The organism is Pseudomonas sp. P4_C4, from assembly GCF_056402055.1.
On record NZ_JBFUID010000041.1, the window covers coordinates 1 to 55,970 of the forward strand.

Consider the following 55,970-nt stretch of genomic DNA (forward strand, 5'->3'; position numbering starts at 1 on the left):
CACCACGTCCCCAAGCTCGGTGACTTCGTAGACATCGTTGCCGCCACCGCCGACCATCGTGTCGGCACCTGCGCCACCGATCAGGACGTCGTTACCCGCACCGCCCACGAGCGTGTTGTCGAGCGCGTTGCCGGTGCCCGCAAAGTCGCCGCTGCCGCCGAAAAACAGATTTTCGACGTTGGCACTCAGCGTGTAGCCCGAGAGCGAGGTCCAGACCGTGTCGTTGCCGGCACCGGCGAGCTCGGTCACCACGTCCCCGAGGTCGKTGACTTCGTAGACATCGTCGCCAACACCGCCGACCATGGTATCGGCACCCGCACCCCCGATGAGAATGTCATTGCCGGCATCACCATTGAGGATGTCGTTGCCGCCCAAGCCGTTCAGGATGTCGTTGCCATCACCTCCGCTGGCCACGTCGTCGCCTGCCGTGCCGGTGAATATGTCGGCACCGGCGGTACCGACAAACAGATCACCGACCACTGTCGTTGCGGCAGAGGTGACTCGCTCAAGTGTGCCGAGGTCATCGGTGTAACTCGCGACGACACGCAGTTGCTGACCGACCTGCGCCTGGCTGGGCGTGAAGGTCGTGCCCGTCGCGCCGGCGATGTCGGCAAAGACCGCACCGTTCCCCACCTGCCACTGGTGGGTAATCACCGAGGTCGTGGTCCCGTTGGCGTCGGTGAACGCATCCGTGGCGGTCAAGGCCGAGCCTTCCGTCGGGGTCGTATCGCTGATCAGCACCGTGCCAACCGGTATGACGTTGACGGGGCTGCCGCCGAGCGGCGCAGTTGGCGCGGTCGGCGCCGAGAACACGCTTTCCAGCACGCCGTGGGCGTCCTGATAGACGGCCCTGACGCGCAGCAGCAGTCCCTCCTCAGCCGCGGTCACCGTGAAGGTCGGACCGGTCGCGGTTCCTAGTCCGCCTCCGAGCGCAATACCGATGTCGTCGAAGATACCGCTGCCCGGGTTTGTTTCGACCTGCCATACGAAGGCGATGGGACTGGTGATCGCACCTCCGCTAGCGACATTGTCCGCATCGCTGACGGTGTCGGCCAACACCGTCAACACTTGGCCAACGGCCGGCGTGCCATCGCTGATCCTCAGCAAGCCCACCGGCTCGGCGTTCAAGCCCGCCACCAGGACCAGCGACTGATCGGCGAACTGCAGCCGCTCGATATTGCTGAGCCTGTCAGTACCGTCCCGACCGACGACGCTGTCGGCCACGGTGGTCGTGCCGTCGACGTTCTCGATGACGGTGTAGTCAGCCAGAAGGCCGGTGTACAGGGCCGTGTCGAAGGAATGGCCAGGGTTAAGGGGGTCAGGCGCATCCGTCAGGATCTCACGGACGGCGACGAATTGGCCGGGGTTGTAAGTGCCGTTGAGCATGAGCGGCACCAACGGGACCATGCTGTCGAACGTTGCGATCTCCGGACCTGTGCCATCAATGTTCTGCCGCACGCTGATACGTACGTTGAGCCACTTGTCACCGTCGATCAGGTCATCGCCACCACGGCCTTGGATGATGTCGCTGCCGCCGCCGCCGAGGACGATGTTGCCGGCGCCGAACTGATCGTCTGCCGTGCCCACAATGCCGTCCGGGCCGGCTGCTGCGGTGCCGACGAACGAGCGCAGGCCGCTGACCAGGTCGAAGTTGGTGAGCACGCTGCCCTGAGCACCGGCAGCCGCGATCACGGTGGCATCGGCATCATCGCCACGCAGGATGTCGCTGAAGTGCGATCCCGTCAGACCTTCCACCAGTTGGAACCGAGCCACGGTTGCGGCCAACTCCGGCAGTGGCGGCGCGAGAGCGATTTCGGCGAGGCCCAGGTCGACGGACACGCCGAACGGGTCGTCCTTGAAGCCGGCCCAGTCGTAACCGGAGCCACCCAGGTAGCGGTCCCCCGCGCCGCCGTTGCCGAACATGATGTCGTCGCCACCTTCGGCCATGAATCTGTCGGGCCCGCCGGTGCCGATGAAGATGTCGTTACCGCGTATCAGGTCGAGCCCGTTCGGGTCGAAATTATCGCCGGGAGCACCATCGGCGGTTCCCTTCTCGATCCAGTCGTCGCCTTCGTTACCCATCAGTTGTTCGTCGGCGACACTGCCCATGATGAAGTCGTCGCCCGCGCCGCCGAAGACCTCCGAGGAGTCCTCACCGGTGACGATGAAGTCCTTGCCGGAGCCGCCGAGGTTCAGATTCAGGCCGTTGCCACTGTGGATAACGTCGTTGCCGTCGCCGCCATGAATGGTGTCGTCGCCGCCCATGTCCGTGATGATGTCGTCGCCGTCGCCCCCGACCATGAAGTCGTTGCCGTTGCCACCCTCGAGGCGATCATTGCCACCGTCGCCATAGAGCGTGTCGTCGCCGTCGCCAGAGACGAGAATGTCATTGGCGGCCGAGCCACCGAGCACCACATGGTCTTCGCCGGTGTACTGCAGGTAGTTGGTATCAGGGCCGACCGTCGCAGGGTTGTCCCGAATGACCAGCGGCGTGAGGAGGATGCCGCCGACAGGGTCGGCATTGCCCGGCAGGTTGTCGGCGGCCTCATTGACTGGCGTCAATGGATTGTCGACCAGTATGCCATCCGGCCCGGCAATCACGCTCGCGTTGAACTGCCTGGTCGGGTCGACCTCGAGGGTAAAGGCCGGAGTCAAGAACATGACGGCCGGGAGGTGGGTCGCATCCGTGTTGGCCATCACCAGTCTCGCGAACGAGTTGTTCTCCAACTCGGTGACGAAGTTAAGCCCCGCGTTGCGTTCCAGGTAGTAGAAGCGGTCGGCGTTCTGCAGCTTCTCCATCTGGGTCTCGAACACGAAGTTGAAGGTCGAGCCGAGCATGCCGCCAAACGGCATTTTTTCCTCGGCGAGGCCGCCGATCCAGAGGTCGATGTTGTCCAGACCGGTAATGGTGACGCCGGTCGGGCCACTCGCCCAGGCGCCGGTGCTATTGAGGAAGTCCAGTCGGTCCGCCGGCTCGCCGGCGCCGCCCAACACCAGGAGAGAGGCTGCGGCGCGCTTCCCGTCGAGCGTGGTGGCGCTGGTAATGGAGGCGTGCGTGCCATAGGCGGCGATGAAGTTGATCAGCGATTCCGGGTGCTTCAGGTGTTGCACCAAATCGGCCCAGCTGATGTAGGGCTTCAGGTTGCTGTCGCCGGTCGTGGTGTAGAACTCACGACGCGCCTCGTTCAGGGTCGGAAGCCCGGTATCACGGCCGCGCGCGATGTTGAGGGCGGGCAGGTCGAGCGGCAGGCCCAGCAAGTTGTTGCGCACCGCTTCGGTGACGAACTCATCGATCTCGTTACCGACCTGGCGCGTCACGCCGCGGACGATGGCACCGGCCGCCTGCGCAGGCGTCGGGCCGCTGGCCGCAAACGCCAGCGGATTGAGGAATGCCTGAATCAGGCCGATATCGCTCGAGACGAAGTTGGGGTCCAGCCGGTCGATGGTCTCGGTCAGCATCGAGTGGCCGAGGCGGTAGACCGCGTGCGCGAACTCGGCGACGATCGCCGGGTCGATCTCGGTTTGATAATTTTGGTGTTCGCCAAGGAAGGGATCGATGTTCGGCTGAATGGTACGCGCGAACTCTTCGAACACCAGGTGCTGGTACTGCATCTCGGTACCGAATTTCGCCGCCTGGAACAGGCGCTCTCCGTTCCAGTGCAAGGCAGCGATCTCAGCCGCGGTTGTTGGCAACACCAACAATTGGGCATCGGGCATCAGCCACTGGTTCAGGAAGTTGACATCGTTGGAGGCGATGGCCACATCCTTGGTGTGCTGGACCAGACGGTTGTGCTCCGAGTGGAAGATGGAGTGGACGGTGGTCAGGCCAATGTTCTCGTTGACCCGGCCGTCGCCGGCGATGTAGTGCGCGTCGAGCAGTTCATTGTCATAGAAGCCCGGCGCAGGCGTACCGCCAACGACATTGTCCGCATCGGCCGTCAGTGGCGCACCGGTCTGGCTGTCCACCGGAACGGCGTTATGGGCGACATCGATGAGGAACTGGTGGCCGGTGCGCACGGCATTGACCAGGCTGATCGGCGCAGCAGGATTACCCTCGACGAGAACATCATCGGCGGTATCAGCAATACCATCCGGGCCCCTCATCATGACCATCGGGAAGCCGTTCGGGCCCTTGATGAAATTGCCGTAGGCGTCGGTGGCGAGCAGCGGCACGTTGTCGAAGTCGGCATCAGTGAGGTTGATCCCGAGCAGGTCATGAGCTTGCGCCTTGACCACTTTCCAGGTAGCCATCCCACCGATTTCGACGTCGTCGGCAGTGCCGAACAGGCCATCGGCGCCCAAGTCACGATTGGTGATCAGCTTGCCGGTCGCCACCGGCTCGCCGGCGGCATTGAACTCGTAGGCGCGCAGGAACACCTGGTGCGAGGGATGCGAGGTATAGGTCTGGTTCTGGTCGACGAACGGCGTGGTGGTGTTTGCAGCCTCGTGAATGTCGTCGGCGGTGCCCAGGATGCCATCGGGCCCAGGCAGGTTGGTGGCGCGCGTCAACACCATGAAGTTGGTCGGGCTGCCCGGAACGAACAGCGGATCGTCCGGCTGCAGCGGGATGAACACCGTGCCGCTGCCGCCCTTGGTCACCAGGTCGAGGCCGTGGTCGAAGAACTGACCGAAGAAGGTCATCCAGGTATTGAACGGTGCGGACAGGCCCGCGTCCGGCGCCTCGTTAGGCATGAAAAAGGTCTGGAACGTCGTGCCGTCGGTACGGGTTCCAGTAACGACCTGCGCACCGTCCTTCAAGACATCGTCAACCGTGCCGAGGATGCCATCCGGACCGGGATCGAACGTGGCCGCGATCGCTGCCGGGTTGTTGGCGGTGTTGTCGGCGACCAGATTGCTGATGGTGCGAGGCTGCGAGTCGGTCACCAGGCCGCTGGTCTGGGCGTAAGAGGTGCCCGCCTCCGCCGTATCGAACTGTGCCGGAACCAGTCGCGGGAAGACCGTGTCGGCTGCACCGAACTCGTTCTGACCCGCCACCAGGTGGTTGAACGACCCGTCGACCGTGCGCAGGCCCAAAGGCATCCGTGCATTCGGCAGCATGCTGAGGAGATCCTCACCGGCCGCATTCCTTTCCGAGATCAGAATCTGATCGAGAATGAACTGCAGATCGGCCCGGATATAGTGCACACCGGTGCTGGCGACCGGAGTCTCGACCGGCAGCGGGGCTGCCGGTGGCGGAGCAACGCCGGCTACGACCGCTGCGGTTGGAGCAGAGAACGCCGTCTCAAGCACGCCATTTTCATCCTTATAGACGGCCCTGACGCGCAATTCCAGCCCGGCGAGATCCGGGGTCACCCTGAAGGTCGGCCCGGTTATGTGCGCCAATGCTGCGCCCCCGTCCGCAATACGGGTGATGTCCTGAAAGACGCCCGTACCCGGGACTGCTTCGAACTGCCAGTAGAAGGCGATCGGTCCGGTGATGGCACCGCCGGCGTTGTCGGCATCGGTCACGCCGGCAGCCGACACCCTCAGCAACTGACCCGTGGTCGGCGTAGCGTCCGGGGTGTTGCTGGCAGCATCGAGTATGGTCAGCAAGCCCAGCGGGTCGTTGTTGAGCCCGACCCCGCCAGGCAGGGTGAGCGACTGATCGTTGAACTGCAGCCGCTCGATATTGGTCAGGCGGTCGGTGCCGTCGCGACCGACGACGCTGTCGACCACGGTGGTCACGCCGCCCACAGTGGTGACGGTATAGTCGAGCTGGTTGCCAGTGAACAAGGCCGTGTCGAAGGCGGGGGCCTCCGTCAGGATCTCGCGGACGATGACCAACTGACCGGGGTTGAAGGTACCATCGAGCATGAACGGGATCATGGGCTCCATGCTGTCGAAGGTGGCGATCTCCGGCCCGGTTCCGTCAAGGTTCTGGCGCACGCTGATGCGCACATTCAGCCACATGTCGCCGTCGATCAGGTCGTCACCGCCGCGGCCTTCGATGATGTCGCTGCCACCACCGCCGAGGAGGATGTTGCCCGCGCCGAACTGATCGTCTGCCGTGCCCACGATACCGTCCGGGCCGGCTGCAGCCGCGCCAAGAAACGCCCGCAGACCGGCGACGAGGTCAATATTGGTGAGCACGCTGCCTTGGACACCGGCAGCGGCGATCGCGAGCGCGTCGGCATCATCGCCGGTCAACATGTCGCTGAACGCCGACCCCGACAGACCTTCCACCTGGGCGAACTTGGTATGCACGCCTGCAACTGAAGGCGACAGGGCCGATTGTTCGAAGACGATGCGGCTCATGTCCACAGTCACGCCGTAATGATCATCCTTGTAGGTGGCCCAGTCGAAACCGGACATGCCCAACATCTTGTCCGGGCCCTCACTGCCGATGAAGATGTCATCGCCGCCTTCACCGATCATTTCATCGAAGCCGCCGTCACCGCTGAAGACGTCGTTGCCGTCGGTCAACTTTGCCAGCAAAGCCGGTGGCAGGTTACCGGTGAAATTGTCGCCGGGGGCGCCGTCCTGGGTCCCGACCTGGATCCAGTCGTCGCCATCGCCGCCCATCATTTGTGCGTTCAGCCGGCTGCCGAGCATGAAGTCATTGCCAGCGCCGGCGAAGACCTCCGTAAAGTCCTCGCCGGTGACGATGAAATCGTTGCCGTCACCGCCGAGGATGATATTGGTGCCGTTGCCGCCGTGGATGACGTCGTTGCCGGCCTCTCCGTGGATGACGTCGTCGCCGCCCATGTCGGTGATGATGTCATCGCCATCGCCACCCTCGATCTCGTCGTTGCCATAGCCGCCTTCGAGGCGATCATTGCCGGCGTCGCCCCAGAGCGTGTCGTCGCCGTCGCCAGAGACGAGAATGTCATTGCCGGCCGTGCCACCGAGCACCACATGGTCTTCGCCGGTGTACTGCAGGTAGTTGGTATCGGGACCGACCGTGTTGGGGTTGTCGCGGATGACCAGCGGCGTGATCACGACCCCGTTGATCATGATGCCGCCAGTGGGATCGGTGTTGCCAGGCAGGTCGTCGGCGGTGCCCACAATGCCGTCCAGACCGGCAATCACGCTCGAGTTGAACTGCCTGGTCGGGTCGACCTCAAGGGTAAAGGTCGGGGTCGAGAAGATGAGCGCCGGGAGATGGGTCGCGTCGGTGTTGAGCATCACCATCTTGGCGAACGAGTTGTTCTCGAGCTCGCTCAGGAAGTTGAGTCCCTGGGTGCGGTGCAGGTAGTAGAGCCGGTCGCCGTTCTGCAGCTTCTCGAGCTGGTCCTCGAAGACGAAGTTGAAGGTCGAGCCGAGCATGCCGCCGAATGGCATTTTTTCCTCGGCCAGGCCGCCGATCCAGAAGTCGATGGCATCAACGCCGGTAATGGTTGCCCCATTTGCCAGGTTGGCATAGACGCCGGTGCTGTTGAGGAAGTCCAGGCGATCCGCCGGCTCACCAACGCCGCCCAACACCAGGAGCGTGGCCGCTGCGCGTTTCGCGTCGAGCGTGGTGGCGCTGGTAATGGAGGCGTGCGTGCCGTAGGCGGCGATGAAGTTGATCAGCGATTCCGGGTGCTTCAGGTGTTGCACCAAATCGACCCAGCTGGTGTAGGGCTTCAGCTGGTTGTCGCCGGTGCCGGCGTAGAATTCACGGCGCGCCGCGTTCAAGGACGGGATGCCGGTATCGCGGCCGCGCGCGATGTTGAGGGCGGGCAGGTCGAGCGGCAGGCCCAGCAAGTTGTTGCGCACCGCTTCGGTGACGAACTCATCGATCTCGTTGCCGACCTGGCGCGTCAAGCCGCGGACGATGGCGCCGGCCGCCTGCGCAGGCGTCGGGCCGCTGGCCGCAAACGCCAGCGGGTTGAGGAAGGCCTGAATCAGGCCGATCTCGCTGGAGACGAAGTTGGGGTCCAGCCGGTCAATGGTCTCGGTTAGCATCGAGTGGCCGAAGCGAAAGACCGTGTGCGCGAACTCGGCGACGATCGACGGGTCGATCGTGTCATCGAAGTCAATGAAGGCATCGACCTGCGGTTGAATGGTGCGCGCGAACTCTTCGAACACCAGGTGTTGATACTGCATCTCGGTGCCGAATTTCGCCGCCTGGAACAGGCGCTCACCGTTCCAGTTCAAGGTCGACAGATCAGCAGGAACAGACGTGACGGGCGTCAGCAGCCACTGGTTCAGGAACGTCAGGTCGCCGGCGGCCGTTGAGGCGAGGACCGTGTCCTTGGTCTGCTGGACCAGCCGGTTGTGCTCGGAGTGGAAGATGGAGTGGACGGTGGTCAGGCCGATGTTCTCGTTGACCCGGCCGTCGCCGGCGATGTAGTGCGCGTCGAGCAGCTCGTTGTCGTAGAAGCCTGCGGCCACCGGGCCGCCGGCAACGAGGTCGGCATCGGCCGTCAGTGGCGTACCGGTCTGGCTGTCCACCGGGCTGGCATTGTGCGCAATGTCGATGAGGAACTGGTGACCGGTGCGGATCGCCAGCGATGCGTCGATCGGCGCCAGCGGATTGCCCTCGACCAAGCCGGTCGCGGTCACTATCTGCGCAAAGCCGTTCGCCCCCCGAATGAAGTTGCCGTATGGGTCGGTCGCCAACAGCGGCAGGTCGAGGACGTCGAGATCGTCGAGCTCAATGCCAAGAATGTCGCGCGCCTGCGCCTTCACCACTTTCCAGGTGGCCATCCCGCCGATTTCAACGTCGTCGGCAGTGCCGAACAGGCCATCGGCGCCCAGGTCACGATTGGTGATCAGCTCGCCGGTCGCCACCGGCTTGCCGGCGGCATCGAATTCATAGGCGCGCAGGAACACCTGGTGCGAGGGATGCGAGCTGTAGGTCTGGTTCTGGTCGACGAACGGCGTGGTAGTGTTTGAAGCGTCGTGGATGTCGTCGGCAGTGCCAAGGATGCCATCGGGCCCGGGCAGGTTGGTGGCCCGCGTCAACACCATGAAGTTGGTCGGGCTTCCCGGGACGAACAGCGGATCGTCCGGCTGCAGCGGGATGAACACCGTGCCGCTGCCGCCCTTGGTCACCAAGTCGAGGCCGTGGTCGAAGAACTGACCGAAGAAGGTCATCCACGAGTTGAACGGCGCGGACAGGCCCGCGTCCGGCGCCTCGTTAGGCATGAAAAAGGTCTGGAAAGTCGTGCCGTCGGTACGGGTTCCAGTAACGACCTGCGCACCGTCCTTCAAGACATCGTCAACCGTGCCGAGGATGCCATCCAGACCGGGATCGAACGTGGCCGCGACCGCCGCCGGGTTGTTGGCGGTATCGTCGACGATCAGGTTGCTGATGGTGCGTGGCTGCGAGTCGATCACCAGGCCGCTGGTCTGGGTGTAAGAGGTGCCCGCCTCAGCCGGGAGGAAGACTGGAGTGGTCAAGCGCGGGAAAAAGTTGTCGGCTGCGCCGAACTCGCTCTGACCCAGTCTCAGGTTGTTAAAGGTCCCGTCGACCGTACGCAGACCGAAAGCAAATTCCGGGCTCGGTATCAGGCTGGCGAGCGACTGGCCGGCCGAGTTTGCTTCCGCGATGAAAATCTGCTGGAGAACGAACTCAAGATCGGATTGATTAAAGTTGGCCATTTTGGATTGCCCTCGATCTGTCTGGGTAAAGGCACGGGACGAGAAAATCCTCCCGCGCCAAGTCAAGTGCTGGCTTGCGCAGTGCGTTGGTTATGTTTTTTAGCGAGAGCTCTGGCGTTACCCGAGACCCGGGATACCCGTCTGGAATTCGCGAAATGAATTGCTCGCCGGGCGATCAGGCAGAGCGGATTCGAGCCCTGGGCGGGCCATGGAATCTGGAAGTGAAGGCGAACGTCCTGGACAACCCCTTCCCTCTGCAAAAGAACGGAATGATCGACATGATTCGGCTCCTCTCAGGAGAATCACCGCGCCTTGCGTTGCCAAAGCAATGGCAAGCTTCAGGCGGGCGGGCCACCCGATAACTAAGACTAAAGTTCCATAGCAAATTTTTGTCAATATTACGTCGTTAAAACAGACGACTGGTGCTGAGCCTCACAACTAGCTGTTTTTAAAAGACATATAGAAAGTTGAGTGCAGGTATAGAGCAAAATGTTATTTCGAACTGTTTCGCCGCCACCTACGCTGCTGCATAAGGGAGCAACGCAGCGATTTCGGAAGACTCGCCACCCATAGAGCGACCAGCCTGCGTGCCCATAAGCTGTTTACGGGACTACATTTACTGTTACCTGTTGCGCCACCAGGGCAACCGGCTATTCGAAGTGGGAGGACAAAAATGCCCAAGCAGTCGAGCATCCGTTCCGAACTGGCCGACGCGCTCTTTCGCATGCGCCGCAGTTTTTATTCGCTGGCAGCGTTCAGCGGCGTCATAAACGTCATGATGTTGACGCCAGCCGTTTATATGCTGCAGGTCTATGATCGAGCCCTGGTCAGTCGCAACGTCACGACGCTGGCGATGTTGACTGTGCTGGTGGTAGGTCTGTTCTTGCTGATGTCTACGCTGGAAATGGTCCGCACCCGCGTGCTGATCCGGGTCGGCAACTGCCTCGACATGGACCTCAACCAGCGCATTTTCACCGCTGCATTCGAGCGCAACCTGAGCCGCGCCGGAGGTAATCCGGCCCAGGCCCTGCAAGATCTCGCTCAGGTTCGTCAGTTCGTCACCGGCAATTCCCTGTTCGCTTTCTTCGATGCACCGTGGACGCCGATCTACCTGCTGGTCGCCTATCTGATCCACCCATTGCTCGGACTGCTCACGCTGATCGGCTCGCTGATTCTGATGGGCCTGGCTTATCTCACTGAAAAGGCGACGCAGAAGCCGCTGTCCGAAGCCAATCAGGCCGCCCTCTCCTCCGCCCTGTACGCCAACAACAACCTGCGCAATGCCGAGGTCATCGAGGCCATGGGCATGCTGCCGTCGATCAGCAAGCGCTGGTTCCAAAGCCATTTACGCATTCTGGAAATGCAGACCCTGGCCTCCGACCGCGCCGCCTTGATCAGCAGCACCGGGCGCTTCGTGCGCATCACTTTGCAGTCGCTGATCCTCGGCGCCGGCGCACTGCTGGCGATCGAAGGCAAGATCACCCCGGGGATGATGATTGCCTGCTCGATCCTCACCGGTCGCGCATTGGGTCCGGTGGAACAGGTCATCGCGTCGTGGAAGCAACTGCTCGGCTGCCGTTCGGCCTGGGGCCGGCTCAACGAGATGCTGCATGACTATCCGCGCCGGCCACCGAGCATGTCGCTGCAGCGGCCGCAGGGGATGGTTGCGGTGGAGAATGTGTATGCCGGCGCCCCCGGTACCAACAACACGATTCTGCGTGGGGTGGGCTTCAGCCTTGTCCCTGGCGAAAGCCTTGGCATTATCGGCCCATCCGCCTCGGGCAAATCCACTCTCGCCCGCCTGCTGGTTGGCGTCTGGCCGGCGCAGGCTGGCAAAGTGCGCCTGGACGGCGCGGACATATTCACCTGGAACAAGGGCGAACTTGGCCCCTGGCTCGGCTACCTGCCACAGGACGTTGAGCTGTTCGAGGGCAACATCGCCGACAATATTGCGCGTTTTGGCGAAGTAGACAGCGAAGCGGTCATCCGCGCCGCCAAGATCACTGGCGTGCACGAGATGATCCTGCGTTTTCCGCAGGGTTATGACACCCGTCTGGGCACCGATGGCAGCCCGCTTTCCGGTGGCCAGAAGCAGCGCATCGCCTTGGCCCGCGCGCTGTATGGCGAGCCCAATCTGATCGTGCTGGATGAGCCGAACGCCAACCTCGACGACGTCGGCGAAAAGGCCCTGGTCGATGCGTTGGCCGAACTCAAGGGCCGCGGCGCCACCGTCATTCTGATTTCCCACCGTCCCAACGTACTCTGCGCCGTCGATAAGGTGCTGATGCTGCGCGACGGCGGCGTGCAGATGCTTGGTACGCGCGATGAAGTATTCGCAGCGCTGCGCAAGGCCAGTGTGATGCCGGCAGGCGCGTCGACCCCTCTGGCCTCCGTCAAAGCACGGGAGTGACCGATCATGCAAATGAGCCAACACACCGAGATGATCAAAGCCGATACCCGGAGCATGGTAGATCTGGACGTCGGTAAACCCGCGCGATGGGGCGTGTGGCTGGTGCTCGCCGGCTTCGGCGGCTTCCTCCTGTGGTCCTGGCTGGCGCCGCTGGATGCCGGCGTGGTCGCGACAGGCACGGTCAAGGTCACCAACAATCGCAAAGCCGTGCAGCATCTGAGTGGCGGTACCGTGGAGGCCATTCTCGTTCGCGAAGGCGATTTAGTGACAAAAGGCCAGGAGGTGGTCCGCCTCGACTCGTTGCGTGCCGTTGCCGAAGAGGGTGCGGTCAGCGCCCAGTACATCGTCAGCAAGACGGTGGAGAACCGCCTGGAAGCGGAACGTGACGGTCGCGATGTGGTGAACTTCGATCCCGAGATGCTCACGCGCTTCAAGGGTGATCACCGCCTGGAGGCCGCCATGGACCTGCAACAGCGCCTGCTGGACACCCGGCGCGCCGGACTCGCTGGCGAAATCAGCATCCTGCAGGAAAACCTGGCAGCCTCGGCAGTGCAGCTCAAGGGCCTGCAGCAGGTCTATAGCGCCCGCGCCTCGCAGATCAGCTTCCTCAACCAGGAACTGCAAGGCACCCGCGTGTTGACGGCCGAAGGCTATGTGCCGCGCAACCGCCTGCTTGAGCTGGAACGCAGCAATGCCGACCTCTCCGCCGGCCAGGCCGAGAACCTCAACAACATCGCCCGCATACGTAGCCAGACCACCGAAATCAAGCTGCGCATCCTGCAGCGCCAGCACGATTACCTGAAGGAAGTCGAATCGCAGCTGACTGAAACCGCCAAGGAAAACACCACCCTGGCCGACCGCTTGCGCTCGCTCGACTATGAAGTGACCCACACGGTGATTCGTTCGCCGATCGATGGCATGGTCCAGGGCCTGAGCATTGCCACCGTCGGCGGGATCATTCAGCCCGGCTTCAAGATCATGGAAATCGTTCCGCTCAACGAACCGTTGCAGGTCGACGCGATGATTCCCGTGCAGGCTATCGACAAGATGGTCCCCGGCCTGCCCGTGGACATTTCCTTCCCGGCTTTCAACCATGCCAGGACGCCAAACATCCCCGGCCGCGTGAAGACCATTTCCGCCGACCGGCTGATGGACGAGGAAAGCAAGCAACCGTTCTATCTGGCTCAGGTGGAGGTCACGCCCGATGGCATGGGCCTGCTTGGCAGCAACCACATTCGCCCCGGCATGCCCGCCAGCGTCACCATCAAGACTGGCGAGCGCAACATGATCAGCTATCTTCTAAAACCAATGCTTGATCGTGTGGACAGCTCATTCAAGGAACAATGAGATGGAATGTCGTTGCCTGCTCTTCTGCCTGCTGGGGCTGTCCCTGCCGGCTGGTGCCATGGACCTCAAACAAGCCTGGGATCTGTTGCAGTTCCAGGGCCCTATCTACCAAGCCTCCGTGCATGAAAAAGAGGCTGGCGAGGAAAACCGCGCCATCGGCAAGGCCGGTCTGCTACCGCAGATCAATGCCTCGGGTTACCACAACAAGGTCAATGGCTCCCAAAGCCAGAGCGGCATCGACAGAGATCTCCATTACGACTCAAAGGGCGCTAACGTGCGCCTGCGCCAACCGCTGTTCAACAAACAGAAGATGGCCGAATACCGCCAGGGTCAGCAGCGTGCCGACTACAGCAACGCGGTGTTCGATGCCAAGACCCAGGACGCCGCGGTGCGCTTGTCCGAAAGCTATTTCGATGTGCTCCTGGCCAGCGAAACCATCGTCTTGGCCAAGTCCAAGCTGACCGCCTTCGAAGAGCAACTCGCTTCGGCGAAGCGGCGCATGGAGCTGGGGGCCGGCACCGTCACCGACATCGACGAGTCGACCGCTCGCCGCGACCTCGCCGAAGCCGAGCTGATCGAAGCGCAGGACAACCTGATCAACGCGCGCCGCAAGCTCGAGGAATATATCGGTGAAACCCCCGAGTCAGTGACCACCTTGCGCCCGAGCTTCGATACACCACCGCTGCTACCGAGCAGCCTGCAGGACTGGTTGGTCAAAGCCCAGACCGACAGCCCGCTGATTCATGCGCGCCGTTATAGCAGCGACCTCGCAGCAGAAGAAGTGAAGCGTGCCAGCGCCGGCCATTGGCCAACACTGGATTTCATTGCCGGCTACACCGCGGGTGAGAGCCAGTCACTCTCCGAGTTGAATCAACGCAACCACTACGGCTCGATCGGGCTGGAAGTCAATATCCCACTGTACAGCGGTGGCGGCGTCAGCGCGTTGACACGCCAGGCCAGTGCCAATAGCGATAAGGCCGTGGACGAACTCGACGCCGCGCGACAGGAAGTCATCACCGAAACCACCCGTGAGTATCAAGGCATTCTGAGCGGCGCCAAACGTATTCGCGCGCTGGAGAAGGCAGTGGAGTCCAACGAACGCTCACTGGCATCGTCACGCAAGGGCTTCAAAGAGGGCGGCACCAGCACCAACTCGGACGTCCTCAATGCCGAAGAGCTGCTCTTCGTTGCGCGCCACGATCTGTTCGAAGCCAAGGTGCGCTATTTGATGTCGCGCCTGCGCCTGGCCTCATCGGTGGGCAGCTTGGGTGACGACGATATCAACCAGATCAACGACTACCTCGGCCCGGAACTGCTGGTCACCAAATAACGCTAACCTGCCGGCCGGTCGAGCCAAATGATGGCTGACCGGCGTTCCCCTCCTCGATCCCCACCCCTTCAAATCAGCTCTCATTTAACCCGGTCCTTCGTTGTGGCATCTCGGCGCAGGACGGCAGCCGTTAGCGAAAAAAACGTCAACGCTGAAATTTGCCCACTAAGCCCTTGATTCCCTTTATGCTCGATTCAGTTCCTATTGAAAAGCCACGCCCGGCTCCAGGCTGTAAACTGTTTCCCCATGCGCAAACTTTTGTACCTGACATTTTCCATGGCGTTGCTCGCCGCCCTCACGACCTACGCGATGTGGGCCGCGGACCGGCCGGTGGGTCATTACCTTTCGGACCTGCGGATCAACCTGGCTGTCGACCGGGGCACGCCTGCGGACCGTGGCAATCTGTTGGGCGTCCAGCCCGAACTGTTTCCTACCGACTATCAAAGCCCCGAGCGCTTGCACCGCAAGCTCGCGGCCTATCTGCAAGCAGCCCGGGACCAGGGTTTGTTGAACGGCAAGACCGTCGTGGTGTTGCCGGAACACGTCGGTACATGGCTGATGGTCAGTGGCGAGAAGGATGAGTTGTATCAGGCCAGCACCCTCAAGGAGGCCATGAACTGGCTGGCGGTGAGCAATCCCCTGAAGTTCGCCAAGGCGTTGATCAGCGCCGAGGGTGGCAACCGCCTGGACGATGCCCACCTGCGCATGAAAGCCAAGGCGATGGCCAGAGACTACCAGGCATTGTTCGGAGGGCTGGCCAGGGAATTCCACGTGACGCTGGTGGCGGGCTCCATCGTGCTGCCCGAACCGAGCATCATCGACGGCACCTTGAAAATCGGCCGCGGCGCGCTGTACAACAGTAGCGTGGTGTTCAACAGCGAAGGCCTGCCGATCGGCCAGCCCCAGCGCCAGATGCACCCGTTCTTCGCAGAACAGAACGGGATCAAGGCGAACGGCGAGCACTCGCTCAGCGTCGTTGATACCCCTGCAGGTAGGCTGGGCGTATTGATCGGCCACGACAGCTGGTACCCGGAAAACTACCTCAAGCTCAACGACCAAAGCGTACAGCTGGTTGCAGTACCAGCCTTTGTGGCCGGCCGTGGCACTTGGGATCAACCGTGGCGCGGCTACAGGGGTTCGCCGGAGCCGGCATCGGTCAACTTGAAGCCTGGAGAAGTCAGTGAAGGCCAGGCCTGGCAGCGCCTGACCCTCACGACCCAGATACCGGCCAGTCAGGCTGTCGCTGGCATGAGTGTGTTCCTGCGGGGTCAGTTCTGGGATCAGGGCAGCGCCGGGCACAGTTTTCTCAGCAGTAACGGCCAGCACTTTGCCGACGGCAACGCCCAGGGTGCGCGTTTGCTGAACCTCTGGTTGTAAGCCATGAAACCGCAGCCGATGCGCCTCGGCGATCTGTCGGTGGGCTTTGTTCATAGCCTGGCCGATGCCGTGCGCAGTCATGGCGTCGATCCGCAGCCACTGCTCGATCAATACGGCCTCGATGCAGCACGCCTGAGCGAAGCCGGTGCCCGACTGTCGATACCGCGCTACATGCGCCTGGGCCACAGCGCCATTCAACTGACCGACAACCCGGCCCTTGGCTTGCGCATGGGTCAGCTCAGTCGCCTGAGCCAGATCGGTCTCGCAGGGGTTACCGCCGCCCAGGCGCCGACCGTACGTGAAGCCGCGCGCTGCCTGATCCGGTTCGAAGCCTTGTATGGTTCGAATTATCGGGGTCAATCAAGCTTTCACGAAGACGCCCAGGGCGCCTGGCTGCGTTTCTATTCGATCAGCCCCTATAACGCCTACAACCGCTTCGTGGTGGATTCGATCATCGCCGGCTGGTTGCAGCAACTGTCGAGTGTCAGCCCTGCCCCGCTGCGTGCCGAACGCATCGAGATCGAATTCGAAGAGCCCGGTTACCGCGCGGCCTATGACGTTTTAGGTGACTGTCCGATTCAGTTTGGCGGCGAGCGCAATCAACTGCGCTTGAGCCTGGTAAGTCTCGCCCAGCGCAACCCCGAGCATTGCCCGAGCACCTGGAGACATTTGCTGCAACTGTGTGAGCGGGAACTGGAACAACTGACACGCACCCGCAGTCTGCGTGAGCGCATCATCGCGCTGCTGGGACCGTTGCTCAGTGGTGGCCGGGAGCCTGACCTCCAAGAGGTGGCGGCACGCCTGAAGTTGCCCACCTGGACCTTGCGCCGCAAGCTCGCCGATGAAGGCACACAATTTCGTGCGATTCTCAACGACACCCGTCGCGACCTGGCCATGACCTACATACGCGACACCGAACTGGCGTTCGGAGAGATCGCCTACCTGCTGGGTTTTGCCTCAGCCGAAGCGTTTCAACGCGCATTCAAACGCTGGAACGGGCAGACACCCGGCGAATTTCGCCGCAGCCATCGCCAATCCGCCTGATGCCTACAACTCGGTAGCGTCTTCCGCCGGCTCCAGTGGGTCGAGTTCGAAAGCCTGGTACTCGAGCAGTTCTTCTTGATAATCGTCCATTTTTGAATCCCCCAACCCGTATTGAAAAACGTCTGAATAAATGACCCATTCCATGAGCATAAAGTGCCCGCGTGAAAGAAAAATGACGCGGATACGACACTCTGTCGCCACTGAATAAAACGTAGCAGTTGGTCAGGAATTTATCATTGGTTTTTTTCGCGGGAGACCGCAGAACAGCGGACTTGCTTGATGCGGGTCAATCTTTTGGCTGGTCACAGGATCGGGTCATTTGATCCGACCCTGTGGGGTCACCCTCACTGGCCGGAGACAGGCATCGCCGGAATGGGTTCGCTCGGCGGCGGCAAGTCACTCGGGTTCGACGGTGGCGTGACGATTTCCGGGGACGGTGCCGGCACTACACTCCCGGTCGGCGTGATCGGCGCCACTTCAGGAGGTGGGGCAACCGGCTCGGAGGCCGCAGGCGCCGCTTCAACGGGTACAGGTGCAGGGGCAGCTGCAGCAGGCTGTGTAGCGGGTACCGCTGCCGGTGCAGCCTTGGCTTCAGGCATGCCCAGGTCTGTTTTCGGCTTTTCGGTGATGTGCGCAGCCTTTTTCGCTTCCGGCGGCAGGAACAGCTCGACCAGTGCGAAGAAACGCTCGTAGAACTTGGCGGACGATACGGTTTCGCTGGCGACCTTGACCATCGAATCATCAGAGGAGCCGATCGGCATCGACACCGAGCCCAACACACCCACACCGAGACTGGCGGAGTTGTTGGTTTTCTTCAGTGCGTAACGATCCTGCAGGGCGTTGGCGAATACGGTCGCGTGGTGCCCTTCGCTGCCGTCATCGGTACAGACCACACTGAAGCTGATCTCCATGTGGTTCTCGCCGGTCTGCTGGAAGCTCTTGTGACCGCTGACCAGCTTCGAATCGTTGCTGGTGATAATGTAACCCTGGCTGAGCAAGGCACGACGGGCGGCTTCACAGCTCTGCGCATCGGTTACCGGATAGTTGCGGGAAAAGGTTCCGGAATCGTCGAAGTTCTCATGCTCGTAGATGGCGGCCTTGTTCGATGAACAACCGGCCGCAGCGGCAAGCATGGCTGCCAGCCCGACAACCCGCATGGGAAGTGATTTAAACATTGAACATCCTGAGGAAAACGGTTCGGGGCATATTGTGCAACAGATCGATGCTTAGCGGAGCATCGATCGTGTCTTAAAACGGTTACAGGCTGATTGACCCCGGTTTTGCGGAAAAGTCACCGCAGCAAATGACGTACGGCCAAATAAAAAGACCCCGGCCTTTCGGCCGGGGTCTCCTGTGCAGCGCTAAACCTGGTCAGCCATCAGTAACGCTTGATGTCCGCCTGGCTTTCCAGCTGCTTGCGATAAGCCGCAAAGTCTTGCTGGCCGATGCGGGAAGCGAGGTAGCGACGATACTGTGCTTTCTCGTCCTCGGTCGGCGCCGCTGCTTCGTTCACGCCATTGAGGCGCACGATCATCAGACTGCCATCAGCCAGCGTCACGCTGGTGAAGGTCGGCTTGTCCTTGGCCGCAGGCTTGGCCATGCGGAACAGCGCTTGCAGCACCGCTGGGTCAACACCTTCCTGAGCGCGGGTCGCCGCTTCGGTGACTTTCCAGACCTGGCCACCTATCGCCTGATCCAGCGGGGTCTTGCCATCGCGCAGGCTGGCAATCAAGGCTTCAGCCCTGGTCTTGGCATCGGCGCTGGCGTGCTCCTTGGCCAATTGCACACGGATCGCGGCAGAAACGCTTTCCAGCGGCAATTGCGAAGGCTTCAGGTGCTCCTTGGCACGCAACACGACCACGGTTTCCGGATCGAGCTCGATGGCGGTGCTGTTCGCCCCCTCATCCAGCACTTCCGGGCTGAACGCAGCAGTGATTACGGCACGGTTGGCCGCAATACCCTCACCGCCTTCACGACCGAATGGCTTGGACGTCTGGACGGTCAGTTTCAGGTCCTGCGCTGGCTGAGCCAGATCGGACGATTCGAACGAGGCGTCTTCCAATTGCTTGCTCGCCTCAACGAAACGCTGCTCGACCTGCTGGGTTTTCAGACCACGGGTCAGCTTGTCTTTCAGACTGGCGAACGTTGGCACTTCTGGAGCTTCAACGCCCAACAGCTTGATCAGGTGGAAACCGAAGTCGGTACGAACCGGCCCCGAGACCTGGTCCTGGCCCAACGAATACAGGGCTTTTTCGAACGCTGGGTCGTAGACGCCAGGACCGGCATAACCCAGGTCACCACCGTTGTTCGCCGAACCTGGATCCTGGGAGAACTCCTTGGCCAGCGCCTCGAATTTCTCACCCTTGGCCAGACGGGCCTGAATTTCTTCGATCTTCGCCTTGGCTTGCGCCTCGGTGGTCTTGTCGTTCACTTCAATCAGAATGTGCGCAGCCCGACGTTGCTCGGACAGGTTCGCGATTTCTTTCTGATAGGCCGCTTGCAGGTCTTCGTCGTTGACGCTGACCTGGTCGAAGAAGGAAGCCTTCTTCAGCTCGAGGTAATCGATGACCACCTGATCCGGCGTCATGAACTCCTTGGCGTGTTCGTCGTAATAAGCCTTGACCTCATCGTCGGTCAGCTTCACAGCCGCCAGGTCGGCCTTGATGTTCAGGGAGGCGAAATCGCGGGTCTGTTTTTCCAGACGGGCAAACGCCAGCACCTGTGCATCGGTCACGAAACCGCTACCTGCCAGGCCGGCACGCAGCTGACCAATCAGCATTTCCTGGGCCAGCATCTGGCGGAATTGCATGCGGCTATAGCCGAGTTGGCGAATCACCTGGTCGAAACGCTCGGTGCTGAACTTGCCATCAACCTGAAACTCTGGTGTTTGCAGGATGACCTGATCAAGCGCCGCTTCGGAGAAAGCGAATTTTGAGTTTTCTGCGCCTTGCAGCAGCAGTTTGCGATCGATCAGGCCCTTGAGCGCCGATTCGCGCAACATTTTTTCATCCAGCAAGGATGCATCGAAATCCTTGCCCAGCTGTTGCATGAGCTGACGGCGTTGCATATCGACCGCCTGGCTCAGCTCGTTCTGGCTGATTTCATCGCCATTGACCTTGGCCGCATCATTACTGTGCGACGTGGCCTTGAAAATGGCGTCGAAACCGGTCAAAGCCATCAGAACAACGATGACCCCGATAATAGTCTTGGCAATCCAGCCTTGTGAATTGTCCCTGATATTCTGCAGCATGCGTCCCCCAGAAACGGTTGAACTTCAAAATTAGGCAACCGTGGAGCGTGGGTAGAGTCCGGATAGAAGAAAGGCGCATCCGAGGATGCGCCTTCTCGTAACTGGCGGAGCGGATCGAGGGCTCGAACTGGCGACCCTCGGTGTCTTGAACCGGCGACCTGCAGTCAGGACTGCCGCTCCGCTGCCAAGTCAGGCATGACCCCGACCCGGATGGGTAAAAACCTGAATCGAACTTAGTTGACAGCTTCTTTCAGTGCTTTACCGGCTTTGAAACCTGGTTTTTTGGCGGCTGCGATTTCCAGCGTCTTACCGGTCTGTGGGTTACGACCAATGCGAGCTGGACGATCGGTTACGGAGAAAGTACCGAAACCAACCAGAACAACAGAGTCGCCAGCCTTGAGAGCGCCAGTGACGGATTCGATTACAGCGTCCAGCGCACGGCCAGCAGCAGCTTTCGGGATATCAGCGGATGCAGCGATAGCATCAATCAGTTCCGACTTGTTCACTCTAAGTCCCCTTATATCTATTTGAGTATGATTCTAAGTTTTTTTGGTGAAAGCAAAAACGAGTGCTGAATGGCCTACAGACACTTAAGAGCCGCTTTATAACAAGGGCTCTAAAAAGCTGTCAAGAAAGCCCCCCAGGCAAATACGTACTAATGCGTGCTAATTCTTTCCTTAGAATCTGCGTCGCGTTTCTCATCCTTCGCGACTATCTCCGGAGCCACATCCGGCAAGGGCTCCGGCGCGTATTGCAGCGCAATTTGCAGGACCTCGTCAATCCATTTAACCGGTTTAATCTGTAGATCCTGCTTGATATTGTCCGGAATCTCTTTGAGATCGCGCACATTTTCTTCAGGAATGATCACGGTCTTGATTCCGCCACGATGGGCAGCCAGCAGTTTTTCTTTCAAGCCGCCAATGGCCAGTACCTGGCCACGCAGAGTGATTTCGCCAGTCATGGCGACATCTGCGCGAACCGGAATACCGGTCAAGGCCGAAACAAGGGCCGTGCACATGCCCACACCGGCGCTAGGACCGTCTTTCGGGGTCGCCCCTTCCGGCATATGGATGTGCGTGTCGCGCTTCTCATGGAAGTCCAGGGGAATGCCCAGGCTCTTCGCCCGGCTGCGAACAACGGTCAAGGCTGCGGTGATCGACTCGACCATCACGTCACCCAGGGAACCGGTCTTGATCAACTGGCCCTTGCCCGGCACGACAGCGGCTTCGATGGTCAGCAATTCGCCGCCCACTTGAGTCCACGCCAGTCCGGTCACCTGACCGATCTGATCCTGCTGCTCGGCCAGGCCGTAGCGGAATTTGCGCACGCCCAGGAAGTGCTCCAGCATGTCTGCGGTCACCTTCACCGAGAAGCGTTTTTCCAGCGCGTGCTCCTTGACGGCCTTGCGGCAAACCTTGGCAATCTGACGCTCCAGCCCACGCACACCGGCTTCACGGGTGTAGTAGCGGATGATGTCGCGGATCGCTTCTGCGTCAAACTCCAGCTCGCCTTTCTTCAAGCCGTTGGCCGTGATCTGCTTTGGCGAAAGATATTTGACGGCGATGTTGATCTTCTCGTCTTCGGTGTAGCCTGGCAGACGGATCACTTCCATCCGGTCCAGCAACGCCGGCGGGATGTTCATCGAGTTCGAGGTGCACAGGAACATCACATCGGACAAGTCGTAGTCGACTTCCAGATAGTGATCGTTGAAGTTGTGGTTCTGCTCGGGATCGAGCACTTCCAGCAACGCTGATGCCGGATCGCCACGCATATCGCTGCCCATTTTGTCGATTTCATCGAGCAGGAACAGCGGATTGCGGACACCCACTTTTGTCATCTTTTGAATCAATCTTCCTGGCATCGAACCGATGTAAGTACGGCGATGGCCACGAATTTCCGCTTCATCACGCACGCCACCGAGGGCCATGCGTACGAATTTGCGGTTGGTGGCGTGAGCAATCGACTCCGCCAGGGACGTTTTACCCACCCCGGGAGGACCGACCAGGCACAACACCGGACCACGAATTTTCTTCACGCGTTTTTGCACGGCGAGGTATTCGAGGATGCGCTCTTTGACTTCTTCCAGGCCATAGTGGTCGGCATCCAGAATGTCTTCTGCACGCGCCAGATCCAGGCGCACTTTGCTCTGGGCCTTCCACGGCACCTGAACCAGCCAGTCGATGTACGAACGCACCACGGTCGCTTCCGCGGACATCGGCGACATTTGCTTGAGCTTGTTCAGTTCGGCCGTGGCCTTGGCCAGCGCGTCTTTTGGCAGGCCGGCGGCATCGATACGCTTTTTCAGCTCTTCGACTTCGTTGTGACCTTCATCGCTGTCGCCGAGCTCTTTCTGAATGGCCTTCATCTGCTCATTCAGGTAGTACTCGCGCTGACTGCGCTCCATTTGTTTTTTGACGCGACCGCGAATGCGTTTTTCGACTTGCAGCAGATCGATCTCGGCATCCAGCAACGCCAGAACGTGCTCGACCCGGGCCGACAAATCGATGATTTCGAGGATTTCCTGCTTCTGTTCGATCTTCAGGGCCATGTGCGCGGCCATGGTATCCACCAGGCGGCCTGGCTCATCGATGCTGTTGAGCGATGACAGGACTTCAGCCGGGACTTTCTTGCCCAACTGCACATATTGCTCGAACTGGGATAGCAGACTGCGTACGAATACTTCCGACTCGCGCTCTGGCGCGTCGACTTCGTCGATCAGGGAGACTTCGGCACGGCAGTGGCCGTCCACTTCGCTGAAGCGCTCAACGGCGCCCCGCTGCTCACCCTCGACCAGAACCTTGACCGTACCGTCAGGCAGCTTCAGCAGCTGCAGAACGGTGGCAATCGTACCTACGCGATACAGGGCATCTTCACCGGGATCGTCATCAGCCGGGTTTCTCTGGGCCAGCAGAAGAATCTGTTTGTCACCCGTCATCGCAGCCTCGAGGGCTTCGATGGATTTCTCGCGTCCCACGAACAGCGGGATAACCATGTGCGGATAAACCACGACATCACGCAATGGCAGGAGAGGCAATTCGATGGTTGTCTTCATGATTTCGCCTCTACGGCGGCCGTAAGGCCGGAAACAGATGGAAGTAAGCTTGAAACCAAGATGGGGGCAGCCTTCAAAAAAAACAAGCACAAAGACTGTGTAAAACGCGCAAAAAGCAAAGGGGCCCGAAGGCCCCTTCTTTATACCGGCTGCGTGACGCTTAAGCGTCTGGCGCGGCCTTGGCGGTCGGCTCACTGTTTTCGTAGATATACAGTGGCTTGGACTTGCCTTCTATCACGCTTTCATCGATCACTACTTTGCTCACCTCCGATTGCGAGGGGATTTCATACATAGTGTCGAGCAATACACCTTCGAGAATCGAACGCAGGCCACGGGCACCGGTTTTACGCTCCAGGGCACGCTTGGCGACCGATTTCAGTGCGTCGGAACGGAATTCCAGATCAACGCCTTCCATCTCGAACAGCTTGGCATACTGCTTGGTCAGAGCATTTTTCGGCTCGGTGAGAATCTGCATCAATGCAGCCTCGTCAAGCTCGTCCAGCGTGGCAAGTACCGGCAGACGACCGACGAATTCCGGGATCAGACCGAACTTGACCAGATCGTCAGGCTCGACTTCACGCAGGGACTCACCGACTTTCTTGCCTTCTTCCTTGCTGCGCACTTCTGCATTGAAGCCGATGCCGCCCTTGGTGGAACGGTTTTGAATAACCTTTTCCAGACCAGAGAACGCACCACCGCAAATGAACAGGATGTTACGGGTGTCGACCTGAAGGAATTCCTGCTGCGGATGCTTACGACCACCTTGAGGCGGAACGGAAGCGACCGTGCCTTCGATCAACTTGAGCAGGGCCTGCTGCACGCCCTCACCGGATACGTCCCGGGTGATCGACGGGTTGTCAGACTTGCGCGAAATCTTGTCGATTTCATCGATGTAGACAATACCCATCTGGGCTTTTTCCACGTCGTAATCGCATTTCTGCAGCAACTTCTGAATGATGTTCTCGACATCTTCACCCACGTAACCCGCCTCGGTGAGGGTGGTTGCATCAGCGATGGTGAACGGAACGTTCAGCAAGCGGGCCAGTGTTTCGGCAAGCAGGGTTTTACCCGAGCCTGTCGGGCCGATCAGCAGGATGTTGCTCTTGCCGAGTTCGACGTCGTCATTCTTTTTGTCACGCTGATTCAGGCGCTTGTAGTGGTTGTACACCGCTACGGCCAGAACCTTTTTCGCACGCTCCTGACCAATCACATACTGATCAAGGATGCCGCTGATTTCTTTAGGCGAAGGCAATTTATGCGCGCTGCTTTCGGCCTGTGCTTCCTGCACCTCCTCGCGGATGATGTCATTGCACAGGTCGACGCACTCGTCGCAGATAAAGACCGAGGGGCCGGCAATCAATTTGCGTACTTCATGCTGGCTTTTGCCACAGAAGGAGCAATAGAGCAGCTTGCCGTTGTCCTCGCCGTTGCGGGTGTCAGTCATTCGTTCGATCCAAATCCGATAGGCTTGCAACACAAGATGAAGGCTATTGCGGGCTTTTTCAAGCCCGCTGGTGATCGGACCCGCCGACCAGCCCTATTTTGAGCTGCTTATTTCAAGCAGGGCGCTGGGTGATCACTTCATCGATCAACCCGTACTCACGCGCGGCTTCTGCACTCATGAAATTGTCGCGATTGGTATCGCGCTCGATTTCTTCAAGAGTGCGCCCGCTATGCAGGGCCATCAGCGTGTTGAGACGCTCACGAATAAAGAGGATTTCCTTGGCATGGATTTCGATATCCGACGCCTGCCCCTGGAAACCGCCCAGTGGCTGGTGAATCATCACACGCGAGTTCGGCAGGCAGTAACGCTTGCCAGGGGCACCGGCCGTCAGCAGAAACGCGCCCATGCTGCACGCCTGACCGATACAGGTGGTCGCCACGTTGGGTTTGATGAACTGCATGGTGTCGTAGATCGACATGCCTGCCGTCACCGAACCGCCCGGGGAGTTGATATAGAGATGGATGTCCTTGTCCGGATTTTCCGCTTCAAGGAACAGCAGTTGCGCACAGATCAGGTTGGCCATGTAGTCCTCTACCGGGCCAACCAGAAAGATCACTCGCTCCTTGAGCAGCCGCGAGTAGATGTCGTAGGCGCGCTCGCCACGAGCGGACTGCTCGACAACCATCGGGACCAGACCGCCTGCGGCCTGGATATCAGAGTTCTGCTGAATATACGAATTACGGAACATGCTCTGCAGTCACTCCCAAATAGTTATGTCTTGAATACGCATAAGCCAGCACGAAGGCTGGCTTATGGTGTTTGCTTCTTACCGCAAAAGTGATCAGTCGGCTTGTGGTGCTTCTACCGGCTTGACCGCTTCTTCGTAAGAGACCGATTTGTCGGTCACGCTAGCTTTCTGCAGAACAGTATCCACAACTTGCTCTTCCAGCACAACCGAACGAACTTCGTTCAGTTGCTGGTCGTTTTTGTAGTACCAGGACACAACCTGCTCAGGCTCCTGGTAGGCCGAAGCCATTTCCTGAATCATCTCGCGAACGCGGGTTTCGTCAGGCTTCAGGTCGAATTGCTTGACCACTTCAGCCACGATCAGGCCCAGCACTACGCGGCGCTTGGCTTGTTCTTCGAACAGCTCGGCCGGCAGTTGGTCTGGCTTGATGTTGCCGCCGAACTGCTGGACAGCCTGCACGCGCAGACGGTCAACTTCGTTGGACAGCAGAGCCTTTGGCACTTCGATCGGGTTGGTGGCCAGCAGACCGTCCATTACCTGATTCTTGACCTTGGATTTGATCGCCTGACGCAGCTCGCGCTCCATGTTCTTGCGAACTTCGGCACGGAAGCCATCCAGACCGGTTTCCTTGATGCCGAATTGAGCGAAGAATTCTTCGGTCAGTTCTGGCAGCTTTGGCTCGGAAACGGTGTTGACGGTCACGGTGAACTCGGCGGTTTTGCCAGCCAGGTCCAGGTTCTGATAGTCCTCTGGGAAAGTCAGGTTCAGAACGCGTTCTTCACCGGCTTTAGCGCCAACCAGGCCATCTTCGAAACCAGGGATCATGCGGCCGGAACCCAGAACCAGCTGAGTACCCTTGGCGGAACCGCCAGCGAACACTTCACCGTCGACTTTGCCGACGAAATCAATGTTCAGCTGATCTTCGTTCTGGGCAGCGCGATCGGCCACTTCGAAACGGGTGTTCTGCTTGCGCAGGACTTCCAGCATTTTGTCCAGATCGGCATCAGCCACGTCAGCGCTCAGGCGCTCGACGGTGATACCTTCGAAACCGGCAACGGTGAACTCAGGGAACACTTCGAATACGGCAACGTATTCCAGGTCCTTGCCCGCTTCCAGGGACTTAGGCTCGATCGAAGGCTGGCCAGCCGGGTTCAGCTTCTGCTCAACCACCGCTTCGTAGAAGGAAGACTGGATCACGTCGCCTACAGCTTCCTGGCGAGCGTCGGCACCGAAACGGCGCTTGATTTCGCTCATTGGCACTTTGCCTGGACGGAAGCCAGCAATCTTGGCCTTTTGGGCGGTCTGCTGCAGACGCTTGTTGACCTGGCTCTCGATGCGCTCAGCCGGCACGGTGACGCTCATGCGGCGCTCAAGAGCAGTAGTATTTTCAACAGAAACTTGCATGGATATTCCTCGTTGCACAGACGTTAGCCGGCCGTTTCCGACCCCAGAATCAAGGGCATGCATTCTAGTGGGTCAAACTCAAGAAGTCACCCTACTGAAAACGGGTAAAAACGCAGCAGGCAATTTATAGGTGCGAATGCACGAATGCACCTCGCCCCGATGGCAAATACAACCAATCACGCCAGGGCTCTGCGCCAACCTTTCCATATATAGAGAAGGCAGCCAATCATCTCCCTGACAGCCGATCTCGCAAGCAAGGCCGGCGGGCAGGACTGCATCATCGAGAAACATAAATACGACGAAACGCCCCACCCCTGCGACCCGGAACCCGCGGCCGCTGAAACAAAAAAGGCGCCAGACTTTTCAATCTGGCGCCTTTCGAAATATGGGGTGGACGATGGGGATCGAACCCACGACAACGGGAGTCACAATCCCGTGCTCTACCAACTGAGCTACGCCCACCATATTGCCTGTTAAAGAAGTCAAACAAACTTCTTTATCAAGCTCCAGCCAGGCCAACAGCCTGAGTGAAGCTTTAATTGGTGCGGATGAAGAGACTCGAACTCTTACGCCTCGCGGCGCTGGAACCTAAATCCAGTGTGTCTACCAATTCCACCACATCCGCGGATGAAGTCTTTAAAGCAAAGGCGCCAGACTGTTAATCTGGCGCCTTTCGAAATATGGGGTGGACGATGGGGATCGAACCCACGACAACGGGAGTCACAATCCCGTGCTCTACCAACTGAGCTACGCCCACCATATCGCGTTACTTGTGCCAAAGCTGCCTAATGGCGCACCCGGCAGGACTCGAACCTGCGACCATCCGCTTAGAAGGCGGATGCTCTATCCAGCTGAGCTACGGGCGCCTTGTTAGCTGTACCCTTGGAGGACTACAAACTAAGTGCTTTCCAGTCTCGCAGAACCGTAATCCTGCTCAACCTTCTTAACCAGTGCTAGGCTGTGCCCGACAAGTGCGACGAATAGTATAGAGCCCCCCGAAGGTCGTCAAATCATTTTTAAAAAAAATTCATTTAATTAAAGGAGTTAGGGGAATTTGCAGACCAAGCGCCTTTGCCCTCACCGCATGACATGCGAGAATGCGTTCTCTTTTTTTCCCCTCTCGATGGTTAATCACGCGCAATGACTGCACAACTTATCGACGGCAAATCGATCGCCGCCAGCCTGCGCCAGCAGATCGCCCAACGTGTCACCGAGCGTCGCCAGCAAGGCCTGCGCACGCCCGGCCTTGCGGTGATCCTGGTCGGCAGCGATCCTGCCTCTCAGGTTTATGTCTCGCACAAGCGTAAAGACTGCGAAGAGGTCGGCTTTCTATCCCAAGCCTATGACCTGCCTTCCGAAACCACTCAAGAAGCGCTGACCGAGCTGATCGATCGCCTGAACGACGATCCTGCAATCGACGGCGTTCTGCTTCAGCTTCCGCTTCCCGAACACCTCGACGCCTCCAGACTGCTGGAGCGCATTCGTCCGGATAAAGACGTCGACGGTTTCCATCCTTATAACGTCGGTCGCTTGGCCCAGCGTATCCCTCTGCTGCGCCCATGCACTCCCAAAGGCATCATGACCCTGCTGGAAAGCACCGGTGTCGACCTTTACGGGATGGATGCCGTGGTTGTTGGCGCGTCCAATATCGTTGGCCGCCCGATGGCCATGGAATTGTTGCTGGCCGGTTGCACCGTGACGGTCACCCACCGTTTTACCAAGGACCTTGCCGGCCATGTCGGCCGTGCGGACCTGGTCGTCGTGGCCGCCGGCAAGCCGGGCCTGGTCAAGGGTGAATGGATCAAGGAAGGCGCGATCGTGATCGATGTCGGCATCAACCGTCAGGACGATGGCAAGCTGGTCGGTGACGTGATCTACGAAACCGCCCTGCCCCGCGCCGGCTGGATTACTCCAGTACCGGGCGGCGTAGGCCCGATGACTCGTGCCTGTCTGCTGGAGAACACCCTGTACGCTGCTGAAACCCTGCACAGCTGAGTTTCAACGCGGACGCTGACAGCGAGTCAAAGAACCCCGCCCCCGGCGGGGTTCTTTTTGCCTGCGAAAAAACCTCGACCGCCCGCCGGAAAATGACATTTTTTTTATGCTTCTCAGGACTTTCACCTGTTACTTGAACAACCATCGACAGTTATTCAGCCATACTCCAGAATGTCGCGCTTTTCAGGAAACAGCCCGTTACAAAACGGCTTATCAACACCCTTTATGAGTCTGCCAGCGTGAAAATCCGTCTTTCCATCCTGAGCCTATTTTTTGCAGTTACAGGGACTTTCCTCACGCCAATCGCCAGTGCTGACGAGACCACCGCAGCGCCGCGAGATACGAAGACACTCAAGCTCGCTTCCGGCAGCTCCTTGCTGCTGGACATGCAGACCAACAAAGTCATCTATGCCAGCAATCCTGACGTGGTAGTGCCGATCGCTTCCGTCAGCAAGTTGATGACTGGCCTGGTCGTGGTTGAATCCCGACAGAACATGGACGAATACATCGACGTCAACATCAGCGACACACCGGAAATGAAAGGCGTGTTCTCCCGGGTCAAACTCCGGAGCGAACTGCCGCGCCGGGAAATGCTGCTGATTGCCCTGATGTCCTCGGAAAACCGCGCCGCGGCGACTCTGGCGCACCACTATCCGGGCGGCTATGCCGCGTTCATTKCTGCAATGAACGCCAAGGCCCGGGCACTGGGCATGACCAACACGCATTTCGTCGAGCCGACCGGCCTCTCCCCGCGCAACGTATCGACCGCTCGCGACCTGAGCAAGCTGTTGATCGCCGCGCACAAGTACCCGCTTCTGACCGAGCTGAGCACGACCAAGGAAAAAACCGTCTCGTTCCGTAAACCCAGCTACAGCCTGGGCTTTCGCAACACCGACCATTTGGTCCGCAAGCCGGACTGGGACATCCAGCTGACGAAAACCGGTTTCACCAACGAAGCCGGTCACTGCCTGGTGCTGGTGACCCGAATGGGTAACCGCCCGGTGGCCTTGGTGATTCTTGACGCCTATGGCAAGTACACCCATTTTGCCGATGCCACGCGCATGCGTAATTGGGTAGAGAGCGGAAGGAGCGCGGACGTGCCTTCCGTAGCCTTGCAGTACAAGGCAGACAAGAACCTCAAGCATCGGCAGAGCGGCGTGGTTGAAGCGTCGAAGTAACCTTGCTGCAAACGCATGAAAAAGCCCCGAACATTCGGGGCTTTTTTTCGTCGCGAAGTTAGTCGTTAGGCAGTGGCATCTGGTCGTCATCCGGGATGCCGTCGCCGGTACTTGGATCTCTCCAACCCTTTGGTTTTTCAGTAGGCACCACCGTTGGCCGCGCCAATGGATCTCTCAACGGGCTGTCGGGATCCATCACCGGATCGGTGCTTTGCTCGGGGGTTGTGGGAACAGCCTCTGGACGCTTGTCGTCGAAACTGGAGTCGGTAGACATACGCACCTCCATTGGACCTAGGGTTTCAGATTTGCCAGTGGATCGTAGGGCTTGGCCGGGGCCTTGGGATTATCCCCCGGCTTCACATCCCTCGGTGCCTTGGCGGGCCCGATGGGGTCGACCTGTGGATCGGCAAGGTCCGGAGAATCGGGATCGAAGCCCAGCTCATTGCCAGACGAATGCTCAGACGAGTGCGGACCGACGGGCGTTGTGGAATGAGCCATGGGCGCCTCCTGATCTCGGCCCGGGATATTATTCCGGGCCCTTAAGGATCAGAGGCTGGCGACGGGCGAAGGTGCCCGGCGGGTGACCAACGGACTTACTGGCTGGCCAAGGCTTTTTTTGCCCTGGCGGCGGCCTGTTCCTGACCGGCCTGAGCCAGATCGCTGGCGGCCTTGAGCCAACGCTGCTGATCGACCTGGGCCGGGATTTGCGTCGGATTCTGGATCAGCACGGCCCAACCGCCGGCGTCCTTGAACGCCGACTCGAAGGAGCTGAAGCTCATCAGTTCGCGGTGATTCATCCCGGCCCGCAGCAGGACCGTCTGCTTCTGGCGGTTGTAGCCGGCCAGAATGGCGTATCGCGGTTCGGCCCACATGGCCGAGCCTTCAGTAAAGCGCACCATCACCGGATAACCGGCGGCGACTTGCGTCAACAAGGCCGGCAGGTTGCTGTCGAGGGGATAGACCACCATCCCGTACTCGCGGGCCAGGTTCTGCATGTTCTGTTGCAACTGGGCTTCGGCCCCCGGCAAATGCAAGGGTTTGTCGAGTAACCCCGGGGTAATCACGATGCCCTGCTGGGACAGCATGCTGGCCAGCACCTGCGGTCCGCTTTGATACGCATCGCCTCGGTAGAATCGGCCGCTGAGCTCGACACGCTCCGGCAAACGCTTGATCTCGGGCGCAACGCTACCGGCACAGCCCACCAGGCTTGCCACGCAACCAGCTATGAGCATGGTCGACAAAATTCGAGAAAATACCCGCACCATCATCTCTCTCTTGTTCAGGTTCAGACGCCAGGCAATCCCATTCCCGGCTTGGCCGTCGATCATAGGGCGCCGCGCCGCTACGGTATAGCTCTAAACGGTAGTCGCGTGCATTCGATAGAGCGAACTGGTTGGTGACTGCCGACTTTCGCTCAATAGCCTGAAATACAGCAACGGCTAGACTGTTCCCTGAAGGGACGACAGCGAAGCGCGTGTGCCCACAGCAGGGCAAAGAGGAGGCAAAGATGAGCCTGACCATGATCATTGTGATGTTGATTGGCGGTTGGCTGGCGGTAGCCGCCGCCATGCTGTGGGGCGTGCTGCGCATTACTCGCCGCCACCATCACCCTGTTCAGCCAGCACCTGCACCGCAAGCGGACAAAACGCGGAGCCAACACGCCAACGCTCACTGACAAACACCTTTACCCGACACCAACAAAAACGGCCGCCTGCACTCCTTGGAGTTCAGGCGGCCGCTTCTTTCAGCGACGGTCAGGCTTCAGTGGCTACGCGCTTCTGCCTGGCCCGGCGGGACATCATGTTCAACGCCTCGATCGAAGCCGAGAATGCCATGGCCGCATAGACGTAGCCTTTCGGTACATGGGCGCCAAAGCCTTCGGCGATCAGCGTCATGCCGATCATGATCAGGAAGCCCAGGGCCAGCATCACCACCGTCGGGTTGTCGTTAATGAACTTGGCCAGCGGATCCGCCGCCAGCAACATCACCAAGACCGACACCACCACCGCGATGACCATGATCGGCAAATGCTCGGTCATGCCGACAGCGGTAATGATGCTGTCGATGGAGAACACCATGTCCAGCATCAGGATCTGACCGATCGCGGCAGCGAAACCCAGGGTCACGGTCGAGGTCGCCGACTTCGGATCTTCCGGTGCCGGGTCCATGCTGTGATGGATCTCGGTGGTTGCCTTCCACAACAGGAACAGGCCACCGGCAATCAGGATCATGTCTTTCCAGGAAAACGCGTGGCCGAGAATCTCGATCACCGGCGCAGTCAACTGCACGATGAACGCGATGGTGCTCAGCAAGCCCAGGCGCAGGATCAATGCCATGCCGATACCGATGCGTCGTGCCCGCTGTCGATTGTGCAAGGGCAGCTTGTTGGTCAGGATCGAGATGAAGATCAGGTTATCGATGCCAAGCACGATCTCCATCACAATCAGGGTGGCAAGGGCGACCCAGGCGGTGGGGCTGGCGGCAAGTTGTAAAAGGTAGTCCATGGGTCAGTCCTGACTCGTTGTAATACGGTTTAGATTTCCTGGGAGGAAGATTCGGTTTTTTCCGATTCTTTTTCCGATGATTCTTTTTTTCTGATCAACCCGCTGGTGGCGTCACTGAGTGCTTGCTCGGCAGCCTTGTGGGTATCGTCAATCGCCTGTTTGGCGCTTTCGGCAGCCTTGCCCATCAACTGTTGCGCGCTTTTCTCGGCCTGGTCGCAACCGGCCAGTACCAGTAAAGACGTGATCAACAGTGCCGTGGTTTTCAGCTTCATGATGCTTCCCTCGTTAGAACAAACGGGACCTGAACAATGGCCCGTTGATAGCGATGCATTCTAGGGAAGTGAATACTTCAGGAAAATTCGTATTTTTGCCATGCATACTTCGGTTTTTACGAATGTATGAGCTGCCGAAGGCTGCGATCTTTTGATGTTGATTTTCTCGGGCGATTGAAAGATCGCAGCCTCGTTTCACTCGACAGCTCCTACACAGCTCCTACAGAGGGCCATACATATGTTGAATTATCGGCAATTGCATTACTTCTGGGTGGTGGCCAAGACCGGCAGCATCGTGCGCGCCTGCGAGCAACTGAACCTCACGCCACAAACCATCAGCGGGCAGATTTCATTGCTGGAACAGACCTTTGGCATCGAATTGTTTCGGCGCGTTGGGCGGCAACTCGAACTGACCGAGGCCGGCCGCCAGGCCCTGCCCTACGCCGAACAAATGTTTCAGCTGGGCGGCGAACTGGAACTGATGCTGCGGGCACAACCCAATGAACAGCAGATCCTGTTTCGCGTCGGTGTGGCCGACGTGGTGCCCAAATCCATCGTCTATCGCCTGATCGCACCGACCATGGAGCTGAGCGAACCGCTGCGCATCACGTGCCGCGAAGACAAGCTTGAACGTTTGTTGGCAGACCTGGCGATCCAGCGCCTGGACCTGGTGATCTCCGACAGCCCGATGCCGTCGCACCTGGACATCAAGGGCTACAGCCAGAAACTCGGTGAGTGCGGGATCAGCTTTTTCGCCACCCCGGAGCTGGCGGCACGTTACGGTCAGGACTTCCCGCGCAATCTGCACGGTGCTCCTCTGCTGATTCCCGGGCCGGAAACCGTGGTGCGTAGCCGTTTGCAACGCTGGTTCGCCGAGCAGCAGATCCAGCCGAAAATTGTCGGCGAGTTCGACGACAGCGCCCTGATGCAAGCCTTCGGCCAATCCGGCAGCGGGATCTTCATCGGCCCGAGCGTGATTGCCGATGAAGTGCAACGCCAATATGGCGTGGAAGTGATCGGCCAGACCGACGCGGTGAGCGAGTCGTTCTATGCCATCTCAGTGGAGCGCAAGGTCAGGCACCCCGGCATTGTCGCCATTACCGAAGGTGCCCGACGCGAGCTGTTTACAGCGCTGTAACCACTTCGCGCGGCTTGAAGGTCATCAGCGCTATCGCAAGCAGGATCGAGGCGAGGATGAACGCCGCCGCGGCGAAGCCAAGGCCTTGCAGACCGACACTGTCGATCACCCGACCACCGATCATCGCGCCCAGACCGATACCGAGGTTGGCCCCGGCGATGTTCAGCGACGCGGCGAAGGCCGGCGCTTCGGGCGCGGCTTTCATCAGGCGCACATGGCTGACCAGGAACAACGCCGCCTGGGTCACGCCCCAGATGCCCATCGCCGCCGCCAGACCGAGCGGCGAATGAATGTTCGGCACCAGCGCCACCAGGCCGGCGATCATGAACGCGCAGAACATCATCGACGCCATCAGCGGATGACGATCCACCGCCCGGCCGCCCAGGGAGTTGCCGATCAACCCGACCGCACCGAAGCCCATCAGGCACCAGCCAACCACGGTGCCGTTGAAGCCGGCCAGACGTTCGAGGATGTCAGCCAGGTAGGTGTAGGCGGTGAACATACCGCTGAACACAATCACAGACAGCAGCACGTGACCGAGCATCAGCGGGCTGCGCAGGATCTTGAACTGCGAGCGGAAGCTCACCTGATGCTGGTGCAGGTTGGTCTTGGGCAGATAGATAAACAGCAGCAACGCCTTGGCAAAGGCGATGACCGCCAGAATCGCGAAGGCACTGCGCCAGCCGAACGCATCGGAAATCAGCGTGCCCACGGGAATGCCGAACACCGTTGCGCAGACGATACCGAAGCCGATCTTGGCGATGGCGCGACCGGCGTAATCCGGCCCGACGATGTCCACCGCCGTTTCACTGGCCAGCGCCCAGAACACCGGCAGCCCCAGCGCCGGGATCAACCGGGCAAACGCCATCACCCAGATATTCGGCGCCAGCGCCGCCAGCGTGTTGGCCAGGCCAAACATGATCAACACCGAGATAAACAGCTTGCGCCGTTCGAAGCGGGCGAAGTACGCCGTCAGGAACGGCCCGAACGCGGCCACGGTGAAGGCGAACAAAGTCACCAGCAAACCCGCTTGCGGGATGCTGACGTCAAGGTCCCGGGCGATCGCCGGCAACAGGCCAACGATGATGAATTCCGTGGTCAGCACCGTAAAACCGGCTGCAGACAACAGAAGAATGGGCAACAGCATGCAGAACTCCAGAAAAAACGACGACACCAGCGATAGCCCGGAGGCCCACTGGCAGACATGAAAATGAGGATGGCGAATCTTAACAGAGTGTTTCCGAACGCGGTTGCACGAACCTGCCTATCTCGTTGAATGCCATGGTGGCAGTTCGTCACAGGTCTGAAAGATCGCTCCTACGCTGTGATAAAGTCCGCGCCCTGAAAAACGTACACCCTGTGTTCATCGGCCATTTTTGGCGTCGATGTCGCGCTCCTCTTCGGTTTCCTGCGGGCTGCACGTGCGGTGAAACCTTGCACTTATAAAAAATCAGAGATGCCGTTTTATGACTGCTTCATCCCCTTCTCTATTGCACCGCCTCAAACGCCTTAGCCTGGTCACGCAGATCGTGATCGGCCTGATCGCCGGTATTGCCCTGGCGCTGTTTGCCCCCGACATGGCGAAGTCCACGGCGTTCATCGGCAAAGTGTTTGTCTCGGCACTGAAAGCCGTCGCGCCGATTCTGGTGTTCGTACTGGTCATGGCGTCGATTGCCAACCACAAGCACGGTCAGGAAACCCATATCCGGCCGATTCTGTTCCTGTATCTGCTGGGCACTTTCGCCGCGGCCGTGGTCGCGGTGGTTGCCAGCATGACGTTCCCGTCGAGCCTGGTGCTGTCGACCCAGGACGTCGCGGTCACAGCGCCAGGCGGGATTGGCGAGGTGTTGCAAAGCCTGTTGCTGAGCGTGGTCGATAATCCGGTCAGCGCCCTGATGAACGCCAATTTCATCGGCATTCTGGCGTGGGCCATCGGCATGGGCATCGCCATTCGTCATGCCGGCGACACTACTCGTGAAGTGCTGGGTGACCTGTCCAATGGCGTGACGGTGATTGTGCGCCTGGTGATCAGCTTCGCCCCGCTGGGCATCTTCGGCCTGGTGGCTTCGACCCTGGCCACTTCCGGTTTCGGCGCCTTGATCGGCTACGCCCACCTGCTGGCCGTACTGCTGGGCTGCATGCTGTTCGTGGCGCTGGTGATGAACCCGCTCATCGTGTTCTGGAAACTGCATCGCAACCCGTACCCGCTGGTCCTGACCTGCCTGCGCGAGAGCGGCATCACCGCGTTCTTCACCCGCAGTTCGGCGGCGAACATTCCGGTCAACCTGGAATTGAGCAAGCGTCTGGGCCTGCACGAAGACACCTACTCGGTATCGATCCCGCTGGGTGCGACCATCAACATGGCCGGCGCGGCGATCACCATCACCGTGCTGACCCTGGCGGCGGTGCACACGCTGGGCATCGCCGTGGACATTCCCACCGCGATCCTGCTGAGCGTCGTCGCAGCCATCTGCGCCTGCGGCGCTTCGGGTGTGGCGGGTGGTTCGCTGTTGCTGATTCCGCTGGCATGCAGCCTGTTCGGAATCCCGAGCGAAATCGCCATGCAGGTGGTGGCGGTCGGTTTCATCATCGGCGTATTGCAGGACTCGGCGGAAACCGCGCTGAACTCGTCCACCGATGTGCTGTTCACCGCGGCGGCTTGCCTGGGTGAAGAGGCAAAAACAGAACGCCTGGCCTGATACCGAAAAAGATCAAAAGATCGCAGCCTGCGGCAGCTCCTACTTTGGAATGCGTGCACCTGTAGGAGCTGCCGCAGGCTGCGATCTTTTGATTCACCAATGAAAAGCCCGCCAAGGCGCAAACCTTGGCGGGCTTTTTTGTACCTGGACGGTTTAGAACGCGCCCATGTAGTCACGCTTGCCCACTTCCACGCCGTTGTGGCGCAGCAGTGCGTAAGTGGTGGTGACGTGGAAGAAGAACTGCGGCAGGCCGTAGGTCAGCAGGTAGGACTGGCCGCTGAAGCGCTTCTCTTTAGGCGTGCCCGGACGGGTCACGATCTCGATGCCTTCCTTGCCGTTGATCTGCGCAGGCGTAATGCTGCCGATGAAGGCCAGAGCCTTGGCGATCAACGCTTGCAGTTCGGCGAAGGTGGTTTCAGTGTCGTCGTACTTCGGCAATTCAACTTCGGCCAGGCGACCGGTAACGCCCTTGCTGAAATCAACGGCGATCTGCACCTGACGCACCAGCGGGAACATGTCCGGGAACAGGCGCGCCTGCAGGAAGGCGTTAGGGTCGATGTTTTTCTCGGTGGCGTGAGCCTCGGCCTTTTTCAGTACATCACTCAGGGCGTTGAGCATTTGCTGGAAAACAGGCACGGAAGCGTCGTACAGGGAAATGGTCATGACAGGTCTCGTGTGGTGACTGGAGGGAAACGTCGGCCGATTATAGCCGCGCGCCGCCCTCCCGAGACCGGTCTTTTTCAGCTGCCGTACACTTTGGCCGCCGGAACGGCCTGAGCCACCAGCTGTGCGACGGCATCGCCCATCTCGCCGACTGCCCAGCGGCCCTCGCGATCCAGTTGCGGACCACGGCGCCAGCCGTCGGCGATCGACAACTTGCCGCCCTCGACTTCAAACATCTGCCCGGTCACCTCGGCGGAAGCCTCGGAACCGAGCCACACCACCAGCGGCGCGACGTTTTCCGGGGAAAAGTAATCGAAGCCCTCTTCAGGCTTTTTCATGGTGTCGGCGAACACTTGCTCGGTCATACCAGTGCGCGCGGCCGGCGCCAGGGCGTTGGCGGTGATCCCGTAGCGGCCCAGTTCAGCGGCCTGTACCAGGGTCAGCGAGGCAATACCGCCCTTGGCCGCCGCGTAGTTGGACTGGCCAATGGAGCCCTGCAAACCGGCGCCGGAACTAGTGTTGATGATCCGCGCATCGACCTTGGCGCCGCCCTTGACCTGCTCACGCCAGTACTTCACGGCGTGGCTGGAAATGCAGAAGTGGCCCTTCAGGTGCACGGCTACCACAGCGTCCCAGTCGGCTTCGCTGAGGCTGGCGAACATGCGGTCGCGGCAGATGCCGGCGTTGTTGACCACCACGTTCAGGTCGCCAAAGGTTTCGATGGCCTGGCGCACGATCAACCCCGCCGAGTCATATCGGGTGATGTCGTCGCTGTTGGCCACGGCGCTGCCGCCCTGGCCGAGGATTTCGCCGACCACGGCCAGCGCCGCTTCGCGGTTGATGTCGTTGACCAGCACTTTCGCGCCTTCAGCGGCGAAGGCCAGCGCGTAGGCCCGGCCCAGGCCACCGCCGGCACCGGTGATGATCACCACACGGTTTACACATATTTTCATGTTCTACATCCTTCAAATTCATCACTGGTCGACACAATCCCCTGTGGGAGCTGGCTTGCCTGCGATGCGGGCTCCGCGGTGTGTCATGTGCACCGTGGTGATCCCATCGCGGGCAAGCCACGCTCCCACAGGTTCAGTGGGCATCTTGAAATCACAAACGTTCGATGATCGTCACGTTGGCCTGCCCGCCGCCTTCGCACATGGTCTGCATGCCATAACGGCCGCCGCTGCGTTCCAGCTCATGGAGCAAGGTGCACATCAAGCGGGTGCCGGTGGCGCCCAATGGATGACCGAGGGCAATCGCGCCGCCGTTGACGTTGGTCTGCTCATGGGGATAGCCGGTCTCTTTCAACCAGGCCATGGCCACCGAAGCGAAGGCTTCGTTGATCTCCACCCGGTCGATGTCTTCGAGCTTCATGCCGGCACGCTTGAGCGCGTAAGCGGTGGCCGGGATCGGCGCGGTGAGCATCCAGATCGGGTCTTCGGCGCGCACGCTCAGGTGATGGATACGTGCCCGTGGCGTCAGGCCGTAACGCTTGAGCGCCGCCTCCGAGACGATCAGCATTGCGCTGGCCGCGTCACAGGTCTGACTCGATACCGCGGCAGTCACCCGGTCGCAGCCGAACAGGAACTCCAGCTCGGCCATTTTTTCCAGGCTGGTCTGGCGTGGGGTTTCGTCGTGCAGCACACCGGCCAGGGGCACGATCTCGCGGTTGAAGCGGCCTTGCTCGATGGCCTGCAAGGCTCGTCGATGGGACTCCAGCGAATAAGCTTCAAGCTGCGCCCGGGACAGGTCCCATTTCTCGGCGATCATCTGCGCCGAACGGAACTGCGTCGGGGTTTGCGCGCCGTAGCGCCGCACCCAGCCTTCGGAGCCGCTGAAAGGATCGGTGAAGCCCAAGGGCTCGGCAGCGATCATCGCCGAGGAAATCGGGATCTGGGTCATGGTCTGTACACCACCGGCGATGACCACATCCTGAGTGCCGCTCATCACCGCCTGGGCGGCGAAGTGCACCGCTTGCTGGGACGAACCGCACTGGCGATCGATGGTGGTGCCCGGCACCGATTGCGACAGGCCGGCCGCCAGCCAACTGGTGCGGGCGATGTCCCCGGCCAGCGGGCCGATGGTGTCGACACAGCCGAAGATCACGTCGTCGTAATCCTCGTCGGGAATGGCATTGCGCTCGACCAGCGCGCGCAATACGTGGGCGCCCAGGTCGGCGGCGTGGATCTGGCTCAGACCACCCTTGCGCCGCCCGGTGGGCGTGCGCAGGGCGTCGACAATATAAGCTTCAGGCATGGTCTACCTCGGTGAAAAAAAATAAAATCAGGCGCCGATAACCTGTGGGAGCGAGCTTGCTCCGGGCGGCGTTCCGACGATGAGGCCGGCACATCCAACATTGATGCCAGCTGATGCACCGCCATCGCGAGCAAGCTCGCTCCCACAGGGATGTAGTCACCCTTACTGACTGGTTAAAACGTACTGCCCGCACCCAGCGCAGGTGTGCCGTCGAACAGCGCCGCGCGAATCCGCCCCTTGTGATGGCTGCGATCGCCCCAGACCTTGTCCAGAGCCCAGGCGCGCTTCATGAACAGATGCAAGTCGACTTCCCAGGTGTAACCCATGGCGCCGTGGGCCTGGATGCTGTTCTTCGCCGCGAGCATGGCCGCTTCCGCCGTCGCCAGCTTGGCGTGGGACACCAGCACGTCCTGCCCCGGTAGCTGCTCGGCCAGCACATAAGCGGCGCGGTAGAGCGGGCCTTTGGCGAACTCGATCTGCACCGCGACATTGGCCATCAAGTGCTTGACCGCCTGGAACGAGCCGACCGGCTTGCCGAACTGTTTGCGCTCGAAGGTGTAGTCCACCGCCAGGTCGACCATGCGTTTGGCCAGCCCCAGCAATTGCGCGGCACTGGCGAGGGCGCCACGGTTGAAGGTGGCTGTCCACAGGCGTCGGCCCTGCTCACCGCTGGCAACGCAGGTGGCGGGGGTTGGTGTCCACTCGACCTGGAACAGTTGACGGCTCGGGTCGACTGACTCGTTGCGGGTCAGACGCACGACGTCGCGCTCCAGCGCATGCACTTCGTCGCCATTGGCCAGCAACAGCAGATCGGCGACATGGGCATCGCTGACCAGCGGATTACCCGGTTCAGACACGGCAAGACGCGCACGGCCCTCGGCAACTCGTGACAACCATTTTTGTTTGAGTGGCGCGTGTTGCTGATCAAGGGCGGCAAGCAACGGCACGCCGAGCAACATAGTGTCCACCAGCGGTTCGGGCAGACCGGCGTAACCGCATTCCTGGGCAATCAGCACGAAATCCAGCTCCTTCATGCCCATGCCATCCTGTGCCTCGGGCACGGTCAGGGCGGTCAGGCCGAGTTCCACCAGTTGCGCCCAAAGTTGCTCACTGCGCCCGCTGTCGCTCTGCCACAGTTCGCGGATGCGTTCCGGGGTGACTTCGTTGATCAGGAAGCTGCGGACGTTGTCCTGAAACAGCAGTTGGTCGCGGCTGAAACTAAAGTCCATGGTCTATTCCTCAGGCACGCGGCATGCCGAGCATGCGTTCGGCAATGATGTTGCGCTGGATCTCGTTGGTGCCGGCGTAGATCGGCCCGGCCTGGGCAAACAGAAAACCTTCCAGCCAATGGCCGACGTCGCCGGCGGCCGGGGCTTGCGGCAGCAGCTCGCCACGCAATCCGAGAATGCTCATGGCGGTGTCGTGCATGCGCTGGTCGAGCTCCGACCAGAAGATCTTGTTGGTCGACGACTCCGACCCGATCTTGCCGCCCTGCACCAGTTTCGAGGCGGTCATGTAGGTGCTCAGGGTGTAGGCCTCGGCATCGAGCCAGGCGCGCATCACTGCATCAAAGATGGCCGGGTCGCGGTCGGCCTGCTCACGGTTGGCCAGGTACAACTGCACCAGACGCTTGGCGGTTTCCTGGAAGCGTGCCGGTGAACGCAGCAACAAACCGCGCTCGAACCCGGCGGTGGACATCGCCACGTGCCAGCCCATGCCTTCGCCGCCGAGGGCGTTTTCCACCGGCACCTTGACGTCATCGAAGAAGATCTCGGCAAAGCCCGGCAAACCGTTGAGCTGAGGAATCGGCCGCACGGTGATGCCCGGCGTATCCAGCGGCAGCAGGATGAAGGTCAGCCCGTGATGACGCTGGGACTGCGAGTCGGTACGGAAAATACCGAACGCCCAATCGGCCCACACCGCGCGGGTCGACCAGGTTTTCTGGCCATTGATCACGTAGTGGTCGCCCACCCGTTCAGCCTTGGAACGGATCGCCGCCATGTCGGAACCGGCGCCCGGCTCCGACCAAGCCTGGGCCCAGATGTCTTCGCCAGTGGCCATGCGCGGCAGAAACCGTGCCTTTTGTTCTTCGCTACCGTATTCCATCAGGGTCGGGCCGAGCAGGAAGATGCCGTTCTGGTTGACCCGTGCCGGCGCCCCGGAACGGTAGTATTCCTCTTCGAAAATCAACCACTCGATCAGGTCGCAGCCGCGTCCGCCGAGTTCGGTCGGCCAGGTGACCATGCCCCAACGGCCTTCATTGAGCTTGGCTTCCCAGGCCCGGTGCTGGGCAAAGCCAGGCTCGGTGTCGAACGATTGCAGCGGTTCACTCGGTACATTGGCCGCCAGCCAGGTCCGTGCCTCGGCACGAAAGGCCTGCTGGGCCGGGGTATAGGTCAGGTCCATGGATATGCCTTCAGCCGTTGAATCGGGCATCGCGTTTCTCGACGAACGAGTCGCGTGCTTCCTGAGAGTCCAGTGAGCGGTAGGCTTCGAGGGTGAAGCCCTGCTCCCAGCGGTATTTGTCTTCCAGATTGCCGTCTTCGATACCGCTCAGCGCTTCCTTGGCAAGGCTGATCATGCCGGGGCTCTTGGCGGCGATGGTGCGGGCGATCTGCAACGCGGCTTCGCGCAAGTCTTCGCGCTTGACCACCCGCTCCACCGCGCCCAGGCGGTACGCCTCGGCGGCGTCGATGGCCTCGCCGGTGAAGTACATGTGGCGGACTTTCTGCACCGGGAACAAACGCTGCAAATGCGCACCGCCGCCCATGGCGCCGCGATCCACTTCAGGCACGCCGAAGGTGGCGCACTCGGACGCGACAATGATGTCGGCGGCGCCGCAAATGCCGATGCCGCCACCCAGCACAAAGCCGTGCACGGCCACGATTACCGGTTTCGGGTTGCGGTGAATGGCCTTGAAGCTGTCGTAGTTGCCCTTGTTCACCGCGACGATCAGGTTGCCGTCGGCGGCCAGTTCCTTGATATCGACCCCAGCGCAGAAGCCGCGACCTTCGGCACGGATCACGATCACCCGCACGTCGCTGTTGCGGCCCAGGCCCTCGATCTCGCTGGCGATATCGGCCCAGCCCTGGCAGTTGAAGGCGTTGACCGGTGGTCGGTTGAAGACCAGTTCGGCAATGCCGTGTTCGATGCTGACGCTAAATGGTTTCATGGTTTCCTTCCTTCACAATGCATGGCCCCTTACGACACACGGCGGCACAGCTCGCCCAGGCGCGCTTCGGCGTCGCGGACGATCTGTTCAATCAATTGGGCGCAGCTGGGCAAGCTGTCGATGGATGCGGCGATCTGTCCGGCAGGCAACACACCGGCAGCCGGTTGCCCGTCGACCATGGCTTTCTGGATCACCATCGGCGCGTTGGCGGCCATGATGCTTTGCGCGGCGGTCAACTCTCCGGCACCGCGCATCTTCAAGGCGCTGCTGAGCAATTGGGTCAGGCTCATGCCCGTATGGCGGCGGTAGGCCAGGCCACTCTGCAATGCCAGCAACAGGCGCTTGAGGCCGCCGCTGTTTTCCAGCTGGTTGAGCAATTCGTTGCGGATCATCCGTTGCGGCATGCCGTCGATAGCGCGGCTGATGATGATCGCCGCCGGGTCCTTGACCGCGAGGTAACGGGCCAGGGTCGCCTGGGGCACCGGGCTGTCGGCGCACATCAGGAAACGCGTGCCCATGGCGATGCCTTCGGCGCCGTAGGCCAGGGCCGAAACAAGCCCCTTGCCGTCCTTGAAGCCGCCGGCCGCCACCACGGGTACCGACACCGCGTTAACCACCTGATCAAGCAGCATCGAGGTCGGTACGGAACCGGTGTGTCCCCCGCCCTCGCCGCCCTGTACGGTCACCGCATCGGCGCCCATTTCCACGGCTTTCTGCGCATGCTTGAGCGCGCCGACGGTGGGAATGCACACCACCCCGGCGTCCTTCAGGCGGCTGATCATTTGCTTGCCCGGCGAACGGCTGTAGCTGACCGCCCGGACTTTGTGGCGCAACACCAGCTCGACGATCTCGCCGGCATTGGCCTGGTACATATGGAAATTCACCCCGAACGGCTGATCGGTCAGGCGCCGGGTTTCGATAATCGCCGCTTCCATCTGCTGCGGTTCGATGGTCGCCCCGGCAAGAAAACCGAAACCACCGGCATTGCCCGTGGCCGCCACCAGTTTCGGGTCGGCGACCCAGCCCATGGCGGTCTGGATGATCGGATAACGACAACCGAGCAGTTGTGTTAAACGGGTATTCAACGAGATCGCCATGCTCACGCCTCGCCCGTTTTGCGCTGGGAACTGGCCATGGCCTTGGCGTCGTAGCCGCCGAGGCGGTCGCCGGACACCAGTTCATTGTGGGCATGGGCGAAGTGATGCAGGCCGAACACCATGTCCATGGTTGCGCGCTTGCCCATCAGGTCTTCGGCGTTGTTCACCGCTTGCTTGCTCAGCTGCAGGCCCAGGCGCGGCATCTGCGCGATGCGCCCGGCGATGTCGAGGGTTTGTTGCTCCAGTTCGTCGCGAGCAACCACCCGATTGAGCATCCCCATCTGATAGGCACGCGGTGCCGGCATGCGCTCGCCGAGGAACAGGAACTCCTTGGCGATGCGCGGATTGAGCTCATGCACGTGGGCGAAATACTCAACCCCGGGAATGCCCATGCGCACCACCGGATCGGCGAAGTAGGCATCCTCACTGGCGACGATCAGGTCGCAGACCCAGGCCAGCATCAAGCCACCGGCGATGCACGCGCCCTGGACCATGGCGATGGTCGGCTTGGGCATTTCGCGCCAACGGCGGCACATGCCCAGATAGACTTCCTGCTCGCGGGCATAGAGAAACTCGCCACCCGGTTTGTTCACATGGTCGTACCACAGGCTGGCGCGATCGAAAGTCTTGTCGACGTCGCGGCCCGGGGTGCCGATGTCGTGCCCGGCGGAGAAATGCTTGCCGGCGCCACGCAGCACAATGACCTTCACGTCATCGTCATCGCAGGCCCGGCGAAACGCCGCGTCCAGCGCATAGGTCATCTGCGAGTTCTGTGCGTTGTGGTACTCGGGGCGGTTCATGGTGACCAGGGCCACCGCGCCACGCACCTCGTACAGCACCACCTCGGCCTGATTGTTATCGTTATGTTCAGCCATCACTTTTCTCCGCAACGCGTTGCTCAGCGTTGGCCTGGCGGGTTGTCTTTGAGTTGCAGGGCGCGCAGGTTGTGCGGGTCCAGACGCTGGATCAGCTGCAACTGCTCGACCGTCGGTGCGGCGGTGGTCGGGCAGTCATCCGGCACGTGCAACTCGAAGCCGGTGTTGTCCTGGACTTGCGCCGCCGTCACGCCGGGGTGCAGCGAACGGATGCGCATCTGCCGCTGCGGGCCCTGGAAGTCCAGGACGCAGAGGTCGGTGATGATCAGTCGGATGTCGATGTCATCCAGCGACCAGCCCCGGGCCAGGCGCGCCGGGTTGTAGCCCACCGAGGCGACCATATCGACCTCGCCTTCGACGAACACCCGACGGTTATGGCTCGGCACGCAGAACGAGTTGGCGTGGCTGATCGAGTTACCGGGGAAACCGCGCACACCGAGCATCTGCGCCTTGGGTTTGGCGTAGTCGCCGATGCAGGAAATGTTCGCCTGACCGTAACGGTCGATCTGGGTCGGGCCGACCAGGGCATGGCGCTTGCCGCCCCAGACGTTGTCGAAAATCCGCGAGAAACCCATCCAGCTGTCACGCTTGGGCTCGTAGCCTTTACGTGCGCCCAACGGCACCGGTTCGGCGACCATGTAGGCTTCGGAGTCGGTCATCAGCAGTTGCGGGTTGCTGGTCAGCATGGCCAGCGATGCCGCCAGACGCGGGATCACGCCGATGCCGCTGGCCAGAACTTCGCCGTCTTCGCGCCAGGCTTCGGAGGCCGCGCAGATCATCAGTTCGGCGAGGCTGTAAGTAGTAGTGCTCATCGGAAGGTTCCCTTAGAAAATCGGCAACGGCAGTTCACGGATCGCAGCCAGGCCGCCGACCTTTTCCAGATACTGTTCGTGGGTGCAGTCGACGTAGTCGCGCACGTAACCCTGCCAGCCGTCGGCCGCCTGGACCGTGGCGTTGTAGGCCTTGAAGTGCGCGACGTCGAAACCGTACAGCGGCGCGCACGAAGACGGATGCGCCCCGCCCGGTACGTGGGCCACGGCGGTGGTCAGGTTGCGTTCCCAGAACACTTGATGTGCGTGGGCGCTGTCCTGATGGAAATACTCGCTGTCGACCAGCTCATCGCAGGTCACGTAGCTGTGGGTCGCGGCCCGYACGAACAGGTCGTCCATGTAGTGATCCGGACCGCTGATCTGGCACACGCCACGTTTGTCGGCGCGGTCGACATGCACCAGCGCCGCGTCGAGCTTGAGCGCTGGCATGGCGACCCAGTCCTTGCCATCGGCATAGGGCGAGGCGATCAACTTGATCTGGCGGTTGTGGCGCAGCACATCGGTGCCCAGGCCCACCGCCGTCGGAATGAACGGCACATTCATCGCCGCCGCCCGCAGACCGAGCAGCAGCATGMCTTCGTCGATCTCCATCACTTCCAGCGCCGCTTCCTGGCGCGCCTTGCGGAAGTACGGCTCCAGCGGAATGAAGTCCAGGGAAACGAAGGAAAACACCAGTTTCTTGATCTTGCCGGCCGCGCAGAGCATGCCGACATCGGCGCCGCCGTAGGCGACCACGGTCAGGTCCTTGAGGTCCGAGCGCAGAATCTCGCGCACCAGCGCCATCGGCTTGCGGCGCGGGCCCCAGCCACCGATACCGATGGTCATGCCGTCACGCAGTTGGCCGACGATCTCGGCGGTGCTCATTTGCTTGTCCATCGTCTTGTTCCTCATTGGCGACCGACACTGAAGTCGTGGCCCCAGTGGCTGACCACGGTGCTTTCGAACGGCGTGTGGCGGTCCCAGTCGACCACCAGGCCATCGCAGCCGTATTCCAGGTCAAACCCGGACGGGGTCTTGATATAGAAAGAAATCATCTGGTCGTTAGTGTGCTGGCCGAGGGTGGCCGACAGCTTCACGCCGTTGGCGTGAACGCGGTCCAGGGCGCGGCCGACTTCGTCCAGCGCGCTGACCTCGACCATCATGTGCACGCAGCCATGGGGCATCGGGCATTCGAAAATCGCCAGCGAGTGGTGCCGGCCGTTGTTGCAGTGCAGGAAGTGAATACGCTTTTGCGGCTCGGCCGGGTCCGGGGTGAAGCGGACTTTCATCAGGTCCGACAGGCCAAAACCCATCACCTGCTCATAGAAGTCGCGGCAGCGCTCGAAAGCCGGAGCTGGTAGTACCACGTGGCCCATGCCCAGTTCGTTGGTGACAAAACCTTTGACGCCCACCGGCGAAACGAAACGGGCGAAATCCTGCAGCGGGCCCCAGAACAGTTCGTGGCGATTGCCATCCGGGTCGCTGAAGTGCACCAGTTCCTGGACCTTGCGCAGCTCCGCTTCGGCGGCGGTGCCACGGGTCACTTGCACGTCGGCCTGTTGCAGCTCGCTGACCGCCTGTTCCAGCGCCGCCTTGCCGGCCACTTCCCAGCCGCAGGCACCGAAGCCATTTTCGGCGCTGTTCAGCACCAGCACGCGGTAATGACGCTCGTCCATCTTCAGGTACAAAAGCTCATCGTCGCCGCTGACCATCATGCCCAACACCTGGCTCGCGTAGTGGCGCCACTGCGCCAGGTCGCTGGATAACAGGGTGACGTAACCCAGACCGCGGATATCCATGGATGCACTCCTCGTTTTTCTCAGGCGGTGCCGCCCTTCGGCGACTGCCGGGGGAGACTTTATGTAGGGCCTATTCAAACGGGTTCGGCGAGGGGCAACATCGTCCAATGGGACTAGCGGATTTGATGGGGTACGCACATCAAAAACTGTAGGAGTGAGCCTGCTCGCGATGGCGGTGTGTCAGGCAACATGGATGTTGAATGTCAGACCGCTATCGCCAGCAGGCTGGCTCCCACAGGGGTTCAGTGGTGTTGCGGGTTTATGCAGGTGGTTCGATTTGATCGAGCACGCGGTTCGCGGTGATTTCCGCGAGCATCACGCTATTGGAAATACCCAGCAGGGCATTGCGATCACCGCCCTCCAGATGACGGTGATGAATTCGTAGTCGTGGTTGACCTTGTATTCTTCTTACAAGCAGCTGGCGATTACATCGAACTCCAACACACCGAGGCTGCCGACGATGAATATATTGCTGTGTCCTAATGAGCTCAGGCAGTGCACGCAATGGAGGCGTAGCACGCTGTAGACGTCAGCGCATTCGAAAGCTGTCATGCCTGCTTTTTAAGTAGGCATCGGCAAGCATGTCTATGGTCGCGAGCAGACTATCTATATCTACCAAAGTAGTTCGTGGGTTCAATAACGTCATCTTCAATGCTATTAGACCATCGTGGCGGGTGACCCCAAGATTCGCAATTCCCCTATCGAGCAATATCGTCGCGAGATGCCTGTGCAATGCGTCCCGATCAGCATCAGCGAAGAAGGGCCGACGGACCCGGAACAGGACACTCGATAATTGCGAACGACTGACCAATTCGAACGACAATGATGTATCGATACGGCTAGCAACCTCGCTTGCTAGATCAATTGCTTGGTCAATCAGTTCCGCATACCGGATGGTTCCGAGACTGCGGAGACTCATCCATAATTTCAGGGCGTCAAATCGACGGGTCGTTTGCAGAGACTTTCCAACCAAATTTTGTATGCCATCCCGATCATCCTCGACCGGGTTCAAATAGTCCGCATGAGTACGCATCAGGTCGAAATGTGCCGCATCGCGAAGCAGGAATGCGCCGCAACTGATGGTCTGGAAAAATTGTTTGTGGAAGTCGAGTGTGATCGAGTCAGCACGCTCAAGACCTTGCAGGCGATTGCGATATTTTTGCGATAGGAGTAACGCACCACCCCATGCAGCGTCTACGTGGAGCCAAAGTCCACGAGCCTGTGCAATGTCGGCAAGTGCATTGATAGGATCGATTGCGCCTGTATCCGTCGTACCGGCGGTTGCGACTATGGCAAAGGGTGYCTGCGATTCGCTTGTTAGTCTGGACAGCGTGCGCTCGACGTCGCCTGCGACTAGTCGTCCTTCGGAGTCGCATGGAACGGATATCGCAGCGCTCCTACCCAGGCCGAGCAAGGACATCGATTGCTGAACTGAAAAGTGGGCTTGGCTCGAACAAATTACAACCATGCGCTTGGCGTCGGCCGAAATCCCATCCTCCTTGATATTGACCCCCAAATGAAGCAACGCATAATGATCCCGAGCAAGCAGCAGTCCCATTAAATTGCTTTGCGTACCGCCGCTAGTCAACACGCCAGCGTCGTTTACCGGGTAGCCAATACGCGCTCGGAGAGCGCCGACGAGATGCTGTTCAAGGATTGTGGCCGATGGGCTCTGATCCCAGGAATCCATCGACTGATTAGCTACGTTGATCAACACCTCTGCAGCTTGAGAAGCAAGCGTTGTCGGACAGTGCAAATGCGCGATGCAGAGCGGATGATGGACCTGTAACGCGTGGTCAAGAAAACACGCAGTTGCGTCCGCTAAGGATTGCTCGTCGCCGACACCATGTTCGGGAAAGATGTCGTGATCTGACAATTTCATCCGTAGCGTATCGGGCCGCGCTCCGTCAAACAGCACACCTGCTTCGAGCCATTGGCTCGCAGTGTTCACAGCCTTTGTCATCAAGAAACGGTAGGCTGTCGATCCCTGCTGATCGGCGGTCGTCATTCCTAGAGTCGGCAATTCAAGCATGGTCGGTCGACTCCTGCTCGGCATGCATTACCGTTTCCAGTGCCGTCTTCAGCCGTTCGATTACGATGTCCCCTTCCTGATGTGTCAATGTCAACGGTGGTAGGAGACGCAGGACCGCGCCGTGCCGGCCACCGAGCTCCACAATCAATTGATTGTCGAAGCAGGCTCGTTGCAGCGCTTGCGATAATCGTGGATGGGGGGGATGGCTGCCAAGTGAATCGACGGGGAGTTCGGTATCGACAATCTCAATACCGAGCATAAGACCACGTCCGCGAATGTCACCTATACATGGGAGGTTTCGCTGCAGACGTATAAGTCTGTGTTCCAGTGCAGCGCCGACCGAAACTACGTTGTCGAGAACGCGGTTCTTAACCATGATGTCGAGCGTTGCTTGTCCGGCGGCCATCGCGAGTTGATTACCTCGAAATGTACCGGCGTGTGCTCCCGGCGACCAAACGTCAAACCCAGCCTGGTAAGCCACCAACGATAATGGAAGGCCACCACCTATTGCCTTCGACAGGACGATCATGTCGGGGACGATTTTCGCGTGGTCAAAAGCAAACCATTGCCCAGTACGCCCAATTCCCGCTTGCACCTCATCGAGTATCAGGATGATGCCGTGTCGTTGTGTAACCTCGCGTAGTTTCACCAACCATGGAACCGGCGCGGGAATGACGCCGCCTTCACCTTGGATCGCCTCGACGATAATCGCTGCCGGCTTGGTGACACCGCTCTCGACATCATCGAGGAAACGCTCGATTAATACGCCCAAGGCGATGGCGGCCGTTTCGCCACCAATACCGAGCGGGCAACGATAAGAATATGGATAGGGCAGGAACTGTATACCCGGCATGAGACCACCAACAGAAGTCTTCGGTCCGAGGTTACCGGTCACGCTCAATGCTCCATGCGTCATACCGTGGTATGCGCCACTGAAACTTAGTATGCCGGAGCGCCCTGTAGCAATTTTCGCTAGCTTAAGCGCAGCCTCTACGGCGTCGGCACCTGTCGGTCCGCAGAACTGCAGTCGCCAGTCGCTTGGTGAGCCCGGAAGTAACTTAAGCACGGTTTCGCAGAACGCATCCTTGACAGGTGTCGTCAGGTCGAGCGTGTGTAGCGGCATCTGGTGATCGAGCAGAGTTCGTATTGCACCGATGACTTCCGAATGGTTATGTCCGAGCGCCAAAGTTCCTGCACCCGATAGGCAATCGAGGTACTTTCGACCTTCGACATCAGTAATCCACGCGCCTTGCGCTGACTTAATCGCGATCGGAAATTTATGTGGATAGCTTCTCGCGTTCGATTCAAAGCGAGATTGTCGTTCAAGATAATATGCATTATTAGCTGGCTTGGTTAAACTTTCCATGTTCGTCCTTCCATCTAGTAGTCGAGAAAATCGTCAATCAGAAGTACAACAACTGACTAACGAGAGAGAAGAGCCTGACTAATTATATTGCTATGTTGTCTGGACAACCGTCTAGTGACGGGCACATCGATCATTGCAGACAACGGTTTGATCCATCTTAGGATTCACCGCCAAGCAAACGACAATCGTGCTCTTTGAACATCCTCCCCAAGCGCCGAAGCAAAAACAACATTAAGACAAACGAGCAAAATACAAGAGCCACAAATATGGAGCGCACACTATATTCAAAAAACGAAAGCAAGCTAATAGAAACAATCAAACCTAGTATATTTAGTGACGTTATTGTGAAAAGTGCTGGCACCCAAAAATCCCCCATGCTTCTTAATGTCATTCGAGTCACAATATAAGCATACTCGAAGACCAAAAATGGTATCGATATTAGAATATTACTCTCAATCAACCGCCTTACAACTTCATCAGACGTATAAAGAAGGGAAATACTTTCCTTTAAGAAAAAGCAAGCGAGCAAAAATGGGATCAACATAAAAAGCCCAAATACCATCCCTTGAAAGTATATTTGCTTCAGCAAGGAGTATTCTTTTAGCTGATAGTGGCGAGCCGTAATGATACCGGTAGCATTCCCCACTCCAATTGAAATCATGTATAAGATACTCAAAAAATGTAGAGATGCCTGATAGGCAGAAAGGCTTGCATCTCCTAGGTTTTTTGAAACAAATGAAAGAATAAAAAACAAAAGACTTTCACCGCCAAAGCAAAGTGCTAACGGAAGCGCTTTAAAAAAATAATTTGCATATGCGCTTCTCTCAACACTTTGCAAGTACCGAAACCGGAAAACATAGAGATGAATTGTTCTACTGAAAAAAAATAATGCTACTGCAGCAAAAAACCATCTCAGGGCAACATACGCGAGCAAGAAATAAATAACATTCGAATACACATCTAGCAGGACAAGAATAAACCCCATTACAACTAGCGCCAAATTGAACATCCAAGCATATAGAACCTCATACTTTGTTTTTTTAATAGCATTGAAAAAATTAAAAACAACAATCTGGACATAAATAGCAGGAATAGAAAATGAGAACACCAGCAGTACTTCTAACCCGAGATTGTTATCGTTCACAGAGGGAGAGCCTGAGACACTAACAACGTGAAGGAGCACTCCAAAAACAATGCCACTCCCAAACAAAATCGCAAATCTAAAGGAAACATTTAAATCAAGCGCAACAACATTAGCATTCAGATCCGTCGAACCTGCCACATTCACCATCAAAATTGAAAAAAAACCAATCCCGATAACCGTCAAAAAAGAAACCAATGCCCAAGCCAATGATGCCTGGCTCAGCGAATCAACTATAAAGTGCCCTATGAAAGAAAAATAAAAGAGAGATGCGACCATCTCGCCTAATCTGGAAACTATCAACGCAAAAGAAATTCTAGCAATTTCCATACATCCTCCCCTACGCAAGCACTACCGGATCTCACCAAGAATGTCTGAATATACGTCGTCCTCCCAATCGGCGGACAACTCCAAACCCAATGAAATTAAAAAAGCAGAGAGAATTTTTCCAAAGATAAAATGCAGAGATAAATTTCTTGCATCAAACGCAGCATAGCTGGACAAATTAATTGGCCTACCCTTATTTACGACATTAATCTTCTTGCGATCCAACACAATGGATGAACCGTCGCCCGCCTCAAAACACTTGATTAACTCCTGATCAAATTCATCATCATAAGAAGTCACAACCGCAATATAACCATTATCCTTCATAGCGCTTACTATTTTCTTAGTGGTGCCATGTTGCCCCGACATCGAAAAGCAATACTCAAAACGGTCAACATTAGCCCCCAACTCAGCAGGAGTTAAAACTTCAAACCCTTCTGTAGCTGCCATAAATAGGCGGGCTTTGTCGGTGTCAACAACAACAATATTTATGACACCTCTTTCCCTAAGCCCAAAGCAAAGCGAACGCCCAATTCTGCCGTAACCAACGACCAATGCAGGCTTATATTTTGACCAATCTGTAACGAAGGAAGGGAGATGCGCCAGCATTATGTTTGCCACCATTACGTTCTCTGCCATCTTGTAGGAATCGTATGCTACTGACTTAAAACACCGCCCCTTGTTAAAATAATCAGTATTTTGATACTTTTTATGGCCATTGGCGGTATCTTCTAGCACTAGTATTAATCGCTCACCCAGCAAGGCCGACATTTCATCGATATAGGGAGCAAAGTAACCACCAATATCAAATATTATTACTGGAAAATCAGACTTATCTACTAGAGTCAAAATTTCGCTGACGGTTTTATCGAATGCCTTTCTATCCCTTGCCTTCATGACTCTGGTCGGATCGTTTATATGCAAAAGTAAATTTGCATTGAGTGATCCTTTCTTAGGAATAAAGTATATATTCTCAAACATACACAGCCAGTTGTTACATATACTAAGATTTACTGTCGTTGACAAATGAGAGAAGCAAAACACCAAGCAATTCCCCAATGAATTTCGACTTGATATTTTATGTGAGTTTAAAACTTGCCGATAGAAATACTCTGCAATTCTATATGCATTTAAGTAATTCAATCGCTTTGAAGCAGGAGCACCACCTAATAAAACTTCAATATTTTTCATGACAATCCCTTTTACACAAATCTAGAAGCCGGCCCCCATTTAGAAAGCATTGTGAGCACATCAATATAAAGCAACGATAGCCCTCTTAGTTTCTCTAGCAAGCTAAAATTCTCATCATCCGACAATGTGACCATGCTACTTTCAAGTCTTTCGCGCACTTGAGTACAATCAACAGCCCTGCCATGGATACTCTCCACACTACAAAAGCCAAACGCAGCCCAGTCTATCTCGTTACATTCAGTCTGTTCACCAGGCAAACTTAAAGCTATTTTTAGATCTCTTTCTAAAGGGCTAAAACCAATACTACTAGCTACCAATTGTTCTCGTACTTTGACTACCTCGTCGGTTAGATCACACAATGTCAAAATACCCCACGCGCGAGCATCGCCAATCTTCCCTTCCCTCTCACATTTAAGCGATTTGTTCAGTTTGGAAATATAACCATATCGCCCATCTGAACTTTTACTCTCAGAAAGTAATGAAAGGCATTGTCCATACAAAGCGCGCCTATCCTCCACACGGGAATATAATTCATTTAGAATACGGTAAATACGCTGCTTCATAGTTCAACCGCCATTTTTGTTGGAGTATCAAGGAGTATCTTTTTATTTATAATTGGACACACATCAAAGTCATTATCCCCGATAAAAATCGCGGGCACCTTCATAACTCTTGCGAATACTGCCCTTATAAAAAAAGCATCTCTATCGCCCCCAAAGAAAATGAAAGCTTCTGGCAAGTTACTATTATCAAAACTAAAGACAGAATCCGAAAAGCTCAAACATATATTTCCTGCCCCCCAACCCTTCGCCCCTTCTCTAACAATACCAACAGACGTACCTGGAACTTCGCACACCCCATCAGACAACTCAAACATTACACATCCATCTCTACAAGCATTCATTTCCTTACGTATCAAATTTTGCTCATCTATATCAACAAGAACTACATCAACCCCCTGCTCATCTCTAACAAAATCCTGATCATTTTCAAATTTTCTAATTAAGTTCCTGCTTGCGTCTAAATTTATCACCTTAGCCCTATATAAAAGCTCAGGACCAATCCATCTATGCTTGGTAGCCAACCCACCAGAAAATACAAAATTCGAAATTCCGGGCACAACAGAAACCGCCTTAAATAACTCAGTAGCGATAGACAATAAATAGGCGTTTTTGGCGGATTGTAAATTCTCATCACCAAGTATCTTTTCAACAGTTACATCGCTTTTCGACGACAGACTTGCCAATCCATAAATACCACTCTCCCTGTTGTACATACTTGACAAGTTCTCTGAGTCCAACCCGTATTTAACCATTCTTAAAACTAACCCCAAAGGCTGAGTACCAGATCGATTATGCATAATTGGGCCATCGCAGGCAGCAAACTTCATCGTATTATACTTAACTACCCCATCAACCACAGCGGACACACTAACTCCAGAACCAACCTGACAAATAACCCCAGTAAATTTAAGTATATTATACTTATCTCTAAGCTCTTCCAGGCATGCCTTTATTGCAAGCCCATGATAGCCATTTGAGTATAATCCGTACCTATTAATAATTTTTTTTTCAAAAGGAATCTCCCCTGTCACATGCAATGAAAGATCGTCAACTGCGTGATCCCTCACCATAAATTGCATTGCCTTAGGAAAAGCTTTTTTAGTTTCCTGAATAACCGCAAGGCAAAGTGAATTATGCCTAGAGCTTAGATAATCATTAAAACCCAAGATTTGCTCTTGATGCTCAGTTATTTCCTGCACTGTGGGTCCAAACCCAGCAAACTTAACTCTATGACCTATCTTTGTTGGCGTTTTCCACTCCAGTAACTCCAAAACCTCCTTGGTCTTATCAACAATCAAACTAGCTGCCTTGAGTAGATCATCACCCACATTTACGCTATAGACCTCGCCCTCAACGCCAAGCTCCTTACAATATTTTACTTTTACAGTCTGAGTCAGCAGCCCGATGAAATTAATATTTATGTCTGCTCTATTTTCATCATTAAACATAGAAATTTTTATTGAAGAGCTGCCAACATTTATCGCAACTGTAGAAAACGAATCGCTACCAGCTTGCATATTACCTCCTCAATCCCACTCTTTCAGCAGGCTTATCAAAGATGGAGTGCCTTGCGCAGCGAAAAACTTTTTTCTAAAGTAGTATTCGCATGTGGATATCTTATGATCAGTCTGTTTTCGATGATTAAATTCATCATTCAGTGCAGAGAGAGATTTTTGTAAGGATGGATAAAATTCGCATTTTTTAAGCAGACTCTCGATTGCCAAAAACACCGAATCCATATAGAGAAGCACCTCTTCAATGTATAGACGACACTCATTCTCTGTAACGGCGCCCTTTCTAGCCAAAGTGAAAAAACTGCTTTTAATTTCATCAAACCCATTTACCCTAAATACGTTTGAGTAAACCCACTTGTGATGCTTATTCGTTATCCCTGTTAAGTAGGTAAAACTCATTGTCGTTTTCAGCATCATTTCTCGTACAATTTCGCACCCCATCCAGAGG

At 58.2% G+C, this 55,970-nt stretch carries 41 protein-coding genes, 4 tRNA genes and 2 pseudogenes; 10 read left to right on the forward strand and 37 right to left on the reverse strand.

Features of this window, described 5'->3' with window-relative positions; all coding sequences use genetic code 11:
* The coding region (locus AC1DXW_RS20550; protein WP_477760382.1) for a peroxidase family protein at positions 1 to 9,528 on the reverse strand (9,528 nt) is incomplete at its 3' end.
* A gap of 673 nt (positions 9,529 to 10,201) precedes the next feature.
* On the opposite strand from AC1DXW_RS20550, the gene AC1DXW_RS20555 reads away from it, so the two are divergent.
* The 5 genes from AC1DXW_RS20555 to AC1DXW_RS20575 all read left to right on the forward strand — a co-directional run bounded on the left by AC1DXW_RS20555 (position 10,202) and on the right by AC1DXW_RS20575 (position 17,036).
* Positions 10,202 to 11,938 (forward strand): type I secretion system permease/ATPase, encoded by a 1,737-nt coding sequence (locus AC1DXW_RS20555; RefSeq protein ID WP_477754738.1) that lies wholly within the window; start codon positions 10,202 to 10,204, stop codon positions 11,936 to 11,938.
* A gap of 6 nt (positions 11,939 to 11,944) precedes the next feature.
* Positions 11,945 to 13,285 carry an HlyD family type I secretion periplasmic adaptor subunit gene (locus AC1DXW_RS20560; protein WP_477754737.1) on the forward strand — a complete coding sequence of 447 codons (1,341 nt, stop codon included), beginning with the start codon at positions 11,945 to 11,947 and terminating at the stop codon, positions 13,283 to 13,285.
* 1 nt (position 13,286) lies between these two features.
* Positions 13,287 to 14,615 (forward strand): TolC family outer membrane protein, encoded by a 1,329-nt coding sequence (locus tag AC1DXW_RS20565; protein ID WP_477754736.1) that lies wholly within the window; start codon positions 13,287 to 13,289, stop codon positions 14,613 to 14,615.
* A gap of 246 nt (positions 14,616 to 14,861) precedes the next feature.
* Entirely contained in the window at positions 14,862 to 15,992 is a 1,131-nt protein-coding gene (locus tag AC1DXW_RS20570) for a nitrilase-related carbon-nitrogen hydrolase (protein WP_477754735.1), read from the forward strand.
* A 3-nt stretch (positions 15,993 to 15,995) separates the two neighbouring features.
* The gene (locus AC1DXW_RS20575) at positions 15,996 to 17,036 is read left to right on the forward strand and encodes an AraC family transcriptional regulator (RefSeq protein ID WP_477754734.1); all 1,041 of its coding nucleotides are present in this window, start codon (positions 15,996 to 15,998) and stop codon (positions 17,034 to 17,036) included.
* Positions 17,037 to 17,380: 344 nt separating this feature from the next.
* On the opposite strand, the gene AC1DXW_RS20580 is transcribed toward AC1DXW_RS20575, so the two are convergent.
* The 11 genes from AC1DXW_RS20580 to AC1DXW_RS20630 all read right to left on the reverse strand — a co-directional run bounded on the left by AC1DXW_RS20580 (position 17,381) and on the right by AC1DXW_RS20630 (position 27,800).
* Positions 17,381 to 18,211 (reverse strand): DUF2242 domain-containing protein, encoded by an 831-nt coding sequence (locus AC1DXW_RS20580; protein ID WP_477754733.1) that lies wholly within the window; start codon positions 18,209 to 18,211, stop codon positions 17,381 to 17,383.
* A 203-nt stretch (positions 18,212 to 18,414) separates the two neighbouring features.
* A complete protein-coding gene (locus tag AC1DXW_RS20585; RefSeq protein ID WP_477760383.1) occupies positions 18,415 to 20,286 on the reverse strand; it encodes a SurA N-terminal domain-containing protein in 1,872 nt (623 codons plus the stop codon).
* A gap of 233 nt (positions 20,287 to 20,519) precedes the next feature.
* Positions 20,520 to 20,792, reverse strand: coding sequence for an HU family DNA-binding protein (locus AC1DXW_RS20590; protein WP_002552737.1), 273 nt, complete (start codon positions 20,790 to 20,792; stop codon positions 20,520 to 20,522).
* Between the two features lie 149 nt (positions 20,793 to 20,941).
* The gene (gene lon / locus AC1DXW_RS20595; protein WP_104447853.1) at positions 20,942 to 23,338 is read right to left on the reverse strand and encodes an endopeptidase La; all 2,397 of its coding nucleotides are present in this window, start codon (positions 23,336 to 23,338) and stop codon (positions 20,942 to 20,944) included.
* Positions 23,339 to 23,498: 160 nt separating this feature from the next.
* Positions 23,499 to 24,782: an ATP-dependent Clp protease ATP-binding subunit ClpX gene (gene clpX / locus AC1DXW_RS20600; RefSeq protein ID WP_007982210.1), complete on the reverse strand. Its 1,284-nt coding sequence runs from the start codon at positions 24,780 to 24,782 to the stop codon at positions 23,499 to 23,501.
* Between the two features lie 112 nt (positions 24,783 to 24,894).
* Positions 24,895 to 25,530, reverse strand: a complete 636-nt coding sequence (gene clpP / locus AC1DXW_RS20605; protein ID WP_477754843.1) for an ATP-dependent Clp endopeptidase proteolytic subunit ClpP — start codon at positions 25,528 to 25,530, stop codon at positions 24,895 to 24,897.
* Between the two features lie 93 nt (positions 25,531 to 25,623).
* The gene (tig, locus tag AC1DXW_RS20610) at positions 25,624 to 26,934 is read right to left on the reverse strand and encodes a trigger factor (protein ID WP_477754842.1); all 1,311 of its coding nucleotides are present in this window, start codon (positions 26,932 to 26,934) and stop codon (positions 25,624 to 25,626) included.
* 386 nt (positions 26,935 to 27,320) lie between these two features.
* Positions 27,321 to 27,396 (reverse strand) — tRNA-His (locus AC1DXW_RS20615).
* A gap of 78 nt (positions 27,397 to 27,474) precedes the next feature.
* A tRNA-Leu gene (locus AC1DXW_RS20620) sits at positions 27,475 to 27,559 on the reverse strand.
* Between the two features lie 56 nt (positions 27,560 to 27,615).
* Positions 27,616 to 27,691: transfer RNA gene (locus AC1DXW_RS20625), tRNA-His, on the reverse strand.
* Positions 27,692 to 27,723: 32 nt separating this feature from the next.
* Positions 27,724 to 27,800 (reverse strand) — tRNA-Arg (locus tag AC1DXW_RS20630).
* 274 nt (positions 27,801 to 28,074) lie between these two features.
* Here AC1DXW_RS20630 and folD point away from each other — a divergent pair.
* Positions 28,075 to 28,929, forward strand: a complete 855-nt coding sequence (gene folD / locus AC1DXW_RS20635; protein WP_046043051.1) for a bifunctional methylenetetrahydrofolate dehydrogenase/methenyltetrahydrofolate cyclohydrolase FolD — start codon at positions 28,075 to 28,077, stop codon at positions 28,927 to 28,929.
* 239 nt (positions 28,930 to 29,168) lie between these two features.
* Positions 29,169 to 30,107, forward strand: coding sequence for a D-alanyl-D-alanine endopeptidase (gene pbpG, locus AC1DXW_RS20640; protein ID WP_477760384.1), 939 nt, complete (start codon positions 29,169 to 29,171; stop codon positions 30,105 to 30,107).
* Between the two features lie 58 nt (positions 30,108 to 30,165).
* Here pbpG and AC1DXW_RS20645 read toward each other — a convergent pair whose 3' ends face one another.
* The 3 genes from AC1DXW_RS20645 to AC1DXW_RS20655 form a co-directional block, all read right to left on the reverse strand.
* Positions 30,166 to 30,381, reverse strand: coding sequence for a hypothetical protein (locus AC1DXW_RS20645; protein WP_477754840.1), 216 nt, complete (start codon positions 30,379 to 30,381; stop codon positions 30,166 to 30,168).
* A gap of 17 nt (positions 30,382 to 30,398) precedes the next feature.
* Entirely contained in the window at positions 30,399 to 30,605 is a 207-nt protein-coding gene (locus AC1DXW_RS20650) for a DUF6021 family protein (RefSeq protein WP_477754839.1), read from the reverse strand.
* A 95-nt stretch (positions 30,606 to 30,700) separates the two neighbouring features.
* Complete coding sequence (locus AC1DXW_RS20655) at positions 30,701 to 31,435, reverse strand: peptidase C39 family protein (RefSeq protein WP_477754838.1); 735 nt, start codon at positions 31,433 to 31,435, stop codon at positions 30,701 to 30,703.
* Between the two features lie 179 nt (positions 31,436 to 31,614).
* On the opposite strand from AC1DXW_RS20655, the gene AC1DXW_RS20660 reads away from it, so the two are divergent.
* Positions 31,615 to 31,782, forward strand: coding sequence for a hypothetical protein (locus AC1DXW_RS20660; protein ID WP_477754837.1), 168 nt, complete (start codon positions 31,615 to 31,617; stop codon positions 31,780 to 31,782).
* 79 nt (positions 31,783 to 31,861) lie between these two features.
* Here the strand turns inward: AC1DXW_RS20660 and AC1DXW_RS20665 are convergent, their stop codons facing one another.
* Positions 31,862 to 32,611, reverse strand: coding sequence for a TerC family protein (locus AC1DXW_RS20665; RefSeq protein ID WP_477754836.1), 750 nt, complete (start codon positions 32,609 to 32,611; stop codon positions 31,862 to 31,864).
* A gap of 29 nt (positions 32,612 to 32,640) precedes the next feature.
* A complete protein-coding gene (locus AC1DXW_RS20670; protein WP_477754835.1) occupies positions 32,641 to 32,883 on the reverse strand; it encodes a hypothetical protein in 243 nt (80 codons plus the stop codon).
* A 238-nt stretch (positions 32,884 to 33,121) separates the two neighbouring features.
* On the opposite strand from AC1DXW_RS20670, the gene nhaR reads away from it, so the two are divergent.
* On the forward strand, positions 33,122 to 34,021 hold the full coding sequence (nhaR, locus tag AC1DXW_RS20675; protein ID WP_477754834.1) for a transcriptional activator NhaR: 900 nt from the start codon (positions 33,122 to 33,124) through the stop codon (positions 34,019 to 34,021).
* On the opposite strand, the gene AC1DXW_RS20680 is transcribed toward nhaR, so the two are convergent.
* Positions 34,008 to 35,168, reverse strand: coding sequence for an MFS transporter (locus tag AC1DXW_RS20680; RefSeq protein WP_477754833.1), 1,161 nt, complete (start codon positions 35,166 to 35,168; stop codon positions 34,008 to 34,010). The two genes, nhaR and AC1DXW_RS20680, sit on opposite strands and share 14 nt — an antisense overlap.
* Positions 35,169 to 35,487: 319 nt before the next feature.
* Between AC1DXW_RS20680 and sstT the strand changes: the two genes are divergently transcribed.
* Positions 35,488 to 36,720 carry a serine/threonine transporter SstT gene (gene sstT / locus AC1DXW_RS20685; RefSeq protein WP_477754832.1) on the forward strand — a complete coding sequence of 411 codons (1,233 nt, stop codon included), beginning with the start codon at positions 35,488 to 35,490 and terminating at the stop codon, positions 36,718 to 36,720.
* Between the two features lie 153 nt (positions 36,721 to 36,873).
* Here sstT and AC1DXW_RS20690 read toward each other — a convergent pair whose 3' ends face one another.
* The 19 genes and pseudogenes from AC1DXW_RS20690 to AC1DXW_RS20780 form a co-directional block, all read right to left on the reverse strand.
* Positions 36,874 to 37,383: a DUF1993 domain-containing protein gene (locus AC1DXW_RS20690; RefSeq protein WP_223462336.1), complete on the reverse strand. Its 510-nt coding sequence runs from the start codon at positions 37,381 to 37,383 to the stop codon at positions 36,874 to 36,876.
* 77 nt (positions 37,384 to 37,460) lie between these two features.
* On the reverse strand, positions 37,461 to 38,336 hold the full coding sequence (locus AC1DXW_RS20695; protein ID WP_477756996.1) for an SDR family oxidoreductase: 876 nt from the start codon (positions 38,334 to 38,336) through the stop codon (positions 37,461 to 37,463).
* A 151-nt stretch (positions 38,337 to 38,487) separates the two neighbouring features.
* Positions 38,488 to 39,636 carry an acetyl-CoA C-acetyltransferase gene (locus tag AC1DXW_RS20700; RefSeq protein WP_477755467.1) on the reverse strand — a complete coding sequence of 383 codons (1,149 nt, stop codon included), beginning with the start codon at positions 39,634 to 39,636 and terminating at the stop codon, positions 38,488 to 38,490.
* Positions 39,637 to 39,809: 173 nt separating this feature from the next.
* Positions 39,810 to 40,865 carry an acyl-CoA dehydrogenase family protein gene (locus tag AC1DXW_RS20705; RefSeq protein ID WP_477755466.1) on the reverse strand — a complete coding sequence of 352 codons (1,056 nt, stop codon included), beginning with the start codon at positions 40,863 to 40,865 and terminating at the stop codon, positions 39,810 to 39,812.
* A gap of 10 nt (positions 40,866 to 40,875) precedes the next feature.
* Positions 40,876 to 42,042, reverse strand: a complete 1,167-nt coding sequence (locus AC1DXW_RS20710) for an acyl-CoA dehydrogenase family protein (protein WP_477755468.1) — start codon at positions 42,040 to 42,042, stop codon at positions 40,876 to 40,878.
* A 10-nt stretch (positions 42,043 to 42,052) separates the two neighbouring features.
* Positions 42,053 to 42,808: an enoyl-CoA hydratase family protein gene (locus AC1DXW_RS20715; protein ID WP_223458443.1), complete on the reverse strand. Its 756-nt coding sequence runs from the start codon at positions 42,806 to 42,808 to the stop codon at positions 42,053 to 42,055.
* Between the two features lie 29 nt (positions 42,809 to 42,837).
* Positions 42,838 to 43,905 carry an NAD(P)H-dependent flavin oxidoreductase gene (locus AC1DXW_RS20720; RefSeq protein WP_477760385.1) on the reverse strand — a complete coding sequence of 356 codons (1,068 nt, stop codon included), beginning with the start codon at positions 43,903 to 43,905 and terminating at the stop codon, positions 42,838 to 42,840.
* Between the two features lie 2 nt (positions 43,906 to 43,907).
* Entirely contained in the window at positions 43,908 to 44,780 is an 873-nt protein-coding gene (locus tag AC1DXW_RS20725; protein WP_477755464.1) for an enoyl-CoA hydratase, read from the reverse strand.
* Positions 44,781 to 44,803: 23 nt separating this feature from the next.
* The gene (locus tag AC1DXW_RS20730; RefSeq protein WP_477755463.1) at positions 44,804 to 45,592 is read right to left on the reverse strand and encodes a CoA-transferase subunit beta; all 789 of its coding nucleotides are present in this window, start codon (positions 45,590 to 45,592) and stop codon (positions 44,804 to 44,806) included.
* Between the two features lie 12 nt (positions 45,593 to 45,604).
* Complete coding sequence (locus AC1DXW_RS20735) at positions 45,605 to 46,486, reverse strand: CoA transferase subunit A (RefSeq protein ID WP_477760386.1); 882 nt, start codon at positions 46,484 to 46,486, stop codon at positions 45,605 to 45,607.
* An 11-nt stretch (positions 46,487 to 46,497) separates the two neighbouring features.
* Positions 46,498 to 47,388, reverse strand: a complete 891-nt coding sequence (locus AC1DXW_RS20740) for a VOC family protein (protein WP_477755461.1) — start codon at positions 47,386 to 47,388, stop codon at positions 46,498 to 46,500.
* Between the two features lie 259 nt (positions 47,389 to 47,647).
* Positions 47,648 to 47,755 (reverse strand): annotated as a pseudogene (locus tag AC1DXW_RS20745) (DUF6124 family protein); the annotation flags it as partial.
* 162 nt (positions 47,756 to 47,917) lie between these two features.
* The gene (locus AC1DXW_RS20750) at positions 47,918 to 49,420 is read right to left on the reverse strand and encodes a pyridoxal phosphate-dependent decarboxylase family protein (RefSeq protein WP_477760387.1); all 1,503 of its coding nucleotides are present in this window, start codon (positions 49,418 to 49,420) and stop codon (positions 47,918 to 47,920) included.
* Complete coding sequence (locus tag AC1DXW_RS20755; protein ID WP_477756813.1) at positions 49,413 to 50,786, reverse strand: diaminobutyrate--2-oxoglutarate transaminase family protein; 1,374 nt, start codon at positions 50,784 to 50,786, stop codon at positions 49,413 to 49,415. Before AC1DXW_RS20755 ends, AC1DXW_RS20750 begins: the two co-directional genes overlap by 8 nt.
* Before the next feature lie 157 nt (positions 50,787 to 50,943).
* Positions 50,944 to 52,257, reverse strand: a complete 1,314-nt coding sequence (locus AC1DXW_RS20760) for an MATE family efflux transporter (protein WP_477760388.1) — start codon at positions 52,255 to 52,257, stop codon at positions 50,944 to 50,946.
* 21 nt (positions 52,258 to 52,278) lie between these two features.
* The gene (locus AC1DXW_RS20765) at positions 52,279 to 53,445 is read right to left on the reverse strand and encodes an NAD-binding protein (RefSeq protein WP_477760389.1); all 1,167 of its coding nucleotides are present in this window, start codon (positions 53,443 to 53,445) and stop codon (positions 52,279 to 52,281) included.
* Positions 53,446 to 53,456: 11 nt separating this feature from the next.
* Positions 53,457 to 54,008, reverse strand: a complete 552-nt coding sequence (locus AC1DXW_RS20770; RefSeq protein WP_477760390.1) for a hypothetical protein — start codon at positions 54,006 to 54,008, stop codon at positions 53,457 to 53,459.
* Positions 54,005 to 55,525, reverse strand: coding sequence for a hypothetical protein (locus tag AC1DXW_RS20775; RefSeq protein ID WP_477760391.1), 1,521 nt, complete (start codon positions 55,523 to 55,525; stop codon positions 54,005 to 54,007). The genes AC1DXW_RS20770 and AC1DXW_RS20775 overlap by 4 nt, the downstream gene beginning before the upstream one ends.
* Before the next feature lie 9 nt (positions 55,526 to 55,534).
* Positions 55,535 to 55,970: pseudogene (locus tag AC1DXW_RS20780) on the reverse strand (hypothetical protein); the annotation flags it as partial.

What these genes read in the sequence shown, in the direction of transcription:
- AC1DXW_RS20555 (WP_477754738.1), top strand. Translation starts at nt 10,202, where the DNA reads ATGCCCAAGCAGTCGAGCATCCGTTCCGAACTGGCCGACGCGCTCTTT.
- AC1DXW_RS20560 (WP_477754737.1), top strand. Translation starts at nt 11,945, where the DNA reads ATGCAAATGAGCCAACACACCGAGATGATCAAAGCCGATACCCGGAGC.
- AC1DXW_RS20565 (WP_477754736.1), top strand. Translation starts at nt 13,287, where the DNA reads ATGGAATGTCGTTGCCTGCTCTTCTGCCTGCTGGGGCTGTCCCTGCCG.
- AC1DXW_RS20570 (WP_477754735.1), top strand. Translation starts at nt 14,862, where the DNA reads ATGCGCAAACTTTTGTACCTGACATTTTCCATGGCGTTGCTCGCCGCC.
- AC1DXW_RS20575 (WP_477754734.1), top strand. Translation starts at nt 15,996, where the DNA reads ATGAAACCGCAGCCGATGCGCCTCGGCGATCTGTCGGTGGGCTTTGTT.
- AC1DXW_RS20580 (WP_477754733.1), bottom strand. Translation starts at nt 18,211, where the DNA reads ATGTTTAAATCACTTCCCATGCGGGTTGTCGGGCTGGCAGCCATGCTT.
- AC1DXW_RS20585 (WP_477760383.1), bottom strand. Translation starts at nt 20,286, where the DNA reads ATGCTGCAGAATATCAGGGACAATTCACAAGGCTGGATTGCCAAGACT.
- lon (WP_104447853.1), bottom strand. Translation starts at nt 23,338, where the DNA reads ATGAAGACAACCATCGAATTGCCTCTCCTGCCATTGCGTGATGTCGTG.
- clpX (WP_007982210.1), bottom strand. Translation starts at nt 24,782, where the DNA reads ATGACTGACACCCGCAACGGCGAGGACAACGGCAAGCTGCTCTATTGC.
- clpP (WP_477754843.1), bottom strand. Translation starts at nt 25,530, where the DNA reads ATGTTCCGTAATTCGTATATTCAGCAGAACTCTGATATCCAGGCCGCA.
- tig (WP_477754842.1), bottom strand. Translation starts at nt 26,934, where the DNA reads ATGCAAGTTTCTGTTGAAAATACTACTGCTCTTGAGCGCCGCATGAGC.
- folD (WP_046043051.1), top strand. Translation starts at nt 28,075, where the DNA reads ATGACTGCACAACTTATCGACGGCAAATCGATCGCCGCCAGCCTGCGC.
- AC1DXW_RS20645 (WP_477754840.1), bottom strand. Translation starts at nt 30,381, where the DNA reads ATGTCTACCGACTCCAGTTTCGACGACAAGCGTCCAGAGGCTGTTCCC.
- AC1DXW_RS20650 (WP_477754839.1), bottom strand. Translation starts at nt 30,605, where the DNA reads ATGGCTCATTCCACAACGCCCGTCGGTCCGCACTCGTCTGAGCATTCG.
- AC1DXW_RS20655 (WP_477754838.1), bottom strand. Translation starts at nt 31,435, where the DNA reads ATGATCGACGGCCAAGCCGGGAATGGGATTGCCTGGCGTCTGAACCTG.
- AC1DXW_RS20660 (WP_477754837.1), top strand. Translation starts at nt 31,615, where the DNA reads ATGAGCCTGACCATGATCATTGTGATGTTGATTGGCGGTTGGCTGGCG.
- AC1DXW_RS20665 (WP_477754836.1), bottom strand. Translation starts at nt 32,611, where the DNA reads ATGGACTACCTTTTACAACTTGCCGCCAGCCCCACCGCCTGGGTCGCC.
- AC1DXW_RS20670 (WP_477754835.1), bottom strand. Translation starts at nt 32,883, where the DNA reads ATGAAGCTGAAAACCACGGCACTGTTGATCACGTCTTTACTGGTACTG.
- nhaR (WP_477754834.1), top strand. Translation starts at nt 33,122, where the DNA reads ATGTTGAATTATCGGCAATTGCATTACTTCTGGGTGGTGGCCAAGACC.
- AC1DXW_RS20680 (WP_477754833.1), bottom strand. Translation starts at nt 35,168, where the DNA reads ATGCTGTTGCCCATTCTTCTGTTGTCTGCAGCCGGTTTTACGGTGCTG.
- sstT (WP_477754832.1), top strand. Translation starts at nt 35,488, where the DNA reads ATGACTGCTTCATCCCCTTCTCTATTGCACCGCCTCAAACGCCTTAGC.
- AC1DXW_RS20690 (WP_223462336.1), bottom strand. Translation starts at nt 37,383, where the DNA reads ATGACCATTTCCCTGTACGACGCTTCCGTGCCTGTTTTCCAGCAAATG.
- AC1DXW_RS20695 (WP_477756996.1), bottom strand. Translation starts at nt 38,336, where the DNA reads ATGAAAATATGTGTAAACCGTGTGGTGATCATCACCGGTGCCGGCGGT.
- AC1DXW_RS20700 (WP_477755467.1), bottom strand. Translation starts at nt 39,636, where the DNA reads ATGCCTGAAGCTTATATTGTCGACGCCCTGCGCACGCCCACCGGGCGG.
- AC1DXW_RS20705 (WP_477755466.1), bottom strand. Translation starts at nt 40,865, where the DNA reads ATGGACTTTAGTTTCAGCCGCGACCAACTGCTGTTTCAGGACAACGTC.
- AC1DXW_RS20710 (WP_477755468.1), bottom strand. Translation starts at nt 42,042, where the DNA reads ATGGACCTGACCTATACCCCGGCCCAGCAGGCCTTTCGTGCCGAGGCA.
- AC1DXW_RS20715 (WP_223458443.1), bottom strand. Translation starts at nt 42,808, where the DNA reads ATGAAACCATTTAGCGTCAGCATCGAACACGGCATTGCCGAACTGGTC.
- AC1DXW_RS20720 (WP_477760385.1), bottom strand. Translation starts at nt 43,905, where the DNA reads ATGGCGATCTCGTTGAATACCCGTTTAACACAACTGCTCGGTTGTCGT.
- AC1DXW_RS20725 (WP_477755464.1), bottom strand. Translation starts at nt 44,780, where the DNA reads ATGGCTGAACATAACGATAACAATCAGGCCGAGGTGGTGCTGTACGAG.
- AC1DXW_RS20730 (WP_477755463.1), bottom strand. Translation starts at nt 45,592, where the DNA reads ATGAGCACTACTACTTACAGCCTCGCCGAACTGATGATCTGCGCGGCC.
- AC1DXW_RS20740 (WP_477755461.1), bottom strand. Translation starts at nt 47,388, where the DNA reads ATGGATATCCGCGGTCTGGGTTACGTCACCCTGTTATCCAGCGACCTG.
- AC1DXW_RS20755 (WP_477756813.1), bottom strand. Translation starts at nt 50,786, where the DNA reads ATGGAAAGTTTAACCAAGCCAGCTAATAATGCATATTATCTTGAACGA.
- AC1DXW_RS20760 (WP_477760388.1), bottom strand. Translation starts at nt 52,257, where the DNA reads ATGGAAATTGCTAGAATTTCTTTTGCGTTGATAGTTTCCAGATTAGGC.
- AC1DXW_RS20765 (WP_477760389.1), bottom strand. Translation starts at nt 53,445, where the DNA reads ATGAAAAATATTGAAGTTTTATTAGGTGGTGCTCCTGCTTCAAAGCGA.
- AC1DXW_RS20770 (WP_477760390.1), bottom strand. Translation starts at nt 54,008, where the DNA reads ATGAAGCAGCGTATTTACCGTATTCTAAATGAATTATATTCCCGTGTG.
- AC1DXW_RS20775 (WP_477760391.1), bottom strand. Translation starts at nt 55,525, where the DNA reads ATGCAAGCTGGTAGCGATTCGTTTTCTACAGTTGCGATAAATGTTGGC.